The 56,595-nt window shown below is 73.7% G+C and carries 48 protein-coding genes and 1 pseudogene (2 of these 49 running past the window's edge); 28 read left to right on the top strand and 21 right to left on the bottom strand.

What is annotated here, in order from left to right:
* The 5 genes from BKA00_RS18850 to BKA00_RS18830 all read left to right on the top strand — a co-directional run.
* On the top strand, positions 1–253 hold the final stretch of the coding sequence (locus tag BKA00_RS18850; protein ID WP_185026789.1) for a GGDEF domain-containing protein. 1,037 nt of this gene lie to the left of the window's left edge; 253 of the gene's 1,290 nt are visible here — the last part of the coding sequence; its start codon lies beyond the left edge, outside the window; it ends in the stop codon at positions 251–253.
* A 47-nt stretch (positions 254–300) separates the two neighbouring features.
* The gene (gene ettA / locus BKA00_RS18845) at positions 301–1,965 is read left to right on the top strand and encodes an energy-dependent translational throttle protein EttA (protein ID WP_185026787.1); all 1,665 of its coding nucleotides are present in this window, start codon (positions 301–303) and stop codon (positions 1,963–1,965) included.
* Between the two features lie 398 nt (positions 1,966–2,363).
* Positions 2,364–2,795, top strand: coding sequence for an acyl-CoA thioesterase (locus tag BKA00_RS18840; RefSeq protein ID WP_185026786.1), 432 nt, complete (start codon positions 2,364–2,366; stop codon positions 2,793–2,795).
* A complete protein-coding gene (locus BKA00_RS18835; protein ID WP_185026784.1) occupies positions 2,792–3,385 on the top strand; it encodes a GNAT family N-acetyltransferase in 594 nt (197 codons plus the stop codon). The genes BKA00_RS18840 and BKA00_RS18835 overlap by 4 nt, the downstream gene beginning before the upstream one ends.
* Before the next feature lie 443 nt (positions 3,386–3,828).
* On the top strand, positions 3,829–5,241 hold the full coding sequence (locus BKA00_RS18830) for a S28 family serine protease (protein WP_185026782.1): 1,413 nt from the start codon (positions 3,829–3,831) through the stop codon (positions 5,239–5,241).
* 84 nt (positions 5,242–5,325) lie between these two features.
* Here BKA00_RS18830 and BKA00_RS18825 read toward each other — a convergent pair whose 3' ends face one another.
* The 4 genes and pseudogenes from BKA00_RS18825 to BKA00_RS18810 all read right to left on the bottom strand — a co-directional run bounded on the left by BKA00_RS18825 (position 5,326) and on the right by BKA00_RS18810 (position 8,965).
* A complete protein-coding gene (locus tag BKA00_RS18825) occupies positions 5,326–6,897 on the bottom strand; it encodes a glycoside hydrolase family 13 protein (RefSeq protein ID WP_185026780.1) in 1,572 nt (523 codons plus the stop codon).
* Positions 6,898–6,921: 24 nt separating this feature from the next.
* Positions 6,922–7,287 (bottom strand): annotated as a pseudogene (locus BKA00_RS18820) (globin); the annotation flags it as partial.
* 73 nt (positions 7,288–7,360) lie between these two features.
* Positions 7,361–8,392 carry a mechanosensitive ion channel family protein gene (locus BKA00_RS18815; RefSeq protein WP_185026776.1) on the bottom strand — a complete coding sequence of 344 codons (1,032 nt, stop codon included), beginning with the start codon at positions 8,390–8,392 and terminating at the stop codon, positions 7,361–7,363.
* A 288-nt stretch (positions 8,393–8,680) separates the two neighbouring features.
* Positions 8,681–8,965, bottom strand: a complete 285-nt coding sequence (locus tag BKA00_RS18810) for a hypothetical protein (RefSeq protein WP_179846917.1) — start codon at positions 8,963–8,965, stop codon at positions 8,681–8,683.
* 393 nt (positions 8,966–9,358) lie between these two features.
* On the opposite strand from BKA00_RS18810, the gene BKA00_RS18805 reads away from it, so the two are divergent.
* A complete protein-coding gene (locus tag BKA00_RS18805; RefSeq protein ID WP_230298546.1) occupies positions 9,359–11,008 on the top strand; it encodes an NsdA family TPR-like regulatory protein in 1,650 nt (549 codons plus the stop codon).
* A gap of 5 nt (positions 11,009–11,013) precedes the next feature.
* On the top strand, positions 11,014–11,616 hold the full coding sequence (locus BKA00_RS18800) for a GNAT family N-acetyltransferase (protein ID WP_185026775.1): 603 nt from the start codon (positions 11,014–11,016) through the stop codon (positions 11,614–11,616).
* A 488-nt stretch (positions 11,617–12,104) separates the two neighbouring features.
* On the opposite strand, the gene BKA00_RS18795 is transcribed toward BKA00_RS18800, so the two are convergent.
* Together BKA00_RS18795 and BKA00_RS18790 are read right to left on the bottom strand one after the other, a co-directional pair.
* On the bottom strand, positions 12,105–12,890 hold the full coding sequence (locus tag BKA00_RS18795; protein ID WP_185026773.1) for a class I SAM-dependent methyltransferase: 786 nt from the start codon (positions 12,888–12,890) through the stop codon (positions 12,105–12,107).
* Entirely contained in the window at positions 12,887–14,989 is a 2,103-nt protein-coding gene (locus BKA00_RS18790) for a prolyl oligopeptidase family serine peptidase (protein WP_185026770.1), read from the bottom strand. Before BKA00_RS18790 ends, BKA00_RS18795 begins: the two co-directional genes overlap by 4 nt.
* A gap of 261 nt (positions 14,990–15,250) precedes the next feature.
* Here BKA00_RS18790 and BKA00_RS18785 point away from each other — a divergent pair, with 261 nt between their 5' ends.
* A complete protein-coding gene (locus tag BKA00_RS18785; protein WP_185026769.1) occupies positions 15,251–15,760 on the top strand; it encodes an HNH endonuclease in 510 nt (169 codons plus the stop codon).
* A gap of 31 nt (positions 15,761–15,791) precedes the next feature.
* A complete protein-coding gene (locus BKA00_RS18780; RefSeq protein WP_173395027.1) occupies positions 15,792–16,010 on the top strand; it encodes an FmdB family zinc ribbon protein in 219 nt (72 codons plus the stop codon).
* 25 nt (positions 16,011–16,035) lie between these two features.
* Here the strand turns inward: BKA00_RS18780 and BKA00_RS18775 are convergent, their stop codons facing one another.
* The 3 genes from BKA00_RS18775 to BKA00_RS18765 form a co-directional block, all read right to left on the bottom strand.
* Positions 16,036–16,383, bottom strand: coding sequence for a DUF1330 domain-containing protein (locus BKA00_RS18775; protein ID WP_185026767.1), 348 nt, complete (start codon positions 16,381–16,383; stop codon positions 16,036–16,038).
* 97 nt (positions 16,384–16,480) lie between these two features.
* Positions 16,481–18,343 carry a dihydroxy-acid dehydratase gene (ilvD, locus tag BKA00_RS18770; protein WP_185026765.1) on the bottom strand — a complete coding sequence of 621 codons (1,863 nt, stop codon included), beginning with the start codon at positions 18,341–18,343 and terminating at the stop codon, positions 16,481–16,483.
* Between the two features lie 248 nt (positions 18,344–18,591).
* On the bottom strand, positions 18,592–19,440 hold the full coding sequence (locus BKA00_RS18765) for a nuclease-related domain-containing protein (RefSeq protein WP_185026763.1): 849 nt from the start codon (positions 19,438–19,440) through the stop codon (positions 18,592–18,594).
* A 223-nt stretch (positions 19,441–19,663) separates the two neighbouring features.
* On the opposite strand from BKA00_RS18765, the gene BKA00_RS18760 reads away from it, so the two are divergent.
* Both BKA00_RS18760 and malQ read left to right on the top strand, forming a co-directional pair.
* Positions 19,664–21,088 (top strand): amidase, encoded by a 1,425-nt coding sequence (locus BKA00_RS18760; RefSeq protein ID WP_185026761.1) that lies wholly within the window; start codon positions 19,664–19,666, stop codon positions 21,086–21,088.
* A gap of 28 nt (positions 21,089–21,116) precedes the next feature.
* Positions 21,117–23,219, top strand: a complete 2,103-nt coding sequence (gene malQ / locus BKA00_RS18755) for a 4-alpha-glucanotransferase (protein ID WP_185026759.1) — start codon at positions 21,117–21,119, stop codon at positions 23,217–23,219.
* Here malQ and BKA00_RS18750 read toward each other — a convergent pair.
* Together BKA00_RS18750 and pepN are read right to left on the bottom strand one after the other, a co-directional pair.
* Positions 23,200–24,189: a hypothetical protein gene (locus BKA00_RS18750; RefSeq protein WP_185026757.1), complete on the bottom strand. Its 990-nt coding sequence runs from the start codon at positions 24,187–24,189 to the stop codon at positions 23,200–23,202. The genes malQ and BKA00_RS18750 overlap by 20 nt on opposite strands.
* Positions 24,190–24,270: 81 nt before the next feature.
* Entirely contained in the window at positions 24,271–26,805 is a 2,535-nt protein-coding gene (gene pepN / locus BKA00_RS18745) for an aminopeptidase N (protein WP_185026755.1), read from the bottom strand.
* Between the two features lie 141 nt (positions 26,806–26,946).
* On the opposite strand from pepN, the gene BKA00_RS18740 reads away from it, so the two are divergent.
* The 8 genes from BKA00_RS18740 to BKA00_RS18705 all read left to right on the top strand — a co-directional run bounded on the left by BKA00_RS18740 (position 26,947) and on the right by BKA00_RS18705 (position 32,991).
* Positions 26,947–27,585, top strand: coding sequence for a mycothiol-dependent nitroreductase Rv2466c family protein (locus BKA00_RS18740; RefSeq protein ID WP_185026753.1), 639 nt, complete (start codon positions 26,947–26,949; stop codon positions 27,583–27,585).
* A gap of 135 nt (positions 27,586–27,720) precedes the next feature.
* Positions 27,721–28,431, top strand: a complete 711-nt coding sequence (locus tag BKA00_RS18735) for an energy-coupling factor ABC transporter permease (RefSeq protein WP_185026751.1) — start codon at positions 27,721–27,723, stop codon at positions 28,429–28,431.
* An 11-nt stretch (positions 28,432–28,442) separates the two neighbouring features.
* Positions 28,443–28,799 carry a PDGLE domain-containing protein gene (locus tag BKA00_RS18730; protein ID WP_185026749.1) on the top strand — a complete coding sequence of 119 codons (357 nt, stop codon included), beginning with the start codon at positions 28,443–28,445 and terminating at the stop codon, positions 28,797–28,799.
* A complete protein-coding gene (gene cbiQ, locus BKA00_RS18725) occupies positions 28,799–29,563 on the top strand; it encodes a cobalt ECF transporter T component CbiQ (protein ID WP_185026747.1) in 765 nt (254 codons plus the stop codon). The genes BKA00_RS18730 and cbiQ overlap by 1 nt, the downstream gene beginning before the upstream one ends.
* Positions 29,560–30,312 carry an energy-coupling factor ABC transporter ATP-binding protein gene (locus tag BKA00_RS18720; protein WP_185026745.1) on the top strand — a complete coding sequence of 251 codons (753 nt, stop codon included), beginning with the start codon at positions 29,560–29,562 and terminating at the stop codon, positions 30,310–30,312. The genes cbiQ and BKA00_RS18720 overlap by 4 nt, the downstream gene beginning before the upstream one ends.
* Before the next feature lie 150 nt (positions 30,313–30,462).
* Positions 30,463–31,407, top strand: a complete 945-nt coding sequence (locus BKA00_RS18715; RefSeq protein ID WP_230298545.1) for an ATP-binding protein — start codon at positions 30,463–30,465, stop codon at positions 31,405–31,407.
* A gap of 61 nt (positions 31,408–31,468) precedes the next feature.
* The gene (locus BKA00_RS18710; RefSeq protein ID WP_185026741.1) at positions 31,469–32,557 is read left to right on the top strand and encodes a hypothetical protein; all 1,089 of its coding nucleotides are present in this window, start codon (positions 31,469–31,471) and stop codon (positions 32,555–32,557) included.
* A complete protein-coding gene (locus tag BKA00_RS18705; protein WP_185026738.1) occupies positions 32,515–32,991 on the top strand; it encodes a ribose-5-phosphate isomerase in 477 nt (158 codons plus the stop codon). The genes BKA00_RS18710 and BKA00_RS18705 overlap by 43 nt, the downstream gene beginning before the upstream one ends.
* Before the next feature lie 20 nt (positions 32,992–33,011).
* On the opposite strand, the gene BKA00_RS18700 is transcribed toward BKA00_RS18705, so the two are convergent.
* Positions 33,012–33,239, bottom strand: coding sequence for a hypothetical protein (locus tag BKA00_RS18700; protein WP_185026736.1), 228 nt, complete (start codon positions 33,237–33,239; stop codon positions 33,012–33,014).
* Between the two features lie 131 nt (positions 33,240–33,370).
* Between BKA00_RS18700 and BKA00_RS18695 the strand changes: the two genes are divergently transcribed.
* The gene (locus BKA00_RS18695; RefSeq protein WP_185026734.1) at positions 33,371–34,489 is read left to right on the top strand and encodes a PP2C family protein-serine/threonine phosphatase; all 1,119 of its coding nucleotides are present in this window, start codon (positions 33,371–33,373) and stop codon (positions 34,487–34,489) included.
* A 24-nt stretch (positions 34,490–34,513) separates the two neighbouring features.
* Here BKA00_RS18695 and BKA00_RS18690 read toward each other — a convergent pair whose 3' ends face one another.
* On the bottom strand, positions 34,514–35,857 hold the full coding sequence (locus BKA00_RS18690) for a serine/threonine-protein kinase (RefSeq protein ID WP_185026732.1): 1,344 nt from the start codon (positions 35,855–35,857) through the stop codon (positions 34,514–34,516).
* A gap of 333 nt (positions 35,858–36,190) precedes the next feature.
* Between BKA00_RS18690 and BKA00_RS39915 the strand changes: the two genes are divergently transcribed.
* Entirely contained in the window at positions 36,191–37,552 is a 1,362-nt protein-coding gene (locus BKA00_RS39915; protein WP_185026730.1) for a sensor histidine kinase, read from the top strand.
* On the opposite strand, the gene BKA00_RS18680 is transcribed toward BKA00_RS39915, so the two are convergent.
* Positions 37,549–38,970, bottom strand: a complete 1,422-nt coding sequence (locus tag BKA00_RS18680; RefSeq protein WP_185026728.1) for an amidase — start codon at positions 38,968–38,970, stop codon at positions 37,549–37,551. The two genes, BKA00_RS39915 and BKA00_RS18680, sit on opposite strands and share 4 nt — an antisense overlap.
* Before the next feature lie 100 nt (positions 38,971–39,070).
* Here BKA00_RS18680 and BKA00_RS18675 point away from each other — a divergent pair, with 100 nt between their 5' ends.
* Positions 39,071–40,543: a carboxyl transferase domain-containing protein gene (locus BKA00_RS18675; protein WP_230298544.1), complete on the top strand. Its 1,473-nt coding sequence runs from the start codon at positions 39,071–39,073 to the stop codon at positions 40,541–40,543.
* Positions 40,540–41,154, top strand: a complete 615-nt coding sequence (locus tag BKA00_RS18670; protein WP_185026723.1) for a class I SAM-dependent methyltransferase — start codon at positions 40,540–40,542, stop codon at positions 41,152–41,154. Before BKA00_RS18675 ends, BKA00_RS18670 begins: the two co-directional genes overlap by 4 nt.
* 287 nt (positions 41,155–41,441) lie before the next feature.
* Here BKA00_RS18670 and BKA00_RS18660 read toward each other — a convergent pair whose 3' ends face one another.
* Complete coding sequence (locus tag BKA00_RS18660) at positions 41,442–42,014, bottom strand: MarR family winged helix-turn-helix transcriptional regulator (protein WP_185026721.1); 573 nt, start codon at positions 42,012–42,014, stop codon at positions 41,442–41,444.
* Between the two features lie 197 nt (positions 42,015–42,211).
* Here BKA00_RS18660 and BKA00_RS18655 point away from each other — a divergent pair, with 197 nt between their 5' ends.
* On the top strand, positions 42,212–42,832 hold the full coding sequence (locus tag BKA00_RS18655) for a hypothetical protein (RefSeq protein WP_185026719.1): 621 nt from the start codon (positions 42,212–42,214) through the stop codon (positions 42,830–42,832).
* Positions 42,833–43,054: 222 nt separating this feature from the next.
* Complete coding sequence (locus BKA00_RS18650) at positions 43,055–44,104, top strand: alpha/beta hydrolase (RefSeq protein WP_185026717.1); 1,050 nt, start codon at positions 43,055–43,057, stop codon at positions 44,102–44,104.
* Here the strand turns inward: BKA00_RS18650 and BKA00_RS18645 are convergent.
* Both BKA00_RS18645 and BKA00_RS18640 read right to left on the bottom strand, forming a co-directional pair.
* Positions 44,101–45,528, bottom strand: a complete 1,428-nt coding sequence (locus BKA00_RS18645) for an aldehyde dehydrogenase family protein (RefSeq protein ID WP_185026715.1) — start codon at positions 45,526–45,528, stop codon at positions 44,101–44,103. The genes BKA00_RS18650 and BKA00_RS18645 overlap by 4 nt on opposite strands.
* 5 nt (positions 45,529–45,533) lie before the next feature.
* The gene (locus tag BKA00_RS18640) at positions 45,534–47,012 is read right to left on the bottom strand and encodes a PucR family transcriptional regulator (RefSeq protein ID WP_185026714.1); all 1,479 of its coding nucleotides are present in this window, start codon (positions 47,010–47,012) and stop codon (positions 45,534–45,536) included.
* 91 nt (positions 47,013–47,103) lie between these two features.
* Between BKA00_RS18640 and gabT the strand changes: the two genes are divergently transcribed.
* Entirely contained in the window at positions 47,104–48,465 is a 1,362-nt protein-coding gene (gabT, locus tag BKA00_RS18635; protein ID WP_185026712.1) for a 4-aminobutyrate--2-oxoglutarate transaminase, read from the top strand.
* Positions 48,466–48,599: 134 nt separating this feature from the next.
* Here gabT and BKA00_RS18630 read toward each other — a convergent pair whose 3' ends face one another.
* The 3 genes from BKA00_RS18630 to BKA00_RS18620 all read right to left on the bottom strand — a co-directional run bounded on the left by BKA00_RS18630 (position 48,600) and on the right by BKA00_RS18620 (position 50,944).
* Positions 48,600–49,589 (bottom strand): LLM class flavin-dependent oxidoreductase, encoded by a 990-nt coding sequence (locus BKA00_RS18630; protein WP_185026710.1) that lies wholly within the window; start codon positions 49,587–49,589, stop codon positions 48,600–48,602.
* Between the two features lie 38 nt (positions 49,590–49,627).
* Positions 49,628–49,936: a hypothetical protein gene (locus BKA00_RS18625; protein WP_185026707.1), complete on the bottom strand. Its 309-nt coding sequence runs from the start codon at positions 49,934–49,936 to the stop codon at positions 49,628–49,630.
* A gap of 150 nt (positions 49,937–50,086) precedes the next feature.
* The gene (locus BKA00_RS18620; RefSeq protein WP_185026705.1) at positions 50,087–50,944 is read right to left on the bottom strand and encodes an NAD(P)-dependent oxidoreductase; all 858 of its coding nucleotides are present in this window, start codon (positions 50,942–50,944) and stop codon (positions 50,087–50,089) included.
* 78 nt (positions 50,945–51,022) lie between these two features.
* On the opposite strand from BKA00_RS18620, the gene BKA00_RS18615 reads away from it, so the two are divergent.
* On the top strand, positions 51,023–53,998 hold the full coding sequence (locus BKA00_RS18615) for an AfsR/SARP family transcriptional regulator (protein ID WP_185026703.1): 2,976 nt from the start codon (positions 51,023–51,025) through the stop codon (positions 53,996–53,998).
* Here the strand turns inward: BKA00_RS18615 and BKA00_RS18610 are convergent.
* Entirely contained in the window at positions 53,995–55,200 is a 1,206-nt protein-coding gene (locus BKA00_RS18610; protein ID WP_185026701.1) for an MFS transporter, read from the bottom strand. The genes BKA00_RS18615 and BKA00_RS18610 overlap by 4 nt on opposite strands.
* Before the next feature lie 47 nt (positions 55,201–55,247).
* Here BKA00_RS18610 and pdxR point away from each other — a divergent pair, with 47 nt between their 5' ends.
* Positions 55,248–56,595 carry the 5' portion of a MocR-like pyridoxine biosynthesis transcription factor PdxR gene (pdxR, locus tag BKA00_RS18605; protein ID WP_185026699.1) on the top strand. 62 nt of this gene lie beyond the right edge of the window, so the window shows 1,348 of its 1,410 coding nt (coding positions 1–1,348); the start codon lies at positions 55,248–55,250; the stop codon falls past the right edge of the window.

Below are 56,595 nucleotides of genomic sequence, written 5' to 3'. Positions count from 1 at the left end.
GGGCGCCGACACCGTGGAGGCCTGCCGCGTCGCCGAGCGCCTGCGCGGCCGGGTGCGCCGCCTCGCCGTCCCGGCCGAGGAGGGCACCGTCACGGTGACGGTCTCGGTGGGGGTGTCGCTGTTCCGCACCCACGGCCAGGACCTCCTGGAACTCATGACCGCGGCCGACCTGGCGCTCTACCGGGCGAAGTCCTCGGGGCGCGACCGGGTGTGCCTTCCCGCCCTCGAAGGCCCCAAGCCGTCCGGCAACTGAGGCGGCAACGCGAAAAACAGGTTCCGGGACCCCCTAGTCTTGACGATATGGCCGAGTACATCTACACGATGCAGCGTGTGCGCAAGGCACATGGCGACAAGGTCGTCCTTGACGACGTCACCCTGCATTTCCTTCCGGGTGCGAAGATCGGGGTCCTGGGGCCCAACGGCACCGGCAAGTCGACGCTGCTGCGCATGATGGCCGGTCTGGAACAGCCTTCCAACGGCGACGCGCGCCTCATGCCCGGGTTCACCGTGGGCATGCTCCAGCAGGAGCCGCCGCTGAACGAGGAGAAGGACGTCCTCGGGAACGTCCAGGAGGGCGTCGCCGAGACCAAGGCGATGCTCGACCGGTTCAACGAGATCGCCGAGCTGATGGCGACGGACTACTCCGACGCGCTGATGGAGGAGATGGGCAAGCTGCAGGAGCAGCTCGACCATCGCAACGCCTGGGACCTCGACAGCCAGCTCGACCAGGCGATGGACGCGCTGCGCTGCCCGCCCGGCGACGCCGAGGTGTCGAAGCTGTCGGGTGGCGAGCGCCGGCGCGTCGCGCTGTGCAAGCTGCTGCTGGAGGCGCCCGACCTCCTGCTGCTGGACGAGCCCACCAACCACCTCGACGCCGAGAGCGTCCAGTGGCTGGAGCAGTTCCTCGCCAAGTACGAGGGCACCGTCCTGGCCGTCACCCACGACCGGTACTTCCTCGACAACGTGGCGACCTGGATCCTGGAGCTGGACCGGGGCCGCTGCTACCCCTACGAGGGCAACTACTCCGTCTACCTGGAGAAGAAGGCCGAGCGGCTCAAGGTCGAGGGCAACAAGGACGCCAAGCGCAAGAAGCGCCTCCAGGACGAGCTGGAGTGGGTGCGCTCCAACCCGAAGGCCCGCCAGACCAAGAGCAAGGCCCGCCTCGAGCGGTACGAGGAGATGGCGGCCGAGGCCGCCAAGCACCGCAAGCTCGACTTCGAGGAGATCCAGATCCCGCCGGGTCCGCGCCTCGGCCAGACGGTGATCGTCGCCGACAAGCTGACCAAGGGCTTCGACGACCGGCTCCTGATGGACGACCTGACGTTCAACCTGCCCCCGAACGGGATCGTCGGCGTCATCGGCCCGAACGGCGTCGGCAAGACCACGCTCTTCCGCATGATCGTCGGCGAGGAGCACCCGGACACGGGCGACCTGCGGGTCGGCGAGACCGTCAAGATCGCCTACGTCGACCAGGGCCGCGGCGGCATCGACCCGAAGAAGACGGTGTGGGAGGTCGTCTCGGACGGCCTGGACCACATCAACGTCGGCCTGGTCGAGATGCCGTCCCGCGCGTACGTCGCGGCGTTCGGGTTCAAGGGCCCCGACCAGCAGAAGCCCGCCGGCGTCCTGTCCGGCGGCGAGCGCAACCGGCTCAACCTGGCGCTGACGCTCAAGCAGGGCGGCAACGTCCTCCTGCTGGACGAGCCGACCAACGACCTGGACACCGAGACCCTGTCCAGCCTGGAGAACGCCCTCCTGGAGTTCCCCGGGTGCGCCGTGATCACCTCGCACGACCGGTGGTTCCTGGACCGCATCGCCACGCACATCCTCGCGTGGGAAGAGGGCTCGAACTGGTTCTGGTTCGAGGGCAACTTCGCCGACTACGAGAAGAACAAGATCGAGCGGCTGGGCGCCGACGCCGCCCGCCCGCACCGGGTCACCCACCGCAAACTGACCCGCGACTGACCCAGCCACCCCGAACGGCCGCGCGATCCCAACCGCGCGGCCGTTCGCATTCCCGGCCTGACCGGTGACAAGCGGGAGGTACCGGATCACGGAAGGCGGGGCCTGGCGATGGTGAGCGGCGCGGCGACCAGGTCCTCACCGGCCCGTCCGGCAGCACGGCGCCGGAGGCGCCGGGTGGCGAGGGCGTCCAGCGGACGCTGGGAGTGGCCGCGACGCCACCACACTGTGGCGGGGCTGCCGCACCGTCGTGAGGCTGCCGCGGTGGGGTGGTGTGGCCGCGGTGCGGGGGCGGATCCTGGACTGCTGGGTGGACCCGATATGACCCTGCCCTGTCAGGGACCTCGCCTGGTCCGGGTAGCATCGGGCCGACCCCCGCTTCCCCGTACCCAGGCGAGGACATGCAGCAGTTGCCCGCGGCCGAGTACCGCCACGTCTACGAGTTCAAGATCCGGTTCGGTGACATCGACTCCCAGGGACACGTGAACAACGTCAAGTTCCTCGGCTACCTGGAGGACGCGCGGCTGGAGATGTTCCACGGCGACCCGGTGCGCAAGGGGGAGCAGCCCGTCCGCGGCATGGTGATCTCCCGGCACGAGATCGACTACCGGTATCCGCTGCTGCCGACGGTCTACCCGGTCCGGGTGGAGACGTGGGTGACCGAGGCCCGTGCCGCGTCGTTCAAGCTGGCCTACGAGGTGCGGGACGACGACCACGTGTACGCCGAGGCGACCTCGACCCTCGTCGCGTTCGACGTGGAGGCCAACCGCCTGCGCCGCTTCACCCCGGAGGAACGCGAGTTCATCGCGCGATACGTGGTGCCCGGCGCATGACGGCCCTGGCCGGCCCCCCGCCCGCGCTCGACGGCCGTCGGGCGGGGGTGCGCCTGCGCGCCGTCCAGATCGCGGACGCGGAGGCGCTCGCGTCGCTGTACCGGGAGAACCGCGCCTACCTGCGCCCCTGGGAACCGGAGCGGGGCGAGGCGTACTTCACCGTCGACGGCCAGCGCGGCAACCTGCGCGAGCTGGTCGACGCGTACGCCGCTGAGGAGATGTGGCCGGGCGTCATCCTCGTCGACGGCCAAATCGCGGGGCGCATCACGCTCAACAACATCTTGCGCGGCCCCCTCCAGAGCTGCTTCGTCGGCTACTGGGTGGCGCGCGCGCACGCCGGCAGGGGCGTTGCCACCGAGGCGGTCCGGCAGGCACTGGACGTGGCGTTCGGTGCGCTCCGCCTGCACCGCGTCGAAGCCTTCACGAGAGTCGACAACCTCGCTTCCCAGCGCGTGCTCGAACGGAACGGCTTCACCCCCGTGGGGACGGCCCGCCGCCACATCCACCTGGACGGGCGCTGGCACGACGAGCGGCTGTTCGAACGCCTGGCCCCCTGGGACGACGGCTTCGCCCTCGCCCCTCCCACCTGATCCTCCGCTCGGCCTCGTCCCGGGCAAACGCGTCTTCGGTGGCCGAGTTCGCCCGGCCGGGTCATCGTCGCGCCGCCTGCTCGCCGTCGGGCTTGCCGATGCCTCGCGCTCGGCCGAGGGGACCAGACTCGACCGCCGCCCGCGGCGGGTCGTCCGCCCGGTCGAGCTGATCTCCGCTCGGCGTCGGTCGCCGTTCCGTACGTGATCGAGGTTCACCGGGCGGCCCCGCGTTCTCCCAGCGTGTACGCCATTGCCTACCTGATCACGGTTTCGCCCCTACTGGGGTTGTTTTCCGGTCTGCTCGGGTGACAACCGACCCGTCACGGATAGGTAACAAGCCCAACAGCAATCCGTTTTCGGTGGGCTTCTCCCTCTAGGGTCGCGTCGCGAATGTGGAGAACCCACGTGAAAGGGGCACAATGCGGCGCGTCTCACGAGGAGCCATGGCACTGCTGCTCGCCGCGGGCATGACCGGGGCGGGCGCCACCGCGGCGCAGGCCGCGGGCACGGCTCAGGCGGGCACGGCGAAGGCCGGCGCCGCCCAGGCGGGCGACATCCTCGCCCAGCTGAAGGCGATCCCCGGCATGCAGGTGACGGAGAAGCCGTCCACCCTCCCCGGCTACCGCTGGTTCTGGCTGGAGTACAGGCAGCCTGTCGACCACCGCAACCCGCGAGGGCAGTGGTTCGAGCAGCGCATCATGTTGCAGCACAAGTCGGCGGACCGTCCCATGGTGCTCTACACCAGCGGGTACAACACGCCGGAGACGATGTTCACCTCCGAGCCGACGGCACTGGTCGACGGCAACCAGATCTCGGTCGAGTACCGGTACTTCACCCCGTCCCGTCCGGAGCCGACGGACTGGAAGAAGGACACGATCTGGCAGGCGGCCACCGACGAGCACCGGCTGATCGGCGCCCTGAAGACCATCTACCAGGGCAAGTGGATCTCGACGGGGGCCAGCAAGGGCGGCATGACGGCCGTCTACCACAAGCGGTTCTACCCGCGGGACGTCGACGGCAGCGTCGTGTACGTCGCCCCGAACGACGTCAGCAACAACGACGACCGCGCCTACGACACGTTCTTCCAGACGGTCGGCACCGACCCCGAGTGCCGCGCGAACGTCAAGGCGCTCGCGCGCAAGTTCCTCGAACGCCGCACCGAGATGCTCAAGCGCTTCAAGGCCGCCGCCGACGAGAACGGCTGGACGTTCGACATCCTGCGCACCCAGGACCGCGCGTTCGAGAACTCGGTGATGGACTACGAGTGGGGGTTCTGGCAGTACAGCCTGCAGTCGGCGTGCGCGTCGCTGCCGAAGGCGGAGTCCGCCACGGACGACCAGCTCTACGAGACGCTCGACAACATCTCCGGGCTGTCGTTCTACAGCGACCAGGGCCTCGCCCCGTACATCCCGTACTACTACCAGGCGGGGACCCAGCTGGGCTGGCCGACGCCGAAGTTCAAGCACCTGCGGCCGCTGCTGCGGTACGAGGACAGCTACCAGCCGCGCACCTACGTCCCGCGTGAGATCTCCATGCGGTTCGACAACGGCCGTGCCATGCGCGACATCGACCGCTGGGTGCGCGGGAACGCCAACCACATGCTGTTCCTGTACGGCGCGAACGACCCGTGGGGCTCCGAGCCGTTCCGCCTCGGGCGCGGCAGCCGCGACTCGGCCGTCTACGTCGCCCCGGGCATGAACCACAGCGGCCGCCTCATCGCCAAGCTGCCCAGTGACCAGCAGACCAAGGCGATCTCCGACGTCAAGCGCTGGGCGGGCGTCGTGACCGGCATGCAGACCCTCAAGACGGCCCCGATGGCCGACGACCCGCTCCTGCTCCAGCGTCCGCCGCTGTAGCCGGAGGCGCCTTTCGGCGAAGGACCGCGGTGTGCCGGTCCGTGCGTTGACTCCTCGCACGGACCGGCGCACCGCGTCGCGCGTTCAGGGGACGCTCAGCCAGGCGGCGGTGTTGCCGGGGAGCAGCTCGCCGTAGAGAGGCGTACTGGTCAAAAGCGGGGTGCCCTCGGGGAGGCGCACAGGGTTCTCGCCGCAGTTGAGGGCCAGGATCAGAGAACCGCGCCGGAAGAAGAGGGCGGTCTCGGGGGAGTCGATCCACTCCAGGTCGTCCGGGAGCCCACCGTGCAGGCGGCGGCGCAGCGCGAGCGCCTCGCGATACCAGCTCAGCATGGAGGACGGGTCTGACACCTGCGCCTCGGCGGTCATGGACGCCCACCGCTCCGGCATCGGCAGCCACGGCCGGACGCCGTCGGGGGAGAAGCCGTAGGGCTCGGCGCGGCCCGACCACGGCAGCGGTACACGGCAACCGTCGCGTCCCGGGGTTTGCCCGTTCGTGCGCTTGAAGATGGGATCCTGCCGAGCCTCGTCCGGCAGATCGGTCACCTCGGGAAGTCCCAGTTCCTCGCCCTGGTACAGGTAGGCCGACCCTGGAAGCGCCAGGAGAAGCAGTAGCGCGGCCTTGGCTCTGGCGTGCCCGATGCCCTGGAAGCCGGCTTGCTGTTCGTAGCGGGTGACGTGGCGGACGGAGTCGTGGCTCGACAGCACCCAGGTCGGAGCGGCGCCCATCGGCACGACGGCCTTCAGCGCGGCGTCGATCACTTCGCGGAACGCCATGGCCGACCACGGGGCCAGTTGCAGGTCGAACTGGAAGACCTGGTGCAGCTCGTCTGGACGCAGGTACAGCGCGAGGTCTTCCGGACCGTCCGTCCACACCTCGCCTATGGCCATGCGGTCGCCGTCGTACTCGTCGAGGATCTGACGCCATCTCCGGTACACGTCATGGACTTCCGGACGGCTGTACATGGGGCCGTTCAGCATGCTCCGGTCCTGGCCGTGGAGGTCGCGGAACGACTCGTCCTTGAACAGGCCGGCGGCGACGTCGATGCGGAAGCCGTCCACGCCGCGGTCGAGCCAGACCCGCAGGATGTCCTCGAACTCGTGCCGCACCTCAGGGTTGCGCCAGTTGAGGTCGGGTTGCTCGGGCGCGTACAGGTGCAGGTACCACTCGCCGTCGTCCAGCCGCGTCCAGGCGGGGCCGCCGAATGCCGACGGCCAGTTGTTCGGGGGGTCCGCCTCGCCGGGACCTTCTCCTGGCCTGCCGGCCCGGAAGATGTAGCGGGAGCGTGCGGGCGACCCGGGCGGCGACGCGAGCGCCTCCCGGAACCAGCGATGCCGGTCGGAGGAGTGGTTCGGGACGATGTCGACTATCAGCCGCATCCCGTGGGCGTGCACGTCCGCCACAAGGGCCTCGAAGTCGGCGAGCGTGCCGAACCGGGGATCGACGTCGCGGTAGTCGGCGACGTCGTAGCCGCCGTCCGCCAGCGGGGAGGTGTAGAAGGGCGTGAGCCACAGCGCGTCCACCCCGAGATCGCGCAGGTGGCCGAGCCGGGACCGGATCCCCTGGAGGTCGCCTTCGCCGTTCCCGTCGGCGTCGGCGAAGCTGCGGACGTAGACCTCGTACACGACGGCGTTGCGCCACCACGGGATTCGCGTCATACGGGGCGATCTACCCGGTTACGTCGGGGCGTTCACCATGCTCTGCGCCGCCATCGTGAAGTAGGCCCAGAGCTGCTTCTCCAGATCGTCGGGAAGGCCCAGCTCGTCCACCGCGACCCGCATGTGCCGCAGCCACGCGTCCCGCTCGGCCTCGCCGATGACGAACGGCACGTGGCGCATCCGGAGCCTCGGATGCCCGCGCCGCATGCTGTAGGTGTTGGGGCCGCCCCAGTACTGGATCAGGAAGAGCCGCAGCCTCTCCTCGGCGGGGCCGAGGTCCTCCTCGGGGTAGAGGGCGCGGAGGTCGGGGTCGTCCGCGACCCCCTGGTAGAAGCGGTGCACCAGCCGGTGGAAGGTCTCCTCGCCGCCGACCGCTTCATAGAAGGTCACCTTTTCAGCCATAGCGCTCCCACCCTATGTGAGAGACGCCCCCTTCCTCACCTTGATCCACTGCGGAAGGCGGCTAGGGCGCGGGGGTGGCGACGGTGACGCCCGCCTCGTCGAACGCCCGCTTGACGCGTTCGCGCAGCTCGCGGGCGATGTCGCCCTGCTTGCCCGGCGCCGTCTTGAGCACGATGCGGATCACGACGGCGTCGCCGGCGAGGGCCTGCACGCCCCACACCGACGGCTGCTCCAGGACGAGGTCGTGCCACGCCCCGTCCGCGGCCAGCTCGTCGGCGGTGGTCTGCAGGATCTCCTTGACCTTCTCGGTGTCCTCGTTGATGTCGACCGGGATGTCCAGGACGGCGCGTCCCCAGTTCTGCGACTCGTTCCCGACCTTCTTGATCTCGCCGTTCGGGACGTACCAGACGACGCCGTTGACGTCCCGCATGCGGGTGACGCGCAGGGTGACGGCCTCGACCGTCCCCTTGGCGCTGCCCACGTCGATGACGTCGCCGACGCCGTACTGGTCCTCCAGCAGCATGAACAGGCCGGCGAGGAAGTCCTTGACGATGTTCTGCGCGCCGAAGCCGACCGCGACGCCGATGACGCTGGCGCTGGCGAGGATGGGGGCGAGGTTGAGGCCGAGCGAGCCGAGGATGCTGAACGCGGCCGTCCCCATGATGATGATGGACGCGATGGAGCGCAGCACCGAGCCGAGCGTCTGGGCCCGCTGGGCGCGCCGCCTGTTGAGCAGCGCGGGACTGCCCTCGAAGACCGTCCGGGACCGCTCCCGGACCTTCTCCGACATCGTGCCCTCGGCCATCCGCAGCGTGACCTTGGTGATCATCCGGTGCGCGATGTTCTTCACGACCAGCGCGACCACGAAGGTCATGATGATCCACAGCAGCGTGGTGAGCGGCTTGTCCAGCCACGTCGCCCAGAACTGGGTGAAGTCGGTGTTCTTCGAGACGTTCCAGACCAGCCGGCACGAGATGCTGGGGTCCGTGTTCTTGCAGGCCGCCTCCGGGGTGCCCTTCTCGGCCCAGGGCAGGAACGGCTTGGCGACCGGCGACACGGCGAGCGGCACGCTGATCGACGCGAACAGAGACATGGTGTGGCAGACCCTCCCCGGCCATTGCGGTTCCCCGCCACCTCGCCGGTGGGACCTGCGGCGGGTACGAGCCCGATCGTAGGGGACGTTCCGACCGGTTCATACGAACGCCGGGGCTGGTGGCCGGGCACTGGCCGGGGAGGGGGCCTGCCGGGCGAACGTGTCCCGCGGGGGCCGCGGCTGCCGCGCCCTTCGCCGCGGCCTCGCGGGACACGCCCGGCCTGGTGGGCGCCCTGCCGGCGGGGGCCCGGGTCTGTGACGGGGCTCAGCGCCCCGGTGTGGGGCCTCTCACCCCGCGGCGAGCGGCTGGAGGACGTGCGCCAGCTTGAGGGCGGCGCCGCCGACGTCGTCGACGCGGTGCATGCGCTCGCCCCACGACCACCAGAAGTAGTGGTCCTTGGTCTCGGGGGCCGGCGCGCAGGTGACGTCCTCCGCGAGGCTCGCGGCCTCGGGGTTCACGACCCTCAGGAAGGCCGGCCCCGAGCGGGTCCTGACGACGCGCGCGACGAGGCCCCGCGTGTCCAGTTCGTGTTCCAGCTCTTCGAGGTAGCCGACGCGTCTGTCGCTGACCACCTTCGCACCCCCTCCATAGGCGGGCGGATCGCCCGCGAGCACAGTGCCGGCCGATCCAGATGATCGACTCTCCGGATTCGCTCGATCACAACACGAGAGATTTCCAACATTCACACTGACCGGTCAAGGGGGCGGCCGGGCGCCGAAGAACCGGATTTCCCCACCTCAGGAGAAGTCCTCCTCCCCGCGGAGGAAGAATCTCTACCCAGGGGGTGCGGAGCGCCTCCCGGCCCTCATCACTTCTCTGGAATCGCTTGGCGGGGACTGTGACGAGGATTACGCTGCGTGCGCAAGAGATTATCTGTTGTGGCCAAAACGACCGGTCGCCGCGGCTGGAACGACCGCCCGCCCCCCGAGGGGACGGCGTTCCGGCCCGACGGGAGGAGGCGCCGGATGTCGGACCCCCCTCGGAGAGAAACGGACGTCGCCCGCCGGATCCGCGCGCACGCCCTGGCGCGGGGGCGGGGCCCGGTGGAGATCGCCCAGGAGATCCACGAGCAGTGCGGGCCGCTGTTCGGGACCAGCCGGATCAAGGCGCACCGGCTGGCCCACGGCGTCGCGCTGTCCGACATCGTGGCGCAGGTCAAGGCGCTCTACGAGGTCGACGGCAAGCCACCGCCGCGGCTCGGGGAGACACTGCTGTCCGCGTACGAGAGCGGCTACAAGCGCCCCGGCCCGGAGTACCTGCACTACCTGTGCGCCGTCTACCGGGTGGAACCCGACGCCCTCGACTACCAGAGCCCCTGCATCTGCGGCCGCGGACACGCGACCCGGGCGGGCGTCGCGAGCGTCCCGCAGCCGCGCGCGCCGGACCGGCGTCCGGTACCCGACCCCGACGCGATCGTCGGGGCCATCGTGCCCAGGAGCGAGGAGCGCCCCTGGGCGACCGTCAACGACCTGCGGGGCCATGACCGCGCCGACGGCCCCCTGACCATTGATGTGGGAGAGGAGGACATCGTGCTTCGCAGAACCCTTCTGCAGCTGCTGGCCGGAGCGGGCGTGGCGCTCGACGGCCAGTTCCTTGGGGCCGTCGACAACCTGCGCCGCAAGATGGACGACACGCTCGTCGGCGCGACCGTCTCGCCGACCATGCTCGACCAGTGGGAGGAGACCACCTACGGCTACGGCCGGCAGTACCAGGCGACCCCGTCGCTCCGGATGCTCTGCGACGTGCTGCTCGACTTCAGCGAGGTGCGGCGCATGTGCGACAAGCGCCAACCGGTCGAGCTGCAGGAACGCCTGTGCCGGATCGCCGCCCAGCTGTCCGGGCTGTCCGGGCTCATCATGATCAACCTGGGGGACCACCGGCTCGCCCGCTCGTTCTTCCGGACCGCGCGGACCGCCGCCGACGAGACCGGCGACCGGCAGCTGCGCGCCTGGGTGACCGTCCGCGAGTCGCTCGTGCCGATGTACTACGGCGACCCGCGCGAGGCGCTGCACCTGGCCCGCAAGGCGCAGGACCTCGCCGGCCGCACCCCCGGCGTCGCCGCCGCCATGGCCCCCGCCGTGGAGGCGCGCGCACTCGGCATGCTGGCGATGCGCGGCCGCGGTGACGCCGCCCCGAGCGCCCGCCGCGCGCTCGTGCGCGGCCGCTCGGTGTTCGACCAGCTCTCCAAGACCGACACCTCCGACCTGGTGTTCGGGTTCACCGACCGGCAGATGGCCTTCTACGAGGGCGACACGTTCACCAACCTCGGCGACCACAGGCAGGGCGACGAGGTGCTCAGCCACGCCCTCACCCTGTACTCGCCCACCGACCGCGTCGACCTGACCCTGGTGCGGCTCGACCGGGCGATGTGCAAGCTGCACGCCGGCCACCCCGAGGCCGCGCTGACGGCCGGCCGGGAGGCCATCTTCGACCTGCCCGCCGACCACCGGTCCGACATCCTCGTGCACCGCGCCCGGCAGATCGGCGCGGCGGTCGCGACCAAGCACGGTCAGATCCCCGAGCTGCAGGACTTCTACGAGGCCCTCTCCGGGCCGTCGGTGAAGAGTCCCACCCAGGATCCGCCCGCCGCCGTCCGCCCGGGGGAGCAGGTCTGACCGGGATGAGCACCGACAACGCCTCCTGGCAAGACCACCCAACGCTCGTCCGGCTCAAGGACGATCCCCCCGAATGGCGCTACGGCGACCTGCGGATCCGCCGCTACCACGCGGCCGACCACGGTGTCGTCATGGCCCTGCACCAGGAGGGCCTGGCCCAGGTCGGCCTGCGCCCCGGAGACGGCGTCTACTACGACCACGACTTCTTCCAGATGGAGGACATCTATCTCCGCAACAACGGTGAGTTCCTCGTCGGCGAGCTCGACCGCGGGTTGGTCGCGATGGGAGGCCTGCGCCGCGCCGACCTCATTCCCGGCGGCCACGCCCGCGCCTACGGCGGCTACGCCCCCGGCAACCCGACCCTGGACGCCGCCGAGATGGTGCGCCTGCGCGTCCTGCCGGCGGTCCAGCGTCGCGGCTACGGCACCGCACTAGTCCAGGCTCTGGAGGAACGCGCGAGGGAGTACGGCTACCGCATCCTGCGCGCCGACACCACCGAGCTCCAGGCCCCCGCCCTGGCTCTCTACCGCAAGTTCGGCTGGACGGAAACCCGCCGCGAAAGCATAGGCGGCATAGTCAACATCTACATCGAAAAGCCACTGCGCTAACTCCCGCAGACCACGCGCCCGCGCCGCCCCTCCGCCAAACCGGAGGAGAGCACCGCACCACAACGCCCCCAAGCAGAACGACGCACCCAGTCCCCAGAACCAGCCCCTGCGGCGCCGTAAGAACCAACCCCGAACCCACCCAACTCCACGACCGCGCCCAAAGACAGGCACCGCGCCAACCTCAGCCGCCATAGCAACCACCCAGCGACCTCACCGTCGCGATCGCGTCCAAAGGCAGGTTCGAGCGAAGCAAGAACCTGATCGCGCAGTGAGCCGCCAGGCGAGTCGGAGCGATGCCAGCGATCGCCCGCTTTTTTCGACGATGGAGGGCCGCCAGGCCCGAAGGAGGAGAAAAAGGCAATAAACACCCACAACCCCCTCCTGGAGGCTTCCCAACCCCAGGAGGGGGTCGTTCTTGGGCACGGTTGGCCGTGCGTGTTCCCTTGGCAGCGTAGCGCGATCTTCGGGTGGCGCGCTGTAGATCGCGATCAAGGGCGGCGGGCCGCCGCGACCTGCATGAGGGGGTAGCGGCGGTGGCGGAGGGCGGTGTAGCCGCGGTCGGTGAGGGCGCGCGTGATCTCGCGGTCGCCGAAGGCGGTGAAGCCGGTGGCGCGGCGGAGGAGGTCGGCGCCGAGGCGGGGGGTGGGGAGCGGGCGCCGTGAGGTGAGGATGATCAGGTTTCCGCCGGGTTTGAGGACGCGGGTCATGCCGTCCAGGGCGGCCCACGGGTCCTCGAAGAGGTAGAGGGCGCCGAAGCAGCAGACGGCGTCGAACGCTTCGTCGCGGAAGGGCAGGTCGACGGCGTCGCCGCGGACGTAGGCCACGGGGTCGCCGTGGGGGGTGTCGGCGACGGCGCGGGTCAGCATGGTCTCGGACGCGTCGAGGCCGACGACGAGGCCCGCGGCGCCGACGCCGGCGGCGAGGGCGCGGGTGACGTTGCCGGGGCCGCATGCGACGTCGAGGACCGTCGCGGGCGGCCGGGACGCGTAGCCGGGTTGGGAGAGGCCGAGCCAGTCGCGGGCCATGGCGTGCTCTTCGGCGGTGTCCGGGCCGAGGGGCCAGCCCTTCGCCAGGTTGAAGCCGATGGGCCGCCACACCTTCTCGTAGATCCGCGGGAGGAACGTCGACTCCATCACCGACTGGGCGAGGGAGGGCGACTTCTTCGCGGACGCCCCGAGCAGGTCGAGGTAGCCGGCGGACACGTCGGGTTCGTCCGGCGGTTCGCGAAGCAGTTCCAGTGTCCGCTCGGCCGGCCCGCGCAGCGTCTTGCTCATCCGGGTATTAGACCATGCGTCAATTCGTCTTGGATGGTGAGGCCGGTCTGGGCCGCCAGGAACGTGAGGGTGTCGGCGGTGAGGTCGGCGGAGCGCGTCACCGAGCGGGCGGCGTGGCCTACCTCTGCCTCGTCGCGGAGGAGGACGGGGGCTTCGGAGGCCGTCGCGTGCTGGAGGGCGGCGCACATCTTGCGGGCGTGGAGGGGGTCCACGCGGGTGTCGCTGCCGAACGTGGTGAACAGGACGGCCGGGTAGGCGGTGCCGGGGTGGACGTGGTGGTACGGCGAGTAGCCGATGAGCCAGCCGAACTCCTCGGGGTCGTCGGCCGTCCCGTACTCGTCGTTCCATGTCTGGCCGAGGCCGAACCGCTCGTAGCGGACCATGTCCAGGAGCGGCGCGGAGCACACCACCGCGCGGTACAGGTCGGGGCGCTGGGTGAGGGCCGCGCCGACCAGGAGGCCGCCGTTGGAGCCGCCGGAGATCGCGAGCTGGGACGGGGTGGTGAGGCCGTCCGCGATCAGCTTCTCGGCGGCGGCGTGGAAGTCGTCGAAGACGTTCTGCTTGCGGTCCCGCATGCCGGCGCGGTGCCACTGCTCGCCTTCCTCGGAGCCGCCGCGCAGGTTGGCGACCGCGTAGACGCCGCCCGCCTCGACCCACGCGAGGATGCTCGCCGAGTAGGACGGCGTGAGCGAGATGTTGAAGCCGCCGTAGCCGTAGAGGATCGCGGGGCGCGGCCCGGTCAGGCCGGGACGCGACGAGACGAGCATGCGCACCTCGGTGCCGTCGCGGGAGGTGTAGACGACCTGGCGCGTCTCGATCTCGGGGACGTCGACCGTGCCCGGCGCGGACGCCCACAGCGCCGTCTCCCCGGTGCGGGCGTCGTAGCGCAGGACGGACGAGGGGGTCACGCCGTCGGTGTAGCCGAACCATGCCTCGTGCCCGCCCTCGGGCCGCTCGACGATGCCGCCGATGGAGCCGAGGCCGGGGGTCGGGACGGCGCCGATCCGTTCCCCGGACGCCAGGTCGTGCACGGTGATCTCGCTGATCGCGTGGCGGGTCCACCCGGCGAGCAGGACGGGGCGCTCCAGGTCGTCCAGGATCGCGAAGTCGGTCAGGACGGCCTCGGCGTCCTGGGGGAGGAGGTCCCGCCACGTCCCGTAGGAGAGGTCGGACGGGTCGGCGACGCACAGGCGGGACCGGGGCGCGTCGCGGTCGGTGAAGACGTAGGCGCGGCCGTCGCGGCCCACGTGGACGCCGGTGGAGGCGTCGACGCCCTCCTGCACGGCCCGCAGGGCGGGCGCCTCGGGGGAGGAGGCGGTCAGGTCGGCGATCCACAGGTCGTTGCGGGGCGCGGTGCCCTGCGACGCGGAGATCGTGAGCCAGCGGCCGTCGCGGCTGACGCCGACCCCGTAGTAGTCGGTCTTGTCGCGGCCGTCGCCGAAGACGAGGACGTCGTGGGCGTCGGGTTCGGTGCCGACGCGGTGCAGGTAGACGCGCCGGTGGTACTGCTCCTCGCCCTCCGGGACGTCCCGCGCGGGCAGCCGGCGCGTGTAGTAGTAGGCCTCCCCGCCCGGCAGCCAGGCCACCGAGGAGTACCGGGCCCGGTCGATCGGCCCCTCCACCCGGTCGCCCGTGGCGACGTCGATGACGTACAGCAGCGACTCCTCGTCGCCGCCGGTGGACACCTTGTACGCCAGGAGGCGGCCCTCCTTGTCGGGCTGCCAGCCGTCGAGCGTCGTCGTCCCGGCGGGGTCGAGGGCCGTGGGGTCGACCAGGACGCGCTCGGAGCCGTCCGGGTCGGCGGTGTAGAGGACCGGGTGCTCCTGGTCGGCGGAGCGGCGGGTGAAGAAGCGCCGCCCGCCCCGCCACACGGGGGCCCCGACGCTTCCCGCGCCGAGCAGTTCGAGCAGGCGGGCCCGCAGCGCGTCCCGGCCGGGCAGCGTGTCCACGATCTTGTGGAAGAGCCGGTCCTGCGCGGCGCGCCACTCGGCGGTCTCGGCGCTGTCCGGATCCTCCAGCCAGCGGTAGGGGTCGGCGACCCGGTGACCGTGGATGTCCTCGACGATGTCCTGGCGCTGCGCGGACGGATACGGCGTCATGGCTGCACTTTATTGGCCGTTTAGCGCTGCCCGTCCCAGTACTCCCCGCGGGTTCCGTGTTCGAGTGGTGTGCGGATGGGGATTATTGGGGTAGCGAACGACCTCCCTCAGACGCCACACTGATTCTGGTCGGTTCGCCCCTGGGGAGGTCCTCATGGCGGGTGCGCAGGTGCCGGAGACGATAATCGGGCCTCGGTGGGAGGCGCGCTGCGCCGCGACCACCGGGGCGAACGCAGATCACGGCCCGGCGGAGGGCGTCTGATGCGACAGGTCCTCCTCCTGAACGCGACGTACGAACCCCTCACCACGCTGCCTCTGCGGAGGGCGGTCTGCCTCGTGCTTCGCGAGAAGGCGGAGATCGTCCACCACGACACCTCGGGCGCCGTGCTCCACTCGGCCACGATGACGGTCGAGATCCCGTCCGTCATCCGGCTCCGCCGCTACGTCCGCATCCCGTTCCGGACGCGCGTGCCGCTGACCCGCGCCGCGCTGATGCGCCGCGACAACTTCCGCTGCGTCTACTGCGGCCGCCGCGCCGAGACGATCGACCACGTCCATCCGCGCAGCCGCGGCGGCAAGCACGTCTGGGAGAACTGCGTGGCCTCCTGCATGACGTGCAACCACAGCAAGGCCGACCGCCTGCTGTCGGAGCTGGGCTGGACGCTCAGCGTCACCCCGGCCGTTCCGAGGGGCGCGCACTGGCGCCTCATCGGCCTCGTTCACGACGGCGACCCGCAGTGGGCCGCCTATGTCACCGAGCCCGCCGCCTGACGCGCACACCGGGGGGACGTATCCTGGGGGCGTGCCTCGCTATGACTACCGCTGCCGCGCGTGCGGGTCGACCTTCGAGGTCTCCCGCCCGATGATCAACGCGTCCGACCCGGCCCCGTGCCCGGCCGGCCACGACGACACCGTCAAGCTGCTGTCGACGGTCGCCGTCACCGGCTCCTCCCGCGGCGGGGCGCCCCAGCCCCCGCCGAGCGGGGGCGGGGGCTGCTGCGGCGGGGGCTGCTGCTCCTGACCGGGCAGCGGCTGTTCCTCACCGGTCACCCGGCCTGGGCCGCGCGCAGCGCCTTGCCGGTCGCGGCGACGTCGTAGTCCGGCGGGACGCCCTGGAGCAGCACGAGGTGTCCGGGAATGTGGTCGCTGCGCTTCGCCGCGATCGCCTGGTAGGCGTCCGAGTCGTACCAGGCGCGGGCCTTGTCCATGTCGGGGAACTCGATGATGACGTAGGCGCCGTCGAACGGGCCCTCGACCACCTCGGTCTCGCTGGCGTGCACGATGAACCGGCCGCCGAACGGGTCCATGGTCTCCTGGATGCTCTCCATGTAGACGAAGACGTCCTCGGGCAGCGGCGGCTGGGGGGTCATGTGGGCAAGGGCGTAGGCGGTCATCGCGGTCTCCTTGAGTGGTGGGGCCGGGCTGGTTCGCCCGACACCCACCACTTTGCCCTAGGCGGGGAATGCCCGCGATTACCCGCCGGGTAATCGCTCAGCCGTTGAGGCGGTCGAGCTGGGAGACGTCGCGCGCGGCGCCGGTCGAGGCGGACGTGGCCATCGCGGCGTAGGCGCGCAGGGCGGCGCTCACGGGGCGGTGGCGGTCGCGGGGCCGGTAGCCGCCGAGGTCGGCGAGCAGCTTCTCGCGGCGGATCTCCAGCTCGTCGGCCGGGACGTCCAGCTCCAGCACGCGGTTCGGGATGTCGATCACGACGCGGTCGCCGTCCTCGACGAGGGCGATGATCCCGCCGCCCGCGGCCTCGGGTGAGGCGTGCCCGATGGACAGCCCGGACGTGCCGCCGGAGAACCGGCCGTCGGTGATCAGCGCGCACGCCTTGCCGAGCCCGCGGCCCTTGAGGAAGCTCGTCGGGTACAGCATCTCCTGCATGCCGGGCCCGCCCTTCGGGCCCTCGTAGCGGATCACGATGACGTCGCCGGCCTTGATCTTCCCGCCGAGGATTCCCTCGACGGCGTCGTCCTGCGACTCGAAGACGACGGCGGGGCCGGTGAAGGTCCACAGCTCCTCGTCCACCCCGGCGGTCTTGACGATCGCGCCGTCGGGGGCGATGTTGCCGCGCAGGACGGCCAGGCCGCCGTCGGCGGTGTAGGCGTGCTCGGCGGAGCGGATGCAGCCGTTCTCGCGGTCGAGGTCGAGCGACTCCCAGCGGGCGCTCTGCGAGAACGCCGAGGTGCTGCGGACGCCGCCGGGCGCCGCATGGAACAGCTCGACGGCCTCCGGCAGGACGTCCGGGGAGCGGACGTCCCACTTGGCGAGGAACTCGTCGAGGGACGCGGAGTGGACCGAGTGCGCCGACGCGTTCAGCAGGCCGGCGCGGTTCAGCTCGCCCAGCAGGGCGGGGATGCCGCCCGCGCGGTGGCAGTCCTCGACGTGGTACTTGCCGGTGGCGGGGGCCAGCTTGCAGACGCACGGGACGCGGCGGGAGATCGCGTCGATGTCGGCGAGCCCGAAGTCGACGCCGCCCTCGGTGGCGGCGGCGAGCAGGTGCAGGATCGTGTTGGTGGACCCGCCCATCGCGACGTCGAGCACCATGGCGTTCTCGAACGCCTCGCGGGTGGCGATGTTCAGCGGCAGGACGGACTCGTCGTCGCCGTCGTAGTACCGCTTGGCGACCTCGACCACGGTGCGGCCGGCGTCCTCGTAGAGGCGGCGGCGGGCGGTGTGGGTGGCGAGGACGGTCCCGTTGCCGGGCAGGGCCAGCCCGATCGCCTCGGTGAGGCAGTTCATCGAGTTGGCGGTGAACATGCCCGAGCAGGACCCGCAGGTCGGGCAGGCGCTCTCCTCCATCTCCAGCAGCTTGTCCTCCGGCAGGGAGGAGTCGGCCGAGGCGATGATCGGGTCGATCAGGTCGAGCTTGTTGCCGTCCATGACGCCCTCGACGGGCTTGCCGGCCTCCATCGGTCCGCCGGAGACGAACACGGTCGGGATGTTCAGGCGCAGCGCGGCCAGCAGCATCCCCGGGGTGATCTTGTCGCAGTTGGAGACGCAGACCAGGGCGTCGGCGCAGTGCGCGCTGACCATGTACTCGATCGCGTCGGCGATCACCTCGCGGGACGGCAGCGAGTACAGCATGCCGTCGTGGCCCATCGCGATGCCGTCGTCGACCGCGATGGTGTTGAACTCGCGGGGCACGCCGCCGGCCTCCCGGACGGCGCCGGCGACGACCTTCCCGACCTCGTCCAGGTGGACGTGGCCGGGCACGAACTGGGTGAAGCTGTTGGCCACCGCGACGATGGGCTTGCCGAAGTCCTCGCGTTCCACGCCGCTGGCCCGCATGAGCGCGCGGGCGCCCGCCATGTTCCTGCCATGGGTGACCGTGCGTGACCTGAGCGGTGGCATTTCGACCTCTCCAAACCTGTGACGTGCGGGGACGACGGGCCGCGCATGGTTCGGCGTGGGCGGGCGGGTCGCCTGGAAGGGATACGCGCAGCGGCGGGTCGCGGCGCTGCCGCCGGCTCAGCGGAGGTCGCGCCCGGGCCGGCCCGTGGCCTTCGATGCTACCAACCGCCGGAGGGCAGGAAAAAAGCCGGGACGGCGGTGTCCCGGCTTCGCGGCGGGCGGCCCGGTGGCGGGGCCGCCCCTCGGCCTCAGTCGGGGTACTTCGGCGGCAGGGCGTCCTCGGCCGCCTGGAAGATGCGCTGCACGTCGCTCTCGGTGAGGATCTTCGGGCGGCGGCGCAGGTACGAGCGCGCCCGGTTGCCCGCGTAGACGTCGACGTCGCGCACCCGCATGACCTTCCACGGGATGGACGGGCCGTAGATCGCCACGGACGGCTGCACCGGCACGTCGAAGCCGACCCGCTCGGCGAGGATGATGCTCGCCATCTGGGCCTCCCACCGCGCCTCGTCCAGCCGGTCCTTCTTGTTGAAGGGGCCGTGGAAGAGCTTGAGGTGGGACATGGTGCGCACGGGGAGGCGCTTGTCCCACTTCTCCGAGTCGATGGCGTAGACGCCGCTCGGCCCGATGACCAGGTGGTCGATCCGCCCGTCGCTGACGCCGTCGTCGTCGCGGGGGACGGCCCGCGCGTGCAGCACGAGGTATCCGTTGCGCCGCAGGGACTTCAGCTGCCGCTCGGTGCGCCGTTCCGCCGCGGAGGACTTCTGCCAGGCGGTCACGGTGGAGCTCTTGCGGGACTGCCGCACGTAGTCGCCGATGACGACGAGCACCGCGACCGTCAGGCCGAGCCGCCAGCTGGTCAGGGCGAGGGCGGCGGCGCCGGCGACGACGGCCGCGCCGATCCGGTACGCCCAGCGGCGGATCTTGGGATCGTCGAGCATCGCCGCGGCGGCGCTCGCCTCCAGCCGCTCCTTCACCGGGGTCTGGTCATCGTGCTCACGCGTCTCGTCGTGCTCACGAGTCTCATCGTGTTCGCGCGCCTCCTCGGGCTCGGGTCGCGCCCTGGCATTCTGCGTGTTGCCCCGCTCCATGGTCGCCATGGTGACGCTCCGTGTTCCTTTCCCATCGGGGGCATGATCCTCCGTGCGCAGAGTAATCATCGGGAGGGTGGGCGACCAGTCATGCCGGGTTAATGTTTTGTCGCCCCACGTCAGTGATTCTCTTACGGCACGGTCGGGTAGGCCAGTATTAATCTCCTTCTTCCGCTGCTGTCGTGTGTGCCCTCTTTGATGCCCGCGCACACGGCGTCTAGCGTTCCGGATCGTGACACAGATCCATGACCTCAGCGCCACACGCATGGCCGCCGCCGTCCGCACCGGGGAAGTGTCCCCGGTCGAGCTCGCCGACCATTACCTGGCCCGCATCGAACGGCTGGACGAGCAGGTGGGCGCCTACGCGACGGTCACCGCCGAGCGCGCCCGCGAGGAGGCGCGCCGCGCCGAGAAGGCGGTGCTGGAGGCGGCGGACCCGGCGGAGCTGCCGCCGCTGCACGGCGTCCCGGTCCCGATCAAGGACCTGAACATGGTGAACGGCGTCCGGATGACGTTCGGCTCGGCGGTCTACGCCGACCTGACCGGGTTCGCCGACGACCACGTGGTGGCCAAGCTCGCGGCGGCCGGGACGGTGCTCCTCGGCAAGACCGCGTCCCCCGAGTTCGGGCTGCCCTGCTACACCGAGGGCGCCGTGTCGCCCCCGGCCCGCACGCCGTGGGACCCGTCCCGGTCGGCCGGCGGTTCGAGCGGCGGCGCCGCGGCGGCGGTCGCGTCCGGGCTGGCGCCGATCGCGCAGGGCAGCGACGGCGGCGGCTCGATCCGGATCCCGAGCAGCGTGTGCGGGCTGTTCGGGATCAAGCCGACCCGCGGCCGGATCTCCCAGGGCCCGGTCATCCCCGACCTGTTCGGGCTCTCCACCAACGGGCCGATCGCGCGGACCGTCCGCGACGCCGCCCTCATGCTGGACGTCATGGCGGGCCACATGCCGGGCGACCTGTACCGGGCGCCGGAGGCGGACGGGCCGTTCCTCGCCCGCGCCGGCCGCGCGCCGGGCCGGCTGCGGATCGCGCGGAGCCTCCGGCCGCCGGTGCCGGACGTCGAGGTCCACCCCGACTGCGCCGCCGCCTACGAGGACGCGTCGGCCCTGCTCGAGGAGCTGGGCCACGAGGTCGTGGAGCTGCCGGAGGTGCTCGGCTCCGACCTCGTCCCGCACTTCGCGACGCTGTGGGGCGTGATGGCGACGATGACGCCCGTCCCCGAGGGGAGCGAGGAACTGCTCCAGCCGCTGACCCGCTGGCTGCGCGGCTACGGCGAGAAGACGACGGCGCCGCAGCTGTTCCAGGCCCACGCCGCGCTCCAGGGGGCGCTGCGGGCGGCGTTCCCGGTGATGGACGAGTTCGACGCGATCCTGCACCCCACGCTCGCCATGCCGCCGGTGCCGGTCGGGTACTTCCACGGACAGGAGCCGGAGGAGAACTTCCGGCGGCAGACGCACTTCACCCCGTTCTGCGCCATGTACAACATCTCGGGGCAGCCCGCGGTGAACGTCCCGCTGCACTGGAACGCCGACGGGCTGCCCATCGGGGTCATGCTCGCGGGACGGCTCGGCGGGGAGGGCACGCTGATCTCGCTGTCCGCGCAGCTGGAGGAGGCCCGCCCCTGGATCGGCCGCAAGCCCCCCGTCTGGACGGCGTGACGCGTCCGGCACCGGGCATGGTGCAGGCGTGGCTGACGACGAACTGATCAGACTGGCCGGGCACCACGGCGTCGCGACGCGCTACGAGGACTGGCGGGGACGGGAGACGGCGGTCTCGCGCGACACGCTCACCGCCGTCCTCGCGGCGCTCGGGGTGGACGCCTCCACCCCCTCCGCCGTCCGGGCGGAGCTCGACCGGCACCGGGAGCGGGCGCGGGAGCTTCCGCCGACGATCGTCGTCCGCCGGGCCGGCGTCGGGACGGCCGGGCGGATCCGCGCGGCGCTCGGCGGTCACCTGGATGGCGGCGCGGAGGCGGAGGTCGAGACGGCCGCGGACGAGGTCCTGGCGCCGCCGCGCGCCCGCCTGCCGACCGCCGAGCGCTCCTTCGAGCCCTTGGACGGGCTCGCGGACGTCCCGCCCGGCTGGCGCGGCCTGCGCGTCCGGGACGGGGAGCGGACGCGGTACACGCGGCTGCTGGTGGCTCCCGACGCGCTGCGGCCGCCGCCGAGGATGTGGGGGTTCACGGCGCAGCTGTACTCGGTGCGGTCAGCCGCGTCGTGGGGCCTCGGCGACCTGCGCGACCTGGCGGACCTCGCGGACTGGAGCGGCCGGGAGCTCGGCGCGGGCTTCGTCCTGGTCAATCCGCTGCACGCGACCGAGCCGGTCCCGCCGGTCGGGGCGTCCCCGTACTCGCCGATGAGCCGCCGCTTCCCCTCGCCGCTCTATCTGCGGATCGAGGACATGCCCGAGTACGCGGAGCTGCCCGTCGCGGACCGGGAGCGGTTCGACGCCCTCGCCGCCAAGCTGCGGGCCCAGGAGGGCCTGCTGGACAGGGACGCGGTGTGGGCCGCGAAGCTGGAGGCCCTGGAGGCGATGTACCGCCGCCGGCGGGATCGCGACCCGGGGTTCGAGGAGTTCCGGCGGCGGGAGGGCGCCGCGCTCGCGAGGTTCTCGACGTGGTGCGCGATCAGCGAGGAGCAGGGGACCACGGACTGGCGGCGCTGGCCGTCCGGGCCGTGCGGCGCCCACGACCGCGGCGCGGTGGACGCTCCCGAGCACCATGCCCGCGCCGGTTTCCACGAGTGGCTCCAGTGGAGGCTGGACGGGCAGCTCGCGGCGGCCCAGCGCGCGGCCCGCGACGCCGGGATGCCGCTCGGGATCGTCCACGACCTGGCGGTCGGGGTCCCGCACGGCAGCGCCGACGCCTGGATGTACCGCGACTCCTGCGCGGCCGGGATGAGCGTCGGGGCGCCGCCGGACGAGTTCAACCAGCGCGGGCAGGACTGGGGGCAGCAGCCGTGGCGGCCGGGCGCGCTCGCCCTCGACGCCTACCGCCCGTTCCGCGAGATGGCCGCCGCCGCGCTGCGGCACGCCGGCGGGATCCGCCTGGACCACGCGATGCAGGTGTCGCGCCTGTGGTGGGTGCCGGAGGGCGCGTCCCCCGCCGACGGCACCTACGTCCGCTACGACCGCGACGCGCTGCTCGGCTCGCTGGCCTGGGAGGCCGAGCGCTTCGGCGCCGTCGTCGTCGGGGAGGACCTCGGCACCGTCGAGCCGGAGGTCCGGGAGGCGCTGGCCGACAGCGGCGTCCTCGGCACGTCCCTGCTCTGGTTCGAACGGGACGAGCGGGGCCGGCCCAAGCCGCCGGGCCGGTGGCGGGAGCTGTCCCTGGCGACCGTGGGCACCCACGACATGCCGCCGATCACCGGGTTCGTGCACGGCGACCACATCGACCTGCGCGACCGCCTCGGGCTGCTCACCCGTCCCCGCGCCGAGGAGGAGGACGACCACCGCCGCCAGCTGGCCGACTGGCTCGGCGTGCTGCACGCCGAGGGCCTGCTGGCGGACGAGCCGGCCGCGGTCGTGCGGGCGCTGGCGGACGGCTCCACCGCCTACGACGAGGAGATCGTCACCGCGCTGCAGGAGTTCCTGACCAGGACCCCCGCGCGTCTCATCGGCATCTCCCTGGCCGACGCCGCGGGCGAGCGCCGCACCCAGAACCAGCCGGGCACCGTCGACGAGTACCCGAACTGGCGGGTCCCGCTGGGGGACGCGGAGGGCCGCCCCGTCCTCCTGGACGGCCTCAAGGCCCGCGGCGCGCTCAGGCTCTTCAGGCGAGCGTCGACGTGATGCGCTCCGTGACGTCGTGCAGGAGCGTGTCGGGGCGCAGTTCGGCGGCGGCGACCGCCGAGAAGAGGGCCGGCAGGCCCGGCAGGGGGTAGGAGTCGTCGTCCGCCACGGACTTGCCCAGCGGATGCCGGGCCAGGGACCTGCGGGCGCGCGCCCAGGCCGCCTGGACCTCCTCGGGCGAGGGGACGCCGAACCCGTGGCCGACCGGCGCGGCGTGCCGCAGCTTCACCAGGGCGCCGTCGGCGAAGTCGGCGGCGAGCCGGCAGCGGTCGCCGAGGTCGGCGCGGACGAGGCCGTCCAGGCGGGTCATGACCGTGCAGGGGGTGCGGCAGCGGGCGGCGCAGTCGCCGAGCGCGGCCGCGACCTGGCTGTGCTGGCGGTCGAGGTAGGCGCGCCAGCCGGACGGCGGCTCCTTGGCGACCCGCAGGGTGCGCTCGCAGGCGGAGCGCTCCGGCCGGGTGTGGTCGCACACGCGGGCCGACCCCGGCTCGACGGGGACGCCGAAGCGGCTGCCCTCGCCGCGCACGGCGGCGCCGATCAGGGCCGGGTCGCCCGCGTGGCCGAGGACGGGCTCCCAGGCCAGCAGCGGCAGGTACTCGCCGGCGATGTGGACGGCGGCGACGAGCGCGGCCATGTCGCGGCGGTGCCAGCGGATCGCGATGACCTCCAGCAGCAACGAGTACGCAGGCCGGAGGCTGGCGAGCGCCCCGCGGGGGTGCTCCCGCGGGGCCTGCGGCATGCGGCTGGCGCGGGCCCGGTCGAGCAGGTCCCGCGGGACCTCGCCGGCCTCCTCCGGCATGCCGAAGTCCTCGGCGTCCAGGTCCAGGACGCGCTGTCCGAACGCGCACAGCGCCGCGACCGGCGCGGTGCTGCCGTCCGCGGCCAGGGTGCCCTGGCCCATCAGCGCCTCCAGGTCGCCGAAGGCGTAGCGCCGGGCCAGTGCCGTCAGAACCTCGCGAGCCGTCTCCACTTCGTCCCCTCCCCGTGACCATGCAACGATCGCATGGTCACGGGGCCTTTGGGCGGGTTCGCCGGGACGGCCTCGGCAGGGTCAGGCGGAGGCGGCGTCCTTGGCGCGGGCGCGCAGGGCGCGCGCGACGCCGTCGCGTCCCTCCGACAGCAGCCGCCGCAGCGCCGCCGGCGGGTCGTTCTCCGCGATGTAGGCGTCGGTGCGGTCGACCGTGGACTGCTCGATCACCAGGAAGGGGTAGGCGACCTCGGCGAACGTCTGGGACATGTCGCTGGTCCACTCCTTCCACACGCGCCCGACCTCGGCGAAGTACCTGTCCAGGTAGGGGACGAGCAGCGCGGCCTGGTCGGGCTCGACGAAGCCGCCGAGCGTCGCCCGGTAGACGGCGTTCGGCAGGTCGCCCGCGATGATCCGCTCCCAGGCGGCCGCCTTGGCCTCGGGGGTCGGGATGGCGGCCTTGCAGGCGGCGGCGTGCCGCTCCCCGGCGGCGGTCCGGTCCCGCTCGTGCTCGGCGTCGATCTCGGCCTCGCCCGCCTTGCCGGTGGTGACGAGGCGGCGCAGCAGCGCCCAGCGCAGGTCGGTGTCGACGGTGAGGCCGTCGAGGACCTGCGAGCCGTCCAGCAGGCCCCGGACGAACGCCAGGTGCTCGCCGGTGACCGCCGACCCGGTGAACGCCAGGGTGTAGGCCAGCTGGAGGTCCGAGCCGGGCTCGGCCTCGCGCGCCAGTTCCGACAGGGTGTCGGCCATCAGGGCGAGGCCCTCCTCGCGCCACGCCGGGTCGGCGTACTGCTGGACGGCGGTGCGCGCCTGCCGCAGCAGCGTCTGCGTGACCGAGATGTCGGTGACGCCGCGGATCCCCTTCACCACGAGGCGGACGTAGTCGCGCGTCGCCATCTCGGCGTCGCGGGTCATGTCCCACGCCGCCGACCAGCACAGGGCGCGCGGCAGGCTGTCGTTGACCTCGCCGATGTCCTCGATCAGCGTCTTCAGGGAGTGCTCGTCCAGGCGGACCTTGGCGTAGGTGAGGTCGTCGTCGTTGACCAGGACGAGGTCGGGCCGCTTCTTGCCGACGAGCTGCGGGACCTCGGTGCGGGCGCCGACCACGTCCAGCTCGACCCGGTCGCGCCGGACGAGCCCGTCGGCGGTCTTGTCGTACAGGCCGATGGCCAGGCGGTGCGCCCGCAGCGTCGGGTAGTCGGCCTTGGCCTCCTGGAGGACCGTGAACGAGGAGAAGCCGCCCTCGCCGTCGACCTCGTACTCGGGCCGCATCGTGTTGACCCCGGCGGTCTCCAGCCACTCCTTCGACCAGGACGCCAGGTCGCGGCCGGACGTCTCCTCCAGCGCCCCCAGCAGGTCGGAGAGGACCGTGTTGCCCCACGCGTGCCGGTCGAAGTAGCGCCGGACGCCCTCAAGGAAGTTGTCGAGGCCGACGTACGCCACGAGCTGCTTCAGGACGGACGCGCCCTTGGCGTAGGTGATCCCGTCGAAGTTGACCTCGACCGCGCGGATGTCGGGGATGTCGGCGGAGATCGGGTGCGTGGACGGCAGCTGGTCCTGCCGGTAGGCCCACGCCTTCTCCAGGTTCGCGAACGTCGTCCACGAGCCCTTCCACTTGGTGGCCTCCGCCTGGCACAGGACGCTCATGTACGTGGCGAACGACTCGTTCAGCCAGAGGTCGTCCCACCAGCGCATGGTGACGAGGTCGCCGAACCACATGTGCGCCATCTCGTGCAGGATCGTCTCGGCGCGCCGCTCGTAGGCCGCGTCGGTCACCCGGGACCGGAAGACGTAGTCCTCCAGGAACGTCACGCAGCCCGCGTTCTCCATGGCGCCCGCGTTGAACTCGGGCACGAAGAGCTGGTCGTACTTCGAGAACGGGTACGGGCGGCCGAACACCTTCTCGAAGTAGCCGAAGCCCTGGCGGGTCACGTCCACGATCGCGTCGGCGTCGAGGTGCTCCGCCAGCGAGGCGCGGCAGTACACGCCGAGCGGGATGACGGTGCCGTCCTCGCGGCGGTACTCGTCCCGGACGACGTGGTACGGCCCGGCCACGAGCGCGGTGATGTAGGTGGAGATCTGCGGCGTGGGGAGGAAGCGCCACGTCCCGCCCCCGGCCGTCTCGGCGGCCTCGTTGGTGACGACCTCCCAGTCCTCCGGCGCCTTCACGGTCAGCTCGAAGGTGGCCTTCAGATCGGGCTGGTCGAAGCAGGTGAACATGCGGTGCGCGTCGGCCGTCTCGAACTGCGAGTACAGGTAGACGCTGTCGTCGACCGGGTCGACGAACCGGTGCAGGCCCTCACCCGACCGGGAGTACGCGCAGTCGGCCACGACCCGCAGCTCGTTGTCGGCCGCGAGGCCCGGCAGCGGGATCCGGCCCTTCTCGGCGTCGTAGGACCCGGGGTCGAGGGCCTGGCCGTTCAGGGTCGCCTCCCGCACGACGGCGCCGTGCAGGTCGATGAAGGTGGACGCGCCGGTCTCGGCGCTCCCGAACCTGACCACGGTGGTGGAGCCGAACCGCTCCTCGCCCGTCGTGAGGTCCAGGTCGACCGCGTAGGACTCGACGGTGAGCAGCCGGGCCCGTTCCCGCGCCTCGTCGCGCGTGAGGTTGCCTGCCACATGAACTCCTTGGTCGGCTTAAAGGCTTGGTGTCCCCATGTCTACCAACCGGACGACTCTACGGCCCGTCCGCCACGGCCGTCGGCGACCTCTCGCCGACGGGAATCGGGGAGTGCGGCCCCGGGTTGTCGCATGCAAGACATGAGCACTCTCAAGGAGGCGACGTTGCCCGAGGACGTTCCCACACCGGTTGACTTCTGGTTCGACCCCCTTTGCCCCTGGGCGTGGATCACTTCCCGCTGGATCATGGAAGTGCAGGAGCAGCGCCCGATCGAGGTGCGCTGGCACGTGATGAGCCTGGCCGTCCTCAACGAGGACAAGGACATCCCCGAGGACTACCGGCGGATGCTCGCCGACGCCTGGGGCCCGGTCCGCGTGTGCGTCGCAGCCGAGCAGAAGTACGGGCCCGAGGTGCTCGGGCGCCTCTACACCGAGATGGGCACCCGCCGGCACCACGAGCGGCAGAAGTTCGACCGCGCCTTCTTCGAGGAGTCCCTGACCGCGGCGGGCCTCGACCCGGCGCTCGCGGACGCCGCCGAGTCCACCGGTTACGACGACGCCGTGCGCGCCTCGCACAAGGACGGGATCGACCGGGTCGGCCAGGAGGTCGGCACCCCGGTGATCGAGGTCGAGGGGCACGCCTTCTTCGGTCCCGTCGTCACCCCGATCCCGCGCGGCGAGGCCGCCGTCAAGCTCTTCGACGGCGTCCTGGCGGTCGCGAGCACGCCCGGCTTCTTCGAGCTCAAGCGCACGAGGACGGAAGACCCGAGCTTCGACTGAGCGCGGGCGGCGGCCGTCCGCCACGGACTCGCCGGCAGGCCACACATCGGTTGCTATTGCGAAGATGTTGCAACTACGAGGTCTATGCCGACAAACTGGTCCTGCTGGCTGCAAAGAGGTAGGGGTGGTTGAGTCGTGCATGTACCGGACGGATTCATCGACGCGCCGGTCTCGCTCGCCACGGGCGCCGTCGCGGTGGCCGGGGTCGGGATCGCGCTGCGAGGCGCCAGGAGGGAACTGGACGACCGCACCGCGCCGCTCGCCGGGCTGACGGCCGCGTTCGTGTTCGCCGCGCAGATGCTCAACTTCCCGGTCGCGTCCGGGACGAGCGGGCATCTGCTCGGCGGGACGCTCGCCGCGATCCTCGTCGGGCCCTATACCGGCGTCCTGTGCGTGTCGGTGGTCCTGCTCATGCAGGCGCTGCTGTTCGCGGACGGGGGCCTCACCGCGCTGGGCGTCAACATCACCACGATGGCGCTGGTCACCGTCGTCACCGGCTACGGCCTGTTCCGGCTGCTGCTGCGGGTGCTGCCGATGACGCGCGCGTCGGTGTCCGGGGCGTCGTTCGCCGCGGCCGTCGTCTCGGTGCCCGCCGCGGCCGTCGCCTTCACGCTGGTCTACGCGGCCGGGGGGACGGCCGACGTGTCCATCGGCAAGGTCGCCGCCGCCATGATCGGCGTCCACGTGCTGATCGGCATCGGCGAGGCGCTGATCACCGCGGTGACCGTGTCGAGCGTGCTCGCCGTCCGGCCCGACCTGGTGCACGGGGCGCGCGGGCTGATGAAGCCGCTGGAACTGCGCACGGGCGGGCGGAACGCCGCCGAGCCGAAGCCGTCCCGGGCCTGAGGAGGACCCCGATGACCACCAAGCGCTTCTTCGCCGTGTTCCTGCTCGTCTCCCTCGTCCTGGCCGGGATCGTCAGCTACTACGCCAGCGCGAACCCCGACGGCCTGGAGAAGGTCGCCGAGGACAAGGGCATCAGCGCCAAGGAGAAGGACCACTCGCTCAAGGACTCGCCGCTCGGGGACTACGGCGTCAAGGGCGTCGACGACGCGCGGCTGTCCGGCGGGCTGTCCGGCGTGATCGGCGTGGGCCTGGTCCTCCTCGTCGGCGGCGGGCTGTTCTGGACGGTCCGGCGGCGCGGCCCGGCCGCCGGGCCGGCGGCTCCGGAGCGGGAGGCGGGGGCTCCGGCCGAACCGTCCCGGAAGGGCTGATGGGCGCGGGCCACGCGCACCGGCTCTACGTGCCGGGCGCCTCGCCGGTGCACCGGCTGCCGCCGCAGTGCAAGCTCGTCGCCGTCCTGGCGTTCGTGCTGCTGGTCGTCGCGACGCCGCGGGAGCGGCTCTGGGCGTTCGCCGTGTACGCGCTGCTGCTCGCGGCGGTCACGGCGGCGGCCCGGATCCCGTTCGGGACGGTCGCGCGGCGGATCGTCATCGAGGTGCCGTTCGTCGCGTTCGCCTTCCTCATGCCGTTCGTCGCGAACGGCGAGAAGATCACCGTGCTGGGGCTGCGGATGAGCGAGAGCGGGCTGTGGGGCGCCTGGAACATCCTCGCCAAGGGCACCCTCGGCGTCGTCGCGTCGATCCTGCTGGCCGCGACGACCGAGCCGCGGCTGCTGCTGCTCGGCATCGAGCGGCTGCGGATGCCGCAGCTCATCACGCAGATCGCCGCGTTCATGCTGCGCTACGGCGACGTCGTCGCCGCGGAGCTCGGCCGGATGAGGGTCGCGCGGGCCGCCCGCGGCTTCGAGGCCCGCGACATCCGGGCGACGGGGGTGCTCGCCAGATCCGTGGGCGCCCTGTTCCTGCGCTCCTACGAGCGCGGCGAGCGCGTCCACCTGGCCATGATCAGCCGCGGGTACGACGGCCGGATGCCCGTCATGGACGGCGCGGCAGCGACCGCCGCGCAGTGGGCGGCCGCCGCCGCGCTGCCCTCGGCCGCCGCGCTCGTCGCACTGGCTGCTTGGATGGGCCCATGACCCCCTCGCTCGAGGTGAAGGGCCTCGCCTACGCGTATCCAGACGGCACGCAGGCGCTGTTCGGCGTCGACCTGACGGTCGGGCGCGGGGAGCGCGTCGCGCTGCTCGGGCCGAACGGCGCCGGCAAGACCACGCTCGTCCTGCACCTGAACGGCATCCTGCACGGCGGCCTGGGCGAGGTCCGGGTGGGCGGCCTCGCCGTCGACCCGAAGGACAGGAAGGCGCTGCGGGAGATCCGCCGCCGTGTCGGAATCGTCTTCCAGGACCCCGACGACCAGCTGTTCATGCCGACCGTCCGGGAGGACGTCGCGTTCGGCCCCGCCAACCTCGGCCTGCGCGGCGCCGACCTGGACCGGCGGGTGCGGGAAGCGCTGGCCCGCGTCGGCATGCTGGACGCCGCCGACCGCCCGCCGCAGCACCTCAGCTTCGGCCAGCGCCGCCGCGTCGCCGTCGCCACCGTCCTGGCGATGGAGCCGGAGATCCTCGTGCTGGACGAGCCGTCCTCCAACCTGGACCCGGCCAGCCGCCGCGAGCTCGCCGAGATCCTGTTGAGCCTGGACGTGACGGTCCTGATGGTCACGCACGACCTGCCGTACGCGGCCGAACTGTGCCCGCGGTCGGTGATCCTCTCCGGCGGGGTCATCGCGGCCGACCGCCCCACCCGCGACCTGCTCACCGACGCGGGGCTGCTGGCGGCGCACCGCCTGGAGCTGCCCTTCGGGTTCGACCCGGCCGCGGCCCCGCGCTGACCGCCGCGCCCTTCGCCCTCTCCTTCGCCCGTCCCGAGCCCGCGCCGGATCGCCGGCACTTCGGCCGTTCCGCTTGCCTGCCCGGCCCCGCTCCGGAAGACTCGTTGCCTGACAGTGGTAACGGTTTTCATATCCAGAATGGGGGCATTCGTGAAGGTTGCGTTCGTGGGCAAGGGCGGCAGCGGCAAGACCACCCTGTCGGCACTGTTCGTCCGCCATCTGGCCGGACGGGGGCTGCCCGTGGTCGCCATCGACGCCGACATCAACCAGCACCTCGGTGTGGCGCTCGGGCTCGACGAGGGCCGCGCCGCCAAGATCCCCGCGCTGGGCGACCGGCTCGCCGAGCTCAAGGAGCACCTGCGCGGCGCCAACCCGCGCGTCTCCTCCGCCGCCGCGATGGTCAAGACCACCCCGCCCGGCTCCGGGTCGCGGCTGCTGCGGTTCCGCGGCGACGACCCGTTCCACGAGGCGGGCCAGGAGGTCGACGGCGTCACGCTGCTCGCCACCGGCCCGTTCAACGACGACGACCTCGGCGTGGCCTGCTACCACTCCAAGACCGGCGCGGTGGAGCTTTACCTCAACCACCTGGTGGACGGGGCAGGCGAGTACGTCGTCGTCGACATGACCGCCGGCGCCGACACGTTCGCCTCCGGGCTGTTCACGCGGTTCGACCTGATGTTCCTGGTCGCCGAGCCCACCCGCAAGGGCGTCGGCGTCTACCGGCAGTACACCGAGTACGCCCGCGACTACGACGTCGCCATCCGCGTCGTCGGCAACAAGGTGCAGTCCGAGGAGGACGTCGCCTACCTGCGCGAGCACGTCGGCGACGACCTGCTGACCTGGGTCGGCCAGTCCGCCGCGGTCCGGGCGCTGGAGCAGGGCCGCGACGGCGTCGCGCTGGAGGACGGCAACACCGCCGCCCTCGACCGCATGCGCGCCGAGGTGGACGGCCGCGTCAAGGACTGGGACGAGTTCCAGCGGCAGGCCGTGGAGTTCCACATCAAGAACGCGCGGAGCTGGGCGAGCCGGGCCGTAGGGGAGGACCTCGAAGCGCAGGTCGACCCCGGTTTCCGCTTCCCCGTCCCCGCCTCCTAGCGCCTACTGCGGGTAGTCCGGGCCCTACCGGCGGAGACGGAAGGGCACTACCCTGCCCGCCATGACGGTGCGGCGGATGCTCGCGATGACGGGCGGCGCGGTGGTCCCCATGGCTCTCCTCGCCCTGCTCTTCGGGAACCAGTGGGTCGTAGAGGAGATCGACAGGAGCGACCTCCGGTACGACGAGGGCATCGGACCGGTCGTGACGTGGCTGCTCACGCTCGGCTGGCGGATCACCCCGAAGGGGAGCCCCGGCCTGAAGTGGGTGTTCGCGGAGGATTTCAGCCTGCTCGTCTTCTTCGGCGTGCTGGCGGGGCTCGTGCTGGCGGGCGCCCGGCTGGCCGATCCGCAGCGCGGCCCGTTCGGCGCTGTGATCATCGGCTGGTGGGCGGCGGTCGTCGCCGGCGGCGTGTCCGGGGTCGTGGCCGCGCCGCTGACCCGCTGGGCTTTCGGGTTCGACGACGGGTCGTTCGCCCGCACCCTCGGCTCCACGGTCGGCCAGGGCGCCTCCTTCGGCTTCGCGTTCGGCTGGCTGGCCGGGCTCGGCGCGCTGGGCGGGTTCTTCCTCGCCCGCACCCGCGAGTCCGGGCCCCGCCCGGGGCAGCCCTACGGCCCGGTGCAGCCCTACATGGCCCAGCCGGGTATGCCGATGCAGCAGCAGCCCTATCCGCCGCAGATGCCGCCGCACCCGTCGGCCGTTCCCTACGTCCCGCCGCAGGGGCAGCCGCAGCAGCCCTGGGGCGCCGCGCCGGCCCCGCAGCCTCCGCAGCCCGGGCAGGCTCCGCAACCGGGCCGGTTCGGCGTGCCGCCCGTCCCGCCGCAGCCGTCGGCGCCGCCGCAGGAGCACGCGGCCCCCGAGGCCCCCGCGCCGCCCAAGGAGCCGGAGGAGCCGGAGGAGCCGGACGGGCGGCAGGAGGGGAGCCCGGAAGAGGCGCCGGAGAAGCCGGAGAGGCCGGCGGAGCCGAAGGAGGCCCCCCGAGGACGGACCGGAGGAGGTCCCCGGGGACGACGACCTCGACCCCGCCGACCGGACCATGATCGACAAGCGCGACGACGACACCTGACCCGCGCGCGCGGGCACGGTGCGGGCCTGCGACAATCGGGCCCATGCGCGTGTTTCTTGGATCCGACCATGCCGGCTTCGAGCTGAAGGAGCACCTTGTCTCCTGGCTGGAGCGGAACGGGCATGAGGCCGTCGACTGCGGCGCGTTCGTGTACGACGCCGTGGACGACTACCCGCCGTTCGTCCTCCGGGCCGCGGAGCGGACGGTGGCGGAGCCGGGAACGCTCGGCATCGTGATCGGCGGCTCCGGCAACGGCGAGGCGATCGCGGCGAACAAGGTCAAGGGCGCGCGTGCCGCCCTGGTCTGGAACGAGGCCACCGCCACGCTCGCCCGCGAGCACAACGACGCGAACGTCATCGCGCTCGGGGCGCGTCAGCACGACCTGGACACCGCGACCCGCTTCGTGGAGCTGTTCCTCGCGACGTCCTACTCCAAGGAGCCGCGCCACACCCGGCGGATCAGGATGCTCGGCGCCTACGAGCACACAGGCGAGCTGCCCCCGCTGCCGCGCGAGGGCTGACCCGGCGCGGCGCCGTCCCGCTACGACGCGTTCTCGGGGGGCCGGCGGGGGCCGCGCTTGTCGAGGCGGCGCCGCTCGTTCTTGGCGGCCTTGGTCCGCCGTGCGGTGTCGCCGGGCTTGTTCGGGTTCGATCCGGAGCCGGGCCCGGGGCCGGCCGCGGGCGGCTCCCCGCCCTCCCCTCGCGGGCGCGAGACGTCGCGGGCCCGCATCGCCGCGTCCACCGTGATCCGCATGCCCGGCTGGCCCATGGACCGCTCCCTCCGAGATAGTCGCAGGGCCACATTTACCCCGTTTTCGCGTAGCACGATCGTCACGATGCGTCACCGGTGCGCTCGGATACTGACCGACCGGGCGCATTGCTCGATACAGTGCCGGAGTCATGCTTCAACGTCTGGTGCAGCTGCTCCCGCCGCGCGTGCGTACCGTGCTGCGCAGAGTTCCGTTCCTGGTCGTGCTCTACCGGTGGCTCAGGCGGGGCACGCTGACCCGGGACCGGTACGTCTTCGTGCCGCTGGCGCTCCTCGCGGTCGCGATCGGCATCGCCACGTCCGGCGACTCGCGCGGGCTGGCGCCGTCCGGGGCGCTGGTGCTGATCGTGGTGGTCGGCGGGCTGCTGCTGAAGGTGCGGAGCCTGGCCGCCCTCCTGGCCGTCGTGGCCGCGATGGCCGCCTACAACGTCTGGAAGGACGTCGCCGCGTTCGGGCTCGGCATGATCGCCACGTTGAGCATCACCGCGGTGCTCGCCGTCACCCTCGCCCGGACCCGCCAGCAGCTCGGCGTGCAGGGCCTGCGCGGCGACTCGATGCTGCTGGAGCTGCGCGACCGGCTCCGGCGGCACGGCGAGATGCCCCGGCTGCCGGACGGCTGGAGCTCGCAGGTCGTGATGCTCCAGGCGGGAGGCTCCTCGTTCGGCGGCGACTTCGTGGTGTCGGCCTCCGACGGCGACACGCTGGAGGTCGCGCTGGTCGACGTGTCCGGGAAGGGCACCGACGCCGGAACCAGGGCGCTGATGCTGTCGGGCGCCTTCGGCGGCCTGCTTGGATCGGTCCAGCCCGAGAACTTCCTCCCCGCCTGCAATGTCTACCTGCACCGCCAGCAGTGGGACGAGGGCTTCGTGACGGCCGTGCACGTCGTGGTCGACCTGCGCACGGGGGAGTACACGGTCGGGTCGGCGGGGCACCCGCCCGCCGTCCAGTTCGACGCGGGCAGCGGCGCCTGGCGGGTCAGCTCGGCCAAGGGCGTGGTGCTGGGCGTGGTGCCCGACCTGAACTGCGTACCCGAGCGGGGGCAGCTGCGTCCGGGCGACGCGCTGCTCCTGTACACCGACGGCCTGGTGGAGTCGCCGGGCAGCGACCTCGACGCGGGGATCGACCGGCTGCTCGGCGAGGCGGAGCGGCTCGTCCCGCAGGGGTTCGGCCGCGGGGCGCGGGAGCTGGTGGAGACGATGGCCGCGGCGCGCGACGACGACTGCGCCCTCGTCCTGATCTGGCGCACCTGACGGGCACGGCCCGGGAGGCCGGGCTCAGTTCTTGAACCTTCCCTTGGCCTTGCCATGCTTCGCGGCGTTCTTCGACTTCGTCTTGGGCTTCTTCTCCTGCGCCTTCTGCTTCTGCTTCGGCTTGTGGCTCGGTTTCTGCCGGTCGGTCTTCGCCGGAGGGCGCCTGGGCGTTCCGGCCCTGACGGCGTTCGCCTTCTTCGCGGGCGCGGCGGTGACCGCCGGCGCGGACGGGCCCGGCTTCCCCGGCGCGGCCGGGGGAGGGGCCTTGGCCCCGGTGATCCCGAGGACCACCGCCCCGAGCAGGAGGGTGCCCGCGGCGGCGCCGGCGCCCGCCAGCAGGCGCGCGCGGGTGGACGTCGTGGCGTCCGCCACGCCGAGCGGTGTGAACGCCCTGGTGTCGGTGTCCTCGGTGCCGGACCTCCGCGCCGGCGCCGCGGGCGCGGGGGCCGGGTTCCGCCGCCGTGAGCGCGGCGGCAGGGAGCGCCGGGAAGCGGCGCGCGGAAGCGGGGCGTCCGGCGGACCGGGACGCGTCGCGGGGCGGGCCGCGGCGTGCGGCTGCGGCTGCTCGACGAGGGCGAGGAGCAGGTCGGTCGCGGTGGGACGGTCCGCCGGGTCCTCGGCCAGTGCCCACCGGACGAGCGGGACCAGAGCGTCCGGCAGGCCGGACAGGTCGGCGTCCCCGGCGGCGGTGCGCAGCGTTGCGGGGTCGCCGCCGATCGGCATCTGCCCCGTCCCGGCGTGGGCGATGAGGCAGCCCCAGGCGAAGATGTCGGCCGCCTGGGACGAGGTCCCCCCGACGAGCACCTCCGGGGCGATCCACCCGGGGGTGCCGAACACCTGGCCGGTCGCGGCGCCCTCGTCCGGCGCGTCCTGGCTGCCCGCGATGCCGAAGTCGATGACGCGGCACCCGGACAGGGTGAGCATCACGTTGGCGGGTTTGAGGTCGCGGTGCACGAGCCCCGCCGCGTGGATCGCGGCGAGCGCCGAGGCGACGCCCACGGCGACGCCGTGCAGGTCGGCGGGCGGCAGCGGGCCGCCGGAGGTGAGCCTGTCGTGCAGTGACACGCCGCCGACGTAGTCGGTGACGAGGTAGGGCAGCCCGTCCTGCTCCCCCTGCGCGAGGACGCGCGCGGTGCAGAACGAGGCGACCCGGCTCGCGAGGTGCGCCTCGTCGCGGAAGCGCCGCCGGTAGGACGGGTCCTCGGCGAGGTGCGGATGGATGGTCTTCACCGCGACCCGTCCGCCCGACACCGGGTCGGCCCCGAGGAAGACCGTCCCCATGCCGCCGGATCCGAGCCTGCCCAGTAGTCGGTGGCCGCCCACCTCGCGGGGGTCGGCGGGTTCGAGTGGCCTGAAGTCAGTGTCCATGCGGTGCTCCAGCACCCCCCTTCCGTCTCTCCCGCCCTCCCCTCCCCTCTCGGCGGCGAATTATGGCGGGTTTTTCCGAATAAGGGTGGAAACGTGATCGTCACGTCGATGTAGCACCCCGTGCATCGGGGGCGTGCACAGTGAGGGGAGCGGTGCCCGTGCGGGCGGCTCCCCAGGGGTGGGAGGCGCCGCCCGCGCGGGCGCCGGTTCGGTATGTGGCGATGTTTCGCAGGGCAAGGGCCCGGTAAGAACCGTCCTGCGCTCTCCCCCCGGCGCGTCGACGCGGTGCGGCGCCGGTCGCCGCGCGCGAGCCGGAAGGGGGAGGGGCGCCGGGTGCGGATACTCGGGGACCTGCTGTCACCGGCGTGCTGGTCGGTGCGGACCCGCGTGACCGCGGTCGCGACCCTCATCGTCGCGCTCATGCTCGTCACCGGCGTCACGCTCTTCTACCAGGCCCTCCGCGGCACCGTCTACCGGGGCCTGCACGACCGCGGCACCCTGGTCGTCACCGACCTCGCCACGCTCGTGCGCGAGATCGACCTGCGGGGGACGATCCGCGTCGATGACCCCGGCTTCCCGCTGCTCCAGGTCCTGGACGGCGAGGGCAACGTGCTCGCGGCCAGCGATCCGCTGCACGGCCGCGGCCCCGTGAAGGTCCCCGTCGCGCCGGTGGCGGGCCGACCCGAGTACCACACCGTGCGGTTCCAGGGGCTCGCCGACTTCTACTTCGTCTCCGAGCGGGTGGACACCCGCTTCGGCCCCCGTACGGTCTTCGCGGGCGCGCCCATCACGACGGTCACCAGTTCCAGGCCGGTCTTCCTCGCCCTGCTCGTCGTGACGGTGCTGTTCGCGACGTCCGCGGTCGGCTGGATCGTGTCGCTGTCGGTGCGGCGGGCGCTGCGGCCGGTCCGGGTGATGAGCTCGGAGATGGCGGAGATCACCGGGGGCGCCGACCGCCGGGTGACCGTGCCGGATCCGAACGACGAGGTGTCCGAGCTGGCCGAGTCGGTGAACGTGATGCTGAACCGGCTGGAGGACGTCCTCACGCGGCAGCGCGCGTTCGTCGCGGACGTCTCGCACGAGCTGCGCAGCCCGCTGACGGGCCTGCGCACCCAGCTGGAGGTGGCGCTGGAGCAGCCGGAGGACGAGGACTGGCCGGCGGTCGCCCGGGCGGCGCTCGCCGACGCCGACCGGCTGCAGGGCATCGTCGGCGACCTGCTCATCCTGGCGAAGCTGGGCGCGGGCGTGCACGTCGCGCGGGAGCGGGTCGACCTCGGCGAGCTGGTCCGGGCGGAGGCGAGCCGGCGGCCCCGCCGGGTCCCGGTCGAGGTCGCGGCGGAGGAGGGCGTCACGGCCCGGGTCACCGAGTCCCAGCTCGTCCGGCTGCTGACGAACCTGCTCGACAACGCCGAACGGCACGCGGAGTCGCGGGTCTGGGTGAGCGTGGCCGCGGACGGGCCGGAGGCGGTGCTGGAGGTCCGCGACGACGGCTCGGGCATCGCGCCGGAGGACCGCGAGCGGGTCTTCTGGCGGTTCCACCGGCTGTCCGAGGGCCGCGAGCGCGACCGCGGCGGCACCGGCCTCGGGCTGACGATCTCCCGCGACATCGCCCGCGCGCACGGCGGCACGCTCGTGGCCGCCGACAGCGACCAGGGCGCCCGGTTCGTCCTGCGCATCCCCCGCGAGGAGGCCTAGGGCAGGGCGAGCGGCGGGCGGCGGTCGCCGTGCCGGGTCGCCCGCTCGAAGGCGTGGCCGATCCGCAGGACGGCGAGGTCCGCGTGGTGGGGTCCGACGATCTGCAGGCCCACCGGGAGCCCGCCGGAGGTGAAACCGGCGGGCACCGAGAGCGCGGGGCACCCGGTCGCCGAGATGAGGAAGCACGACCGCATCCACTCCAGGTAGTCGCGCATCGGCCGCCCGGCGACCTCGTCCGGGTACTCGGCGCGGGCGTCGAAGGGCGGGACCTGGCTGACCGGCAGCAGCAGCGCGTCGTAGCGCTCGAAGAACTCCCGGACGCGGTGGAACAGCGCCGTGTGGAGCGTCTCGGCGCGGCCGAGGTCGGCGCCGGTGAGGGAGCGGCCGGCGTCGATGTTCTCGGCGAGGGAGGGCTTGAAGTCGGCGCGGCGCTCGTCCAGCAGGGGGCGCAGGGTGATGTCCCAGTGCCAGGCCCGCAGGGTGCGGAAGACCTCGTCGGCGCCGGTCAGGTCGGGGGATGCCGCCTCGACCGCGCAGCCGAGCTCCTCGAACACCGTGACGGCGGGTTCGAGGACGCCGGTGACGGCCGGGTCGACGGGGATCGTCCCGCCGAGGTCGGGGGACCAGGCGAGGCGCAGCCCGGCGAGGTCGCGGTCCAGCGGCGCGGCGAACGCCGATCCGGGCGTCTCCAGCGCGATCGGGCTGCGCGGGTCGGGGCCGGCGAGCACCGACAGCAGCAGCGCGACGTCCGCGACGTTCCGGGCCATCGGGCCCTGCACGCCCAGCGTCGACCAGCCCGCGAGGACCGGCCAGGACGGCACCCGGCCCGGCGAGGGGCGCAGCCCGGCGACGTTGCAGAACGAGGCGGGGTTGCGCAGCGAGCCGCCCATGTCGCCGCCGTCCGCGAGCGGCTGCATCCCGCACGCCAGGGCGGCCGCGGCGCCGCCGCTGCTGCCGCCCGCCGACCGGGAGAGGTCGTAGGGGTTGCGGGTCAGGCCGAACACCGGGTTGAAGGTGTGGGATCCGGCGGCGAACTCCGGCGTGTTCGTCTTGCCGAGCGTGACGGCGCCCGCGGCGCGGATCCGCTCGACGACGAGTTCGTCGCGGTCCGGGACGTGGTCGGCGAAGATCGGGGAACCGGAGGTGGTGCGGATGCCGGCGGTGGCGTGGGTGTCCTTGTGCGCCACCGGCAGGCCGTGCAGCGGGCCCGGCCGCTCCCCGGCGGCCAGCCGCTCGTCGGCCTCGCGCGCCTGCCGCTCCGCCCGCTCGGCGACCAGCGTGACGATGGCGTTGACCTGCGGGTTCGTCCGCTCGATCTGGTCGAGATGCGCCTGCAGGACCTCGCGGGCCGACAGCTCGCGGGCGCGGATGCGGCGCGCCAGTTCGCGGGCGGACGCGAAGCAGATCTCCTCGGACACATGCCCTCCTCGTGCGCGGGGTCCCCACCAGTGTCCACCCCGGGCGCCCGGTGGTCCCGGGGTGAGGACATCATGCAGGGGAGACCCGCGGGAGGGCTTCGTGACGGATCGTGTCGGGGCGCGCGAGCTGCTGCGCCGCGTGCTGGACGAGGGCGCCTGGACGTCCTGGGACGCTCCGCCCGCCGAGGGGCCGCCCGCCGGCTCCGCCTACGCCGGGGACCTGGCCGCCGCCCGGGAGCGCAGCGGCTGCGACGAGGCCGTCCTGACGGGGGAGGGCCTGCTGAGCGGACGCCGCGTCGCTTTCGTCGTGTCGGAGTTCCAGTTCCTCGCGGGCTCGATCGGCCTCGCCACCGCCGACCGGATCGTCGCGGCCGTCGAGCGCGCCACCGCCGAGGGCCTGCCGCTGCTCGCCGCACCGTCCTCCGGCGGCACCCGCATGCAGGAGGGGACGGCGGCGTTCGTGCAGATGGCACGCATCACCGCCGCCGTCATGGCGCACCGGGCCGCCGGTCTGCCCTACCTGGTCTACCTGAGGCATCCGACGACCGGCGGGGTGTTCGCCTCGTGGGGGTCGCTCGGGCACGTCACGGCGGCCGAGCCCGGCGCGCTGGTCGGGTTCCTCGGCCCCCGCGTCTACGAGGGCCTGTACGGGGAGCCGTTCCCGCCGGGGGTGCAGGTCGCCGAGAACCTGGCGGCCAAGGGCCTGCTGGACGCCGTGGTGGCCATCGACGACCTCGCCGGGGTGGCGTCCGCCGCGCTGGACGTCCTGTGCGGGCGGCCGCCCTCCGCCGCGGTGCCCCTGCCCGAGGGCGTCCCGCCGGAAGGGACGGCGTGGGACTCGATCGAGCGGTCGCGCCGCCTGGACCGTCCGGGTGTCCGCGAGCTGCTGCGCTACGGCGCCGCGCAGGTGACGCCCCTGTCGGGCACCGGCGAGGGGGAGGCGGAGCCCGGCCTGCTGCTCGCCCTGGCCCGTTTCGGGGCGGCGCCGTGCGTCCTGGTGGGCCAGGACCGGCGCGGCCAGCGCGGCGGCCACCCGCTCGGCCCGGCCGGGCTGCGCGTCGCGCGGCGCGGGATGCGGCTGGCCGCCGAGCTGGGCCTTCCACTGGTCACCGTGGTCGACACGCCCGGCGCCGTGCTGTCGGCCGAGGCGGAGGAGGGCGGGCTCGCGGGCGAGATCGCCCGCTGCCTGGCCGACCTGATCACCCTCCCGGCGCCGACGCTGTGCCTGCTGCTGGGCGAGGGGACGGGCGGCGCCGCGCTGGCGCTGCTGCCCGCCGACCGCGTCCTGGTGGCCCGGCACGCGTGGCTCTCGCCGCTGCCGCCCGAGGGCGCCTCACTGATCGTCCACCGGACCCCGGCGCGGGCCGGCGAGATGGCCGAGGCGCAGGGCGTCCGGTCGGCGGACCTGCTGCGCGGCGGGCTGGCGGACGCGCTCGTCGACGAGCGCCCGGACGCCGCCGACGAGCCGGAGGAGTTCTGCCGCCGGGCCGCCGCGGCGGTGGAGCGGGGGCTGTCGGGCCTCGCGCCGACCGGTCCGGCCGCCCGCCGGGCGCGCTACCGTTCTGGATCATGACCGAGACCGTCTCCCGCGCCTACGACGCCGTCGCCGACCTCTACGCCGACCTCTTCCGCGACGCGCTCGACGAGCTCCATCTGGACCGGGCGATGATCACCGCGTTCGCGGCGATGGTCCCGGCCGGGCCGGTCGCCGACCTCGGCTGCGGCCCCGGCCGCGGGACGGCGCTGCTGCACGGCCTCGGGCTGGACGCGTTCGGGCTCGACCTGTCGCCCGCCATGATCGCCCGGGCCCGCGCCGACCACCCGCACCTGCGCTTCGACGAGGGCGACATCACGGCGCTCGACCTCCCGGACGGCGGCCTGGCCGGCGTCCTGTCGTGGTACTCGACCATCCACCTGGGGCCGGCGGAGCTCCCGCGCGCGTTCGCCGAGTTCCACCGGGTGCTGGCCCCCGGCGGCCTGGTCCTGGTCGGGTTCCAGTCGACCGACGAGGACGAGGCGGAGTCGTTCGACCACAAGGTCGCCCTCGCCTACCGCCGGCCCGTCGACGACATGGCCGAGCTGGCCGTCCGGTCCGGGCTGGTGGAGGTGGCGCGGCTCCTGCGCCGTCCCGCGGACAACGAGCGCCCCATCCCCTCCGGCTGCCTCCTGGCCCGCAAGCCCTGAGGGCGCGCGGCGGTCACTCGCCGCGCGCCGGGCGCTCCCCGCCTGGGCCGCTGCTGTCGGGCACGCCGGCGAACTCGCGCCCCGTCAGGCCCGGGGACGTCGTCGAGGTCGAGGCCGAGGGGCTCGGACGGCTCCGCAACCACATCGTCGCCGGTCCCGTCCCCGTGCGGGACGACTGCGGCGCGCAGCCCACCGAGTCCGAAGAGGTCGTCTCCACCGCGTTCGGCGGTGACCGGGAGTTCCGGGGCATCCGCCCGCCGCGCAGGTGAGTGCCCGCGGGCGGGGGGTCAGCCGCGCGCGCGGCGGCCCGAGCGGCGGGGCGGCGGCGGCGACTGCTCGCGCAGGGCGGCCCGCCGCTGCTCGCCCTCCTCCTCCAGGTGCTCGACCACCGACCGGAGCGTCCCGGCGAGGGCGCGGTTCTCCTCGCCGCTCAGCCCCTCCACCACGAACGCCTCCTCGGCGTTGAAGGCCGGGAACATCTGCCGCATCAGCCCCTGGCCCTTGTCGGTCAGCCGCAGCAGGACCAGCCGCCCGTCCGTCGCGTGCGACCCGCGCTCGATCAGGCCGCGCCCCTCCAGCGTCTTCACGACCCCCGTGAGCGTGCCCTTGGAGATGCCGGCCTCTTCGGCGACGTGCCTCGTCTCCATCTCGTCCCAGATCCACACCACCCACAGGACGACGAACGACGTCCACGTCAGGTCGGCGCCGCGCAGGACGGAGCTCTCGAAGTGCTGCCGGATCGCGGCGGCGGCGCGGTAGATGTTGGACACCGCCATCATCGCGTCGTGCCGCAGCGGTACGTCCCCGAGCCGCCGCTGGACGGCCTGCTCGGTCTCTTGCAGGGTGTGGTGCCCGGTCACGTGCGTCCCTCCCGTAGGGCCCGCCGCCGGCGGATCGCTTGCGCACCTCTGGTGGACCGGAGGTGAATCTACTCCCGTCCGCGGTCGTTCGACTCCGTACGATCCCGTGACCCGGCCCCGGGATTCCCCCGTGCGGGGGAGGGGCGTGGCGCCCGCGGGTGATCAGCGGGGGCGGGGGCGGGGGCGAGGGTGGGGCCATGACCATTGCGAGCACACCGTCGGTTCCGTTCGCGCGGCTGCGCGCCGGCTGGGACGCGGCGCACGCGCCGGTCGCGGGCGTCCCGCGCTGGGCGCGGATCGCGGCCCTGGCCGTCCCGCTCACCGTCCTGCCGTCGGGACTGTGGCGGATAGCGGCCTTCGCCCTGCACCTGCCGATCCTCAGCGGCGACGGCCTGGACGCGGGGGCCGCGGGAGGCGACCTTCCCGGCTGGGTGCCGCTGGAGGCGTACGTGGTGATGCTGTCGATCCTGTCGGAGGCGGTCGCGTTCACCGCCGTCGGGCTGATCGCCGGCTGGGGCGAGGTGTTCCCGCGGTGGGTGCCCGGCCTTCGAGGACGGCGCGTGCCGGTCATGGCCGCCGTGATCCCGGGTCTCGCGGGCGCCGCGATCCTCACCCCCATATGGACGGCCTCCGTCGTGAACTGCCTGGTGTTCCAGAAGACGGTCCAGGGGCGCCCGCTGCCCGAGGACTTCCCCATCCACTTCCACGACTGGCAGGGCGTGCTCGGCGCCGTCGCCTACGCGCCGCTGGTGGCGTGGGGGCCGCTGCTCGCCGCCGTCACGCTCGCCTACTGGCACCGCCGGACGCGCGCGTCCTGACGGTCAGGCCAGGCGGCGGCCTCCGTCCCACACCACGCCCACGTGCAGCGTGACCACCGCTTCGGCCAGGCGGCGGTCGGCGGCGGCGAGGGTGGCGCCGAAGCGGGCGCCCACCACCTCTGGGGAGCCCCGCCCGACCGGGCGGCCGCACGCCTTCGGGCCGGGGCTGTGGCGCTGGGCTACTGGGGAGTACGGTGTGCGGACCCAGGGCTGGAGGTTGGTGTGGCGTCATTGACCGAGAAGGTTCCGCCGGCGGTGACCGGGGCCGTGCTCCGCGCGGTGTTCGCGCTGCCGGGGCCGGTGAAGCGGCTCGTCGCCGGGGCGTCGGTGCGGCGGGACGGGCAGGAGCTCGCGCTGGACGCGCAGCTGCTGCTCACGATGATGCGGCTGGAGGGCGAGCGGAGGCTGGCCGGAGGCACGGTCGCGGACGCGCGGCGGGGGATCGCCCGGGGGCAGTCGTACCTGCCGAAGGCGCCGGCGCGGCCGGTCCGGACCCGGGCGGTGGACGCGGGCGGCGTGCCGGCGCGGCTCTACACACCGAAGGGCCTCGCGGAGGGGTCGCCGCTGCTGGTCTTCTACCACGGCGGCGGCTGGGTCATCGGGAGCCTCGACACGCACGACACGGTGTGCCGGTATCTCGCGGTGCACGCCGAGGTGCGGGTGCTGTCGGTGGACTACCGGCTCGCGCCCGAGCACCCGTTCCCGGCGGCGACCGACGACGCGCTGGCCGCCTACGAGTACGCGGCCGCCCACGCCGGCGACCTCGGCGCCGACCCGGGCGCCATCGCGGTCGGGGGCGACAGCGCCGGCGGCAACCTCGCCGTCGTCGTGGGGCTGACGGCTCGGCGCACGCCGGACTTCGCACTGCTGTACTACCCGGCGGTCGACATGTCCGTCCTGAGGCCGTCGCGGGACCTGTTCGCCGAGGGGTTCTACCTGACCGACGCGGACATGACGTGGTTCAGCGACCACTACTGCCCGGAGCCGCGGCGCGCCGAGCCGGCCGCCTCGCCGCTGGTCGCCGGCGACCTCTCCGGCTTCCCGCCCACCTACCTCGTCACCGCCGGGTTCGACCCGCTGCGGGACGAGGGGGAGGAGTTCGCCGAGCGGCTGCGCAAGGCCGGCGTGCCCGTCGCGCTAAGGCGCCAGGAGGACCTCATCCACGGGTTCGCGAACATGTGGTCCCTCGGCGGGCGGTTCCGGGAGGCGGCGTCCGAGGCGGCCGGGGCCCTGCGCACCGGGCTGTACGCGGGGCCCCGCGGCCGCGGCTAGAGGGGCAGGCCCGTGAGGACCATGACCTTCTCCTCGGTGTAGTCGGCGATCGCCGACCGCAGCCCCTCGCGGCCGACGCCGGAGTCCTTCACGCCGCCGTAGGGCATCTGGTCGGCGCGGTAGGACGGGACGTCGCCGATCACGACGCCGCCCACGTCCAGCTCGCGGTGGGCGCGGAACGCCACGTCCAGGCTCCGGGTGAACACGCCCGCCTGGAGGCCGAACTTGGAGTCGTTGACGAGGGCGAACGCCTCGTCGGCGCCGTCCACGGGCTGGACGAACATGACCGGGCCGAAGACCTCCTCGCGGGCGATCCTGGAGTCGGGCGGGACGTCGGCGAGGACGGTCGGCGCGTACGCGGCGCCCTCGCGGGTGCCGCCGGTGAGGACGCGCGCGCCCGCCGCGACGGCCTCGTCCACCCAGGCCTCGACGCGCTCGGCGGCGGCCTCGTCGACGAGCGGGCCGACCTGGGTCTTGTCGTCCCACGGGTCGCCGGTGACGAGGGAGGAGACCGTGTCGACCAGCTTCGGCAGGAACTCGTCGAGGACGGACCGGTCGACGTAGACGCGCTGGACGGCGATGCAGCTCTGCCCCGCCTGGTAATTGGCGAACAGCCCGATCCGCTTGGCGGCCCAGTCGAGGTCGGCGTCGGGCAGGACGACCGCCGCGCCGTTGCCGCCGAGTTCCAGGGTGACGTGCTTGCGCGGCGCCCGGTCGTTGATCGCCCAGCCGACCGGCACCGAGCCGGTGAACGACACGATCGGCAGCCGCGGGTCGTCGACCAGGGCGGAGGCCCGGTCGTTCGGCACCGGCAGGACCGAGAACATTCCGGCGGGCAGGTCGGTCTCGGCCAGCAGCTCGCCGAGCAGCAGCGCCGACAGCGGTGTCGCGGGCGCGGGCTTGAGGACGATCGGCGCGCCCGCGGCGATCGCCGGGGCGATCTTGTGGGCGGCGAGGTTCAGCGGGAAGTTGAACGGCGAGATGCCGAGCACCGGGCCCTTCGGCACGCGGGTGATGTAGGCCATCCGGCCCTCGGCGGCCGGGTCGGTGTCGAGCCGCTGCGTCGTGGCGGCGATGCGGCGGGCCTCCTCGGCGGCGAACCGGAACGTGGAGACCGCGCGCGCCACCTCGCCGCGCGCCCACATCAGCGGCTTGCCGTTCTCGCCGGTGATCAGCCGGGCGACCTCCTCGGCCCGCTCGGCGAGCCGCGCGGACACGTGCGCGAGCGCCTCGGCCCGCACGTGCAGCGGCAGCGCCGCGGCCTCCCGGCGGACGGCGTCGGCCGCGGCGACCGCCTCCTCCACCTGCGCGGGGGTCGGCACCGCCGCCGTCCCGACCACGCGGCCGTCGTAGGGATGCCTAACGGTCAGCTCACCGTCACCGGTCTCAGGCCGGCCGGCCAGCCAGAATGGGGTCACGTTCATGCGTTTCACGGTATCCGCGGCTCGCCCGATTGGGAGTCGCCGCGATGTCCAATCCGCTCCTCGCCGTTGGACGTGATGGCGAGCGCGATCCACAGTTCGGCACGGACGGCCGGATCGTCCGGGTCGCGCCCGAGGAGCTCGGCCGCCTTGCGCATCCGCGACCGCAGCGTGTGCCGGTGGACGCCGAGCGCCCGCGCCGCCGCCTCGCCCTGCCCGTTGGCCGCGACGTAGGCCCGGACGGTCTCGACGAGGTCCTCGGAGCGGAGCGGGGCGAGGAGCGCGTCGGCGAATGCGCGCGCGGGGCCGGGGTCCATGAGCCCGAGAACGCCCTGCCCGGGGAGCCGGGAGTAGTGCAGGACGTCCCGGCCCGACCGGCCGGCCGCCGCGAGGGCCTCCTCCGCCTGCCGCAGCGCGGGTCGCAGGTCCCCGGACGCGGGGTCGCTGACGCCGATCGGGCCGCTGCCCGCCAGGAGCCGCTCGACCGTCCCGAGCGTCCCGTCCGGAACGATCACCGCGGTGCGCCCGCCGAGCGGCAGCGCCGGGCAGCGCGCCCCGGCCGGGTCGGACTCCAGCGCGTCCAGGACGGCGGCGCCACCCGCGCAGGCCAGCACCCGGACGGGCCCGCGCGGGATCGACGGGCCCTCGTCGGGGCGGCCGAGCAGCAGCGCCGCCAGCGACGCCCGGAGCTCGCGCCCGGTGCGCGGCGTCTCCGACTGGAGCGTCAGCAGGGCCACGGCGGCGCCCACGATCGTGTGGGCGGTGGGAGGGAGGGGCGCGTCGGCGCCCACCGCGAGGAACCCGCGCGGCCGCCCGCCCAGCCCGATGCGCTGCACGACGACGTGGTCGTCGGGGACGGCCAGCGCGACGCTCGCGGCCGGGCCGCCCCCGTCCGGGCGGCGCCGCAGCCGGGCCAGCTCGGGCGCGAGGTCCCCGGCGCGGTCGCGGGCGCCGGCGGGCTCGGCGTGCCGGACGTCGCCGGACGCGTCCAGCAGCAGCGCCCACCCGCCGAGCTGCCGGGCCAGCCGGGCGACCAGGGCGCCGGGGCCGGTGAGCGCGGCGCGGGTCAGCTCGCGCTGGGCCTGGAACGCGCGGGTCACGTCCTCGTACCACTCGGCGGCGAGCACCCGGGAGACCGCCTTGCCGATCGCGATGAACGGGGTCGGGCGCGGGACCTCCAGCAGCACGAGGCCCTGGTCGCGGGCCGCGGCGAGCAGCTCGGCGGGGACGGTCTCGTGGATGACGCCGACCGCGAAGCCGAGCCCGGCGACGCCCCGCGCGACCAGCCGGGACACATAGCCCCCGGCGTTCGCGGCGGTGAGGCGCATGCCGGTGGTCAGCACCAGCTCGCCGCCCTCCAGGAACGGGGTCGGGTCCTCCAGTTCGCTGACGGCGACCCACACCACCGGGGTCGCCGGGAGCGGCCCGGTGAGCGACCTCAGGCCGAGCTGGGGGAGGGCGGCCACGGCGGCCAGCGTGGGCGGCATGTCAATCCCTGTGCAAAGTGTCTACCTCGCCGGACGGATTTCGCCGTCCCGTACGGTTCATCGTAGGCGGCGCCCGGCTTATGTTCAGGCCATGACCAGCCAGGACACCACCCTCGGCGCGAGCGGTTCCCGCCTGCCGCAGGAACGCCGCGTCGTGACCGAGATCCCCGGCCCGCGCTCGCGCGCGCTGCACGAGCGGCGCCTCGCGGCGGTGCCGCCCGGCGTCGGCAGCGTCCTGCCGGTGTACGTGACGGACGCGGACGGCGGCGTGGTCGTCGACGCCGACGGCAACTCACTGATCGACTTCGGCTCCGGCATCGCGGTCACCAACGTCGGCAACGCCAACCCGCGGGTCGCGGCGCGGGTGAAGGCGCAGGCCGACCGGTTCACCCACACCTGCTTCATGGTCGCGCCGTACGAGTCCTACGTCGCGGTGTGCGAGAACCTCAACCGGATCACACCCGGCGACCACGAGAAGCGCTCCCTGCTGGTCAACAGCGGCGCCGAGGCGGTGGAGAACGCCGTCAAGATCGCCCGGTACGCGACGGGGCGGCAGGCGGTCGTGGCGTTCGACCACGGCTACCACGGCCGGACGCTGCTGACGATGACGCTGACCGCGAAGAACATGCCCTACAAGCAGGGGTTCGGCCCGTACGCGCCCGAGGTCTACCGGATGCCGCTGGCCTACCCGTACCGGTGGCCCACCGGCCCGGACCACTGCGGGCCGGAGGCGGCGGCGCAGGCGATCGACCAGATCACCAAGCAGATCGGCGCGACGAACGTCGCGGCCCTGCTGATCGAGCCGATCCAGGGCGAGGGCGGGTTCATCGAGCCCGCGCCCGGGTTCCTGCCGGCGCTCGCCGAGTTCTGCCGGGCCAACGGGATCCTCTTCATCGCCGACGAGGTTCAGACGGGCTTCGCGCGGACCGGCGACCTGTTCGCCTGCGAGCACGAGGGGATCGTCCCCGACCTCGTCGCGACGGCGAAGGGCATCGCGGGCGGGCTGCCCCTGGCGGCCGTCACCGGGCGCGCCGACATCATGGACAAGGTGCACGGCGGCGGGCTCGGCGGCACCTACGGCGGCAACCCGCTCGCCTGCGAGGCGGCGCTCGCCGTCCTGGAGGAGATCGAGGACGGCAAGCTCACCGGGCGGGCCCGCCGGATCGGCGAGATCATGCTGCCCCGGCTGCGCGCCCTCGCCGCGCGGCACCCGGCGATCGGGGACGTGCGCGGCCGCGGCGCGATGATCGCCATCGAGCTGGTGCGGGAGGGGACGAAGGAGCCCGACCCCGAGCTCACCGCGCGGATCGCGCGGACCTGCCACGAGAACGGCCTGCTCGTGCTGACCACCGGGACGTACGGGAACGTGATGCGCTTCCTGCCGCCGCTCGTCATCTCGGAGGAGCTGCTGGCCGAGGGACTGGACGTCCTGGAGGCCGCCTTCGCGGGCTGACCTCCGCCTGCCGCCGATCGCCGGTCTCCGCCTGGAGGCCGGCGGTTCCGGCATGCCCGTCGCGATGACCGTCTTCGACGGCCGCGTCGTCCACGCGGCCGAAGGCATCTGAGCCCCGGGCCGCACGCGGCCGATCACGCCGTGCCGAGGCTCTCCGCATACAGCCCGGCGAGGATGTCGTAGGAGCGCAGCCGGTCGGCGTGGTCGAAGACCTGCGTGGTCACCATGACCTCGTCGACCCCGGTCCGGCCGACCAGCTCGTCCAGCTGCTTGCGGACGGCGTCCGGGCCGCCCACGACCTGGTCGGCCAGCCGCGCGTCGATCATCTGCCGCTCCAGCGGCGTGTACGGGTAGGACGCGGCCTCCTCCGGCGTCGGCAGCAGCCCCGGACGGCCCTGCCGCAGCCTCAGGAACGACAGCGCCTGCGGCGCCGCCAGCTCCCGCGCCCGCTCGTCGGTGTCCGACGCCGTCACCGACACCCCGATCATCGAGTACGGCTCGTCCAGTGCGCCGGGACGGAACGACTGCCGGTACAGGGTCAGCGCGGGCACGGTGTTCTCGGCGCTGAAGTGGTGCGCGAACGCGAACGGCAGGCCGAGCAGGCCGGCGAGCCGCGCGCTGTACCCGCTGGACCCGAGCAGCCACACCGGCGGCTCGTTCCCCGCGGCCGGGGTGACCTTGCTGTCGGCGGCGAAGTAGCCGCGCAGCTCGACGACCTGCTCGGGGAAGTCGTCGACCGACAGCGCCTCGGCGGACCGGCGCAGCGCCCGCGCGGTCGCCTGGTCGGTGCCGGGCGCGCGGCCGAGGCCGAGGTCGATGCGTCCCGGGTACAGCGCCTCCAGCGTCCCGAACTGCTCGGCGACGACCATCGGCGCGTGGTTGGGCAGCATGACCCCGCCCGACCCCACCCGCATCCGGGAGGTCGCCGCCGCGACCTGCCCGATCAGCACGGCGGTCGCCGAGCTGGCGATGCCGGGCATCGCGTGGTGCTCGGCCAGCCAGTACCGGTGGAAGCCGAGCCGCTCCGCGTGCCGCGCCAGGTCGAGCGTGTCGCGCAGGGCCTGGCCGGACGTGGAGCCGGTGACGACGGGGGCGAGATCGAGGACGGAGAAGCGCACGGTCATACCGTGTGCCAACCCGTCCCGGGCCGGTCCTCTTCCCGCTAGCCCTTCAGCACGGCGAGGGCGGCGACGGCGACGACGGCGACCAGGACGGGGGCCGTGATGCTGAGCCACGACCAGTTGACCAGCGTGCGGGCCCGCGCGGGGTCCTGCCCGAACCGGGTCTCGGCCCGGGTGTACAGGAGGGCCCCGACCACGACCAGCGGCAGGAACGCGAACGTGGTGAGGAGGCCGAGGACGAAGGCGGCGACCTGCCCGAAACGGGTGTAGGTCCCGTCAGGGCCGATTCCGAACGCGAGGCGGGGAGCGGGCGCCGAGGCGGGTACGGCGCCGGACACGGCTTCGGTCATAGAGCGCACCGATCTCTAGGAATGTGACCTGGATCATACGCCCGGTGACCTTGTCCCGCGAGAGGGTCGGCCAGCGCAGGTCGAGTCGACTTGCGGCGTGTTGCCCTTAAGCGGGCGCTGATAAGGGCAACACGCCGCAAGTCGACGGGGTCAGGGGCTTTCGAGGAGGGTGATCAGGCGGGCCAGGCCGTCTTCGCCGTGGCCCTCCTTCACCGCTCGGTCCAGCAGGGCCTGCACGGCCGGCAGGTATCCGGGGTCCACGCCCTGGTCGCGGCTCGTCTCGATCAGGCCGGGGAACGCCATCTGGCTGGTCGCGACGCTGGAGACGGTGGTCGCGAAGTCGCCCGCCTCGACGGCGTGGGCCTGCTCGGGGAGCGAGCCCAGCATCGCCGTCAGCCACGCGGTGGCCATCGGCTCGAAGTCCGTGGCCGCGACCTTCTCCGACCGGACGAGCGCGAAGGCGTGCTGGATGCCGGCGAACATGCCGTACATGGCGTCCAGCAGGGCCAGGTCGAACAGCGGCGCGAGTCCCGGATCGGCGCCGAGGAACTGCGGGCGGCCCAGCACGGCGAGGGTCTCGCGGTGCTCCTCGAACGCCTCCTGGTCGCCGCTGTAGAGGATCAGCGCCTCCGGCTGCCCGATCATGGGCGGGACGGCCATGATGCCGCCGTCCACGTACCGGGCGCCGAGCCCGGCGGCGCGGTCGGCCATGGCCCGGGCCTGCCGGGGCGTCCCGTTGGTGAGCTGGACGATCGTGCGCCCGGTCGCCGCGCCGCCGAGGATCTCCTCGGCGTTGGCGTACACCGACAGGCACACGATCACCAGCGGGCTCGCGGAGACCGCCGCCTCGGCGCTCTCCGCCGCCACCGCGCCCTTGGCCACGAGCGGCTCGGCCTTGGCGCGCGAGCGGTTCCAGACGGTCACCGTCCGGCCGTCCCTCAGCAGCGCCTCGGCGAGCGCGCCACCCATCAGCCCAAGCCCGAGCACGGTCACGGAAGTCTTCGTCATGTCGGTCCTTTCGTCCGTAGGGCTCCAGCCTGCGGCGGGCGGGTTCGGGAAAGGTTCGGGCCGCATTACGGTGGGGGCATGCGCTTCGGGGTCCTCGGTCCGCTGGAGGTGCGGACCGAGGACGGCCGCCCGGTCCCGGTCCCGGACCGGAAGGTGCGGGCGCTGCTGGCCGATCTCCTCGCGCACGCCGGACGCGCCGTCTCCGCCGACCGCCTCGTCGACGACCTGTGGGGCGACGCGCTGCCCGCCGATCCGCCGGCGACGCTGCGGGCCCGCGTCTCCCAGCTGCGCCGGACGCTGGAGGACGCCGAACCGGGCGCCCGGGCACTGGTCGAGACCAGCCCGCCCGGCTACCGGCTGGCCGCGCGGACCGACGCGGCCGACTTCGCCGACCTCGCCGGGCGGGCGGCGGACGAGCCCGACCCGGCCGCCCGCGCCTCGCGGTTCGCCGAGGCGCTGGCGCTCTGGCGCGGCCCCGCGTTCGCCGACTTCGCCGACGCGCCGTTCGCCGCCCCCGAGATCGCCCGCCTGGACGAACTGCGCCTCGCGGCCCTGGAGGGGCGCGCCGAGGCCCGCCTCCAGCTGGGCGAGGACGCGGCGCTGGCGGCCGAGCTGCGCGAAGCGGTGGACGAGCACCCGTTCCGGGAGCGGCTGCGGGCGGCTCACATGCGGGCCCTGTACCGCGCGGGCCGTCCGGCCGATGCCCTCGCCGCCTACGACGATCTGCGCGTCCGCCTGCGCGACGACCTGGGCCTGGATCCCCCACCCGCGCTGGCGGCCCTGCACGCGTCCATGCTCCGCCGCGACCCGGCGGCCGGCGGGCGCCGGGGCAACCTGCCGGCCGACGTGGCGCCGCTCGTCGGCCGGGACGCGGCCGTCCGGGAGCTGGCCGCGCTGCTGGAGGAGTCGCGGCTCGTGACGCTGCACGGGACGGGCGGGGTCGGCAAGACCCGGCTCGCGGTGGCCGTCGCGCGCGCCCTGCGCGGCCCCGGCGAGGTGTGGCTCGTGCGGCTCGACGAGGGGCTGGAGGCGGGCGCGTCCGCCGACGACGCGGCGTCGTTCACCGCCGGGGTGCTCGGGCTGCGCGACGACGCGGGCTCCGGCGGCGGACCGGCCGCGCGGCTGGGCGAGGCGCTGGGCGGCAGGCGGGCGCTGCTGGTCCTCGACAACTGCGAGCACGTGGCCGAGCCGGTCGCGCGGCTGGCGGCGGCGCTGCTGCGCGACGTCGCGGACCTGCGGGTCCTCGCGACGAGCCGGGAGCCGCTGGCGATCTCGGGGGAGCGGCTCTGGACCGTCCCGCCGCTGGACGCCGGGGCCGCGGCCGCGCTGTTCGCGCAGCGGGCGGGCCTGGCGTCCGGCCCGGGGGACGCCGGGCCGGTCGCGGCGATCTGCGCCCGGCTCGACGGCGTCCCGCTCGCCCTGGAACTGGCGGCGACGCGGGTCCGGGCGCTCGGCCTCGCCGGTCTGGCCGAACGGCTGGACGACCGCTTCCGGCTGCTGTCGTCCGGCGCCCGGGACGCCCCGCCCCGGCAGCGCACGCTCCGCGCCCTGATCGACTGGAGCTGGGAGCCCCTGGAGGAGCGCGAGCGGGCGGTCCTGCGGCGGCTGGCGGTCCACGCGGGCGGCTGCACCCTCGACGCGGCCGAGGCGGTCTGCGGCGCCGACGTGGAGACGCTCGCGGGCCTCGTCGACCGGTCGCTCGTCGTGGCGGGGGAAGGCCCCCGGTACCGGCTGCTCGAAACGGTCGCCGCGTACGGCGCCGAGCGGCTCCGGGAGGCGGGCGAGGAGGAGCGGGTGCGCCGCCGCCATGCCGAGTACTACATCCGCCTGGCAGAGCGCGCCGACCTGCGCGGGCCGGGGCAGCGCGACGCCCTGCGGCTGCTGCGCGCGGAGACCGGCAACCTGCGGGCCGCCCTGGACGGCGCCGTCCGGGCCGGGGACGCGGGCCGCGCGCTGCGGCTGGTCAACGCGATGGGCTGGGCCTGGTTCCTGTGGGGCCGCGTCGGCGAGGCGTGCCGGGCGTTCGAGCGGGCGCTCGCCGTGCCGGGCGCGGCGGATCCGGCGTCCGCCGCCCGGGCGCGGACCTGGCGCACCGGGTTCGCCATGCTGGACGGCGACGGCGCCGACCGGGACGAGCGGGTGCGCGAGGCCCTCGCCGCCGACGGCGACCCGTGGGCGCGCTGGTTCCTCGGGTTCGTGCGGGGCGGGTTCGGGGACCTGGAGGCGATCGACGAGCTGGCGGCCCGCGCGCTCGACGGGTTCCGCGCCCGGGGCGACGACTGGGGCGAGGCGGCGGCGCTCGCCGTGCGGGCCGGGCAGGCGCTGTCGGCCGGTGACCTCCCCCGGGCCCGGCACGACGGCGAGCGGGCCCTGCGGCTGTTCGGCGCGGCGGGCGACCGGTGGGGCCGCCTCCAGGCCACCGAGACGCTCGGGGTGCTCGCGGAGGTGGCCGGCGACTACGCCCGCGCGCGGGAGCTGCACGAGAGCGGCCTGCGCGACGCCGAGGAGCTCGGGCTCCGGGCGGAGGCGGCCGGCCGGATGTCCCGCCTCGGCCGCGTCGCTCTGCTCGAAGGCGACCTCGACCGTGCCGACGACCTGCACGAGCGCGGCAGGCGGCTGGCCGTCCGCGAGTCGCACCGCCGGATGGAGCACTTCGCCGAGGTGGGCCTCGCTCTCGCGGCGCGCAGGCGCGGGCGCCTGGCCGAGGCCGAGGCGATCCTGCGGCGCTGGCTCGGCTGGTGCCGCGACATCGAGGGCGCGCCCGGCCTGGCCTTCCTCCTGGCCGAGCTGGGGTTCATCGCCGAGCTGCGCGGCGACGCCGCCGGGGCGCTCGCCCTGCACACCGAGGGCCTGGCGGCGGCCCGCGCCACCGGCCACCCCCGCGCGGTGGCGCTCGCGCGGGAGGGCCTGGCCGGTGCGCTGTCCCTCGCCGGACGCCGCGCGGAGGCCGCGCGGTCGCTGGCCGCCGCTTCGCGGGCCAGGGCGGCCGTGGGCGCGCCGCTGCCCGAGGCGGAGCGCGGCGACGTCGACCGGATCGCCGCCCGCCTCGACTAGGAGGAGCGGTCGCCGGGGCGGCGGGAGAACGCCAGGGGAAGAGCCAGGAGCATCACGGCCGCGGTGAGCGCGAAGGCGGCCGGGTAGCCGGTCGCGGCGGCGGCGAAGCCGAACGCGGCGCCGCCGACGCCCATGCCGCCGTCGTAGCCGATGTTCCAGAGCGCGCTGACCGTGCCGTAGCCGGACGCGGGCGCCCGCTCGAACATCACGGCCATGCTCGCGTTCTGCGTGACGCCGAAGCCCGCCCCGAACACCACCATGGCGGCGAGGACGGCGACCGTGTCCGGCGCCAGGGACAGCAGCGCGATGCCGGCCGCGGAGACGGCCACGGCGGGCAGGAGCAGCCGCGCGGCGCCGTGCCGGTCCCCGATCCGGCCCGCCCACCAGCGCGAGAGCGTGGCGGCCGCCGGCTGGACGAACAGCGCCGCCGCCGCGACCCCGGCGGGGACGGCGTCGGGCAGGAACGTGACCAGGATGCCCGCCGCCATCGCGGTCGAGGCGAACGCGAGGGCCGGGCGCAGCAGCGCCGCCGACCGCAGTCCCGCGACGATGCCGAAGGGCCGCTCGGGGGCCGGCGCCGAGGGGCCCGGACCGGTGATCCTTCGCGGCAGGGCGGGCAGCGCCGCCAGCGCGGCGAGCGAGGCGACCGCGCCCGCGACGAACACCGGGGTGTAGCCGACCTCGCGCGCCAGCCACACCCCGAGCGGCAGCGCGAGCAGCGACGGGACCCCGGCCACGACCCCGAACAGCCCGATCCCCTCGCCGCGCCGCTCCGCCGGGACGAGCGCCGCGACCAGCGCGCCCGTCACCACCACGGCCACGGCGAAGCCGAGGCCGCGCACCAGGCTCACCGCGGTGATCGCCGCCATGGCCGAGGAGAACGGCAGCGCGAGCGAGGGCGCCCCGAGCAGCACGATCCCCGCGGCGAAGACCCGCCGGTGCCCGAACCGGTCGAGCAGTCGGGGCAGCGAGAGCTCGGCGAGCACCGTCGTCAGCATCAGCGCGCCCGTGGTGACGCCCGCCCCGACCCCGCCCGCGCCGCCGTCCACCGCGTACATCGGCACGACCGAGAACAGCAGGAAGAACCCCGTCAGCGTGGCGAAGGCGGCCGCGAACACCAGCGCCAGATGCCGTCCGACCAGCGGCGGGCGCGCGGCGGCGGTGGTGCTCGGCCGCGGCAGTGTCTCCCGTGTCTCGCTCATGGGGACGACGCTAGGGGACCATCCGGCCTGCTATATGGTCCAATTTCATGGCAATCGAGTGGGCCGGTTCGACACCGGAGCTGCTGCTGGACCTGGACCGGGCCGCGACCGGGACGCTGCGCTCGCAGCTGGAGACCGCGCTGCGCGACGCGATCTGCACCGGACGGCTCAAGGCGGGGGAGAGGCTGCCGTCATCCCGGGAGCTGGCCCGCCAGCTCGGCGTCTCCCGCGGCCTCGTCCAGGAGTGCTACGGCCAGCTCAACGCCGAGGGGTACCTGTGCGCGCGGACGGGGTCGGCCACCCGCGTGGCGGCTCTGCGCGCCGCCGCGGGGGAGCCGGCGCCCGCCGCGCCGCCGGGCGGGTCCCGGCTCCGCGTCGACTTCGCCGCGGGCGTGCCCGACCTGGCGTCCTTCCCGCGCGGCGACTGGGCGTGGGCGCAGCGCGAGGTCGCCCGGACGGTGCGCAACGAGGAACTCGGCTACGGAGACCCGCGCGGCAGCGAGGTCCTGCGGGACGTCCTCGCCGGCCATCTGCGGCGGGTGCGCGCGGCCGTCGCCGAGGCCGAGGACATCGTCGTCTGCGGCGGCTTCGCCCAGGGGCTCGGCATCGTCCTGCACGTGCTGGCCCGCCGGGGCGTGCGCCGCGTGGCGTTCGAGGACCCCGGCCACGGCGACGGCGCCACCATGGCCGCCGCGGAGCGCGCCGGGATCGAGGCGGTGCCCGTCCCGGTCGACGACCTCGGGCTGGACGTGGACGCGCTCGCCGCGAGCGGCGCCCGCGCGGTCGTCGTCACCCCCGCGCACCAGTGGCCGACCGGCGTCGTGCTGGCGCCCGAACGGCGCCGCGCCCTCGCCGACTGGGCGTGCGAGCGGGACGGGGTCGTCGTCGAGGACGACTACGACGCCGAGTTCCGCTACGACCGGGAGCCCGTGGGGTCGGTGCAGGGGCTCGCGCCCGGCCGCGTCATCGGCCTCGGGACGGTCAGCAAGTCGCTGGCCCCGGCCGTCCGGCTCGGCTGGATCCTGTGCCCGCCCGCGCTGACCCGGGCGGTGGCCGAGGAGAAGCGGCTCGCCGACCGCGGTTCGCCCGTCCTCGACCAGCTCGCGCTCGCCGCGCTCGTCGAGTCCGGCCGCTACGGGCGGCACCTGCGCCGGATGCGGCCCGTCTACGCCGGACGCCGCGCGGCGCTCGTGGCGGCCCTCGCCGAGCACGCGCCCGCCGTGCGGCTGACCGGGCTGGCCGCCGGCTTCCACGCCGTCGCCCACCTGCCCGCCGGGACGGACGAGCGGCGCGTCGTCGCCGAGGCGCGCAGGCGGTCGGTCGGCCTGTACGGGATGAGCACCTACCGGGCGTCCGGCGCGGCCGACCCCCCGCGGCTCGTCCTCGGCTTCGGCG

It is taken from the genome of Actinomadura coerulea (assembly GCF_014208105.1).
GTDB lineage: Bacteria > Actinomycetota > Actinomycetes > Streptosporangiales > Streptosporangiaceae > Spirillospora > Spirillospora coerulea.
The sequence above is the reverse complement of the archived record's forward strand: the minus strand, read 5'-3'. Positions and strand labels throughout refer to the sequence as shown.

Excerpts from the sequence above, each read along its gene's own strand:
- ettA (WP_185026787.1), top strand. The coding sequence starts at position 301 with ATGGCCGAGTACATCTACACGATGCAGCGTGTGCGCAAGGCACATGGC.
- BKA00_RS18840 (WP_185026786.1), top strand. The coding sequence starts at position 2,364 with ATGCAGCAGTTGCCCGCGGCCGAGTACCGCCACGTCTACGAGTTCAAG.
- BKA00_RS18835 (WP_185026784.1), top strand. The coding sequence starts at position 2,792 with ATGACGGCCCTGGCCGGCCCCCCGCCCGCGCTCGACGGCCGTCGGGCG.
- BKA00_RS18830 (WP_185026782.1), top strand. The coding sequence starts at position 3,829 with ATGGCACTGCTGCTCGCCGCGGGCATGACCGGGGCGGGCGCCACCGCG.
- BKA00_RS18825 (WP_185026780.1), bottom strand. The coding sequence starts at position 6,897 with ATGACGCGAATCCCGTGGTGGCGCAACGCCGTCGTGTACGAGGTCTAC.
- BKA00_RS18815 (WP_185026776.1), bottom strand. The coding sequence starts at position 8,392 with ATGTCTCTGTTCGCGTCGATCAGCGTGCCGCTCGCCGTGTCGCCGGTC.
- BKA00_RS18805 (WP_230298546.1), top strand. The coding sequence starts at position 9,359 with ATGTCGGACCCCCCTCGGAGAGAAACGGACGTCGCCCGCCGGATCCGC.
- BKA00_RS18800 (WP_185026775.1), top strand. The coding sequence starts at position 11,014 with ATGAGCACCGACAACGCCTCCTGGCAAGACCACCCAACGCTCGTCCGG.
- BKA00_RS18795 (WP_185026773.1), bottom strand. The coding sequence starts at position 12,890 with ATGAGCAAGACGCTGCGCGGGCCGGCCGAGCGGACACTGGAACTGCTT.
- BKA00_RS18790 (WP_185026770.1), bottom strand. The coding sequence starts at position 14,989 with ATGACGCCGTATCCGTCCGCGCAGCGCCAGGACATCGTCGAGGACATC.
- BKA00_RS18785 (WP_185026769.1), top strand. The coding sequence starts at position 15,251 with ATGCGACAGGTCCTCCTCCTGAACGCGACGTACGAACCCCTCACCACG.
- BKA00_RS18775 (WP_185026767.1), bottom strand. The coding sequence starts at position 16,383 with ATGACCGCCTACGCCCTTGCCCACATGACCCCCCAGCCGCCGCTGCCC.
- ilvD (WP_185026765.1), bottom strand. The coding sequence starts at position 18,343 with ATGCCACCGCTCAGGTCACGCACGGTCACCCATGGCAGGAACATGGCG.
- BKA00_RS18765 (WP_185026763.1), bottom strand. The coding sequence starts at position 19,440 with ATGGCGACCATGGAGCGGGGCAACACGCAGAATGCCAGGGCGCGACCC.
- BKA00_RS18740 (WP_185026753.1), top strand. The coding sequence starts at position 26,947 with ATGAGCACTCTCAAGGAGGCGACGTTGCCCGAGGACGTTCCCACACCG.
- BKA00_RS18730 (WP_185026749.1), top strand. The coding sequence starts at position 28,443 with ATGACCACCAAGCGCTTCTTCGCCGTGTTCCTGCTCGTCTCCCTCGTC.
- cbiQ (WP_185026747.1), top strand. The coding sequence starts at position 28,799 with ATGGGCGCGGGCCACGCGCACCGGCTCTACGTGCCGGGCGCCTCGCCG.
- BKA00_RS18720 (WP_185026745.1), top strand. The coding sequence starts at position 29,560 with ATGACCCCCTCGCTCGAGGTGAAGGGCCTCGCCTACGCGTATCCAGAC.
- BKA00_RS18710 (WP_185026741.1), top strand. The coding sequence starts at position 31,469 with ATGACGGTGCGGCGGATGCTCGCGATGACGGGCGGCGCGGTGGTCCCC.
- BKA00_RS18705 (WP_185026738.1), top strand. The coding sequence starts at position 32,515 with ATGCGCGTGTTTCTTGGATCCGACCATGCCGGCTTCGAGCTGAAGGAG.
- BKA00_RS18700 (WP_185026736.1), bottom strand. The coding sequence starts at position 33,239 with ATGGGCCAGCCGGGCATGCGGATCACGGTGGACGCGGCGATGCGGGCC.
- BKA00_RS18695 (WP_185026734.1), top strand. The coding sequence starts at position 33,371 with ATGCTTCAACGTCTGGTGCAGCTGCTCCCGCCGCGCGTGCGTACCGTG.
- BKA00_RS18690 (WP_185026732.1), bottom strand. The coding sequence starts at position 35,857 with ATGGACACTGACTTCAGGCCACTCGAACCCGCCGACCCCCGCGAGGTG.
- BKA00_RS18670 (WP_185026723.1), top strand. The coding sequence starts at position 40,540 with ATGACCGAGACCGTCTCCCGCGCCTACGACGCCGTCGCCGACCTCTAC.
- BKA00_RS18655 (WP_185026719.1), top strand. The coding sequence starts at position 42,212 with ATGACCATTGCGAGCACACCGTCGGTTCCGTTCGCGCGGCTGCGCGCC.
- BKA00_RS18645 (WP_185026715.1), bottom strand. The coding sequence starts at position 45,528 with ATGAACGTGACCCCATTCTGGCTGGCCGGCCGGCCTGAGACCGGTGAC.
- BKA00_RS18640 (WP_185026714.1), bottom strand. The coding sequence starts at position 47,012 with ATGCCGCCCACGCTGGCCGCCGTGGCCGCCCTCCCCCAGCTCGGCCTG.
- gabT (WP_185026712.1), top strand. The coding sequence starts at position 47,104 with ATGACCAGCCAGGACACCACCCTCGGCGCGAGCGGTTCCCGCCTGCCG.
- BKA00_RS18630 (WP_185026710.1), bottom strand. The coding sequence starts at position 49,589 with ATGACCGTGCGCTTCTCCGTCCTCGATCTCGCCCCCGTCGTCACCGGC.
- BKA00_RS18625 (WP_185026707.1), bottom strand. The coding sequence starts at position 49,936 with ATGACCGAAGCCGTGTCCGGCGCCGTACCCGCCTCGGCGCCCGCTCCC.
- BKA00_RS18620 (WP_185026705.1), bottom strand. The coding sequence starts at position 50,944 with ATGACGAAGACTTCCGTGACCGTGCTCGGGCTTGGGCTGATGGGTGGC.
- BKA00_RS18615 (WP_185026703.1), top strand. The coding sequence starts at position 51,023 with ATGCGCTTCGGGGTCCTCGGTCCGCTGGAGGTGCGGACCGAGGACGGC.
- BKA00_RS18610 (WP_185026701.1), bottom strand. The coding sequence starts at position 55,200 with ATGAGCGAGACACGGGAGACACTGCCGCGGCCGAGCACCACCGCCGCC.